This window comes from Actinomycetospora sp. NBRC 106378 (assembly GCF_030269685.1).
Classification (GTDB): domain Bacteria; phylum Actinomycetota; class Actinomycetes; order Mycobacteriales; family Pseudonocardiaceae; genus Actinomycetospora.
Window position 1 is genome coordinate 1 of sequence record NZ_BSTT01000015.1, and the last position, 57,671, is coordinate 57,671.

The following is a 57,671-nucleotide window of genomic DNA, read 5'->3' on the forward strand; positions in this document are numbered from 1 at the left end:
CATCGATAACGCGATCGCCGCCAGCCTTACCCTTGACCGCAGCGTCCGCTACCAGCGGAACACCAACCTGTCCGCGATGTGCTGAGACTTATCTGTCCAGGATGTGCTGAGACATCACACCGTGCCCCAGCACGGAGAAGTACTCACAGGGCGAAGCCACCCCTAGTCCAGGTCGTCGTGCTGCATGAGACGACGGCCCGCCTCGGTCACCGACCCCGACAGGGACGGGTAGATCGAGAAGGTGTGGGCGAGGTCGTCCACCGTGAGGTTGTTCTGCACGGCCATGGCCAGCGGCAGGACCAGCTCGCTGGCCACCGGCGCGACGATGACGCCGCCGATGACCACGCCCGTCGCCGGACGGCAGAAGATCTTGACGAAGCCGCGATCGAGGCCCTGCATCTTGGCGCGCGGGTTGGTGCCCAGCGGCAGCAGCACCTCGCGGGCGGCGAACTCCCCGGACTCGACCTGCTTGTGACCGATGCCGACGGTGGCCACCTCGGGGCGGGTGAAGACCGCCGACGCGACCGTCTTGAGCCGCAGCGGGGACACGCCCTCCCCCAGCGCGTGCCACATCGCGATCCGGCCCTGCATGGCCGCGACCGAGGCCAGCGGCAGGAGACCGGTGCAGTCGCCGGCCGCGTAGACGCCGGGCACCGAGGTCCGTGAGACGCGGTCGACCGTGATGTGGCCGCTCTCGCGCAGCTCCAGCCCGACCTCGTCGCAGCCGAGGTCGGCGGTGTTCGGGATCGAGCCGACGGTCATGAGCGCGTGCGACCCGGTGACCTCGCGGCCGTCGGAGAGCGTGACGCGCACCCCGTCGGCCGTGGCCACGACCTTGTCGGCGCGGGAGCGGGGCTCGATGGTGACACCGCGCTCGGTGAAGACCTCCTCGAGCGTGGCGGCGGCGTCGGGGTCCTCGTGCGGCAGGACGCGGTCGCGGCTGGAGATCAGCGTCACGGGGACGCCGAGCTCGGCGTAGGCCGACACGAACTCCGCGCCGGTGACGCCGGAGCCGACGACGACGAGGTGCTCGGGCAGCTCCTCGAGGTCGTAGAGCTGGCGCCAGGTGAGGATGCGCCTGCCGTCGGGGACCGCGTCGGGCAGCACGCGGGGCGAGGCGCCGGTGGCGATCAGCACGACGTCGGCGGTGACCGTCTCCGGCTCCCCGCCGTGCGACGGCGCGATCTCGATGTCGTGGGTGGCGCTGTTCTCCGAGGCGGCGCGGAAGCGGCCCCGGCCGTCGACGACCCGCACCCCGGCGCGTTGGATCGTCGCCTTGATGTCCGAGGACTGGGCGAGCGCGAGGCCCTTGACCCGCCCGTTCACCCGCGGCAGGTCGACGACCGCCTCGTCCTCGTCGACCTCGATGCCCATGTCGGCGTTGCGACGGAAGCCGGCGCGGACGCCGGCCGACGCGATGAACGTCTTGGAGGGCACGCAGTCGTAGGCGACGCAGTAGCCGCCGACGCTGTCCTCCTCGACGAGCACGACGGAGGCCTCGTGCTGCGCGGCGACCAGGGCCGCCTCGTACCCGGCGGGCCCGCCGCCGAGGATCACGATGCGCGTCATGGGTGGAGGTCCCTCCGTGGGGTGCGGTGGTGGTGTGTCGGTGCCGGGGTGACCGGACAGGGTCCATCCTGCCCGTTCGTCCGGTGGCCCGTCCGCGGGACGTCGACTGCGACGCAGCTCGACCATTGACAACGAACGGCCCACTCCTGGCTACCCTGTGCGCCGTGCCGCTCTACGCCGCGTACGGGTCGAACATGGATCCCGCGCAGATGATGCAACGCGCGCCCCACTCGCCTGTCTCGGGCACCGGCTGGCTCGAGGGCTGGCGCCTGACGTTCGGGGGCGAGGACCTCGGGTGGGAGGGCGCGCTCTCCACCGTCGTCGAGGACCCGTCCTCGCGGGTGTTCGTCGTGCTCTACGACGTCAGCCCGCTCGACGTCGACCAGCTCGACCGCTGGGAGGGGGGCGAACTGGGGATGCACAAGAAGCTGCGGCTCCGCGTGCAGACCATGGAGGGCCCGCAACTCGCGTGGGTGTACGTGCTCGACGCGTACGAGGGCGGCCTGCCCTCCGCCCGCTACATCGGCGTGCTCTCCGACGCCGCCGAGGCCGCCGGGGCGCCGGACGACTACGTCCGGGCCCTGCGCGAACGCCCCTGCCGGTCGGTCGGACCGGGCTCCGCGTCGATGTAGGGGCTCGCGAAGGTCACATCAGCCAGCTCTGCACGCTCTGGACCTGCCCCACGTGACCCTCGCGGCGGGCGCTACGTGTCGAGGCCCGCCCGGCGCAGGGCGTCGGCCATCGCGCCGCCCGGGGCGGGACGCCGGTCGCGGCCCTTCGCCTGGCCCCCGCGCTGCTGGCCACCCCGACCCTGCTGACCGCCCCGGCCCTGCTGACCGCCCCGGCCCTGCTGACCACCCCGCGGCTGCCCGCCGCGCGGCTGGCCGTCCCCGTCGCGCCCGCCGCCCTTGCCACCACCCTTGCCACCGCCCGCGCCGGGCTCGTCCTCGAGCCGCAGGGTCAGCGAGATGCGCTTGCGGGGCACGTCGACCTCGAGCACCTTCACCCGCACCACGTCGCCGGGGCCGACGACCGCCCGCGGGTCGGACACGAACTCCTTCGACATCGCCGAGATGTGGACCAGCCCGTCCTGGTGCACGCCCACGTCGACGAACGCGCCGAACGCGGCCACGTTCGTGACCACGCCCTCCAGCACCATCCCGGGGTTCAGGTCGGTGATCTTCTCGACGCCCTCGGCGAACGTCGCCGTCTCGAACGCGGGCCGCGGGTCGCGTCCGGGCTTGTCGAGCTCGGCGATGATGTCGGTGACGGTGGGGACGCCGAACGTGTCGTCGGTGAAGTCGCGGGGGTCGAGCCGACCGAGCAGCGACGAGTTGCCGACCAGGGACGCGACGTCGGTGCCCGTCCTCTCCACGATCCGACGCACCACGGGGTACGCCTCGGGGTGGACGCCGGAACGGTCGAGGGGGTCGGTGGCGTCGGGGATGCGCAGGAAGCCCGCGCACTGCTCGAACGCCTTGGCACCGAGCCGCGGCACCTTGGTCAGGGCCTTGCGCGAGGGGAACGGGCCGTGCTCGTCGCGGAAGCCCACGATCGTGGTGGCCAGGCCGGTCGAGATGCCCGAGACCCGCCGCAGGAGCGGGGCGGAGGCGGTGTTGACGTCGACCCCGACCGCGTTCACGCAGTCCTCCACCACGCCGTCGAGCGAGCGGGAGAGCAGGGTGCCGGACACGTCGTGCTGGTACTGCCCCACGCCGATCGACTTCGGGTCGATCTTCACGAGCTCGGCGAGCGGGTCCTGCAGACGGCGGGCGATCGACACGGCCCCGCGGATCGACACGTCGAGATCGGGCAGTTCCTTCGACGCCTCCTCGGACGCCGAGTACACCGACGCGCCGGCCTCGGAGACCATGGCCGGGATCAGCCCGGTCTGCAGCTTCGCGAGCTCGACGGCGAGCTTGTGCGTCTCGCGGCTCGCAGTGCCGTTGCCGATGGCGACCAGCTCCACGCGGTGCTCCGCCGCCAGCTTCGCGAGGGTGGCCAACGAGGCGTCCCACTGGTTGCGTGGCACGTGCGGGTAGATCGTCTCGTGCGCGACGACCTTGCCGGTCCGGTCGACCACGGCGACCTTCACTCCGGTGCGCAGGCCCGGGTCGAGCCCCATCGTGGGGCGGGCACCCGCCGGGGCGGCGAGCAGCAGGTCACGCAGGTTGCCGGCGAACACGCCGACCGCGCCCTCCTCGGCGACCTCGCGCAGGCGCACACGGAGATCGACGGCCAGCCGGGACGAGATGCGGGTGCGCCACGCCCAGCGGGCGACGCCGAGCAGCCACGGGTCGGCCGGGCGGCCCCGGTCGGCGATGCCCGCCACGGACGCGATGCGGCCCTCGTAGGCGGAGGTGTCGCCGTCGTCGTCCGGCGAGCACGGGTCGAAGGTGAGCTGGAGGACCTCCTCGGTCTCGCCCCGGAGCAGCGCGAGGATCCGGTGCGAGGGGAGCCGGGTGAACGGCTCGTCGAAGGCGAAGTAGTCGGAGAACTTGGCGGCGTCGGCGTCGTCCGCCTTGCCCTCGCGCACGACGGCGGTGAGACGGCCCCGCGCCCACATCCGCTCCCGCAGCTCGCCCACGAGGTCGGCGTCCTCGGCCAGGCGCTCGACGAGGATCGCGCGAGCTCCCTCGAGCGCGGCGTCGGCGTCGGCCACGCCCTTCTCCGGGTCGACGAACGCCGCGGCGGCCGCCCGGGGGTCCACCGTCGGGTCGCCCAGCAGGCCGTCGGCCAGCGGCTCCAGCCCGGCCTCGCGGGCGATCATCGCCTTCGTGCGGCGCTTGGGCTTGTAGGGCAGGTACACGTCCTCGAGGCGGCTCTTCGTCTCCGCGCCCAGCAGCTGCGCGTGCAGCTCGTCGGTGAGCTTGCCCTGCTCGCGAACGGAGTCGATCACGGCGGTGCGCCGTTCCTCGAGCTCCCGCAGGTAGCCGAGACGCTCGTGCAGCGTGCGCAGCTGTGCGTCGTCCAGCCCGCCCGTGGCCTCCTTGCGGTACCGCGCGACGAACGGGACCGTCGCCCCGCCGTCGAGCAGCTCGATCGCGGACCGGACCTGGCCCTCGCCGACCGCCAGCTCGGTGGCGATGCGGCTCGGGACGGGTGGCAGCTGCACGGGCACGGAAGCGGTCACGGGAGCCATCGTGCAACACCCCACCGACAGCCTCGGCCGCACCCGCCACCTGTCGTCGGGAAGGCCTGTGGCAGGCGCTCCGAGGACGCGGCGTCACTGCCACTGGATGACAGCAACGACGCTTTCCTGCCACGCAGGACGCTCAGCCCTCCAGCGACAGCAGCGCCGCCTGCACCATCGTCCGCACGCCCACCGGCAGCGCCCGCTCGTCGAGGCGGAACGTGGGCTGGTGGATGTCGGACTGCGGGCCCTCGCCCGACCACACGCCGAGGCGCCCCATGGCCCCGGGCACGTGCTCGAGGTACCAGCCGAAGTCCTCGCCGCCCGACGACTGCTCGGTGTCGGTGGCCGCACCCGGCCCGACCGCCCGCTCGGCGGCCCGCGCCAGCAGGTCGGCGGAGACGGGGTCGTTGACCACCGGCGGAACCCCGCGGCGGTGCTCCAGGACGTAGCCGACCCCGGTCGGCGCGAGCAGCGCCGTGACCAGCTGGCGGACCAGCGGCTCGAGCTCGTTCCACGTCTGGTGCTGGGCGGTGCGCAGCGTGCCGGACAGGGTCCCGACCTCCGGCACCGCGTTCGCCGCGTGCCCGGCGTCGACCTGGCCCCACACCAGCACCGTGCCGGAGCGCGGGTCGATGCGGCGGGAGAGCAGGTCGGGCAGGCCGGTGATGACCGTGCCGAGCGCGTGGACCAGGTCGGCCGTCAGGTGCGGACGCGAGGTGTGTCCGCCGGGCGAGGTCAGGCGCAGCTCGAGCATGTCGCAGGCCGAGGTGATGGGACCGACGCGCGTGCCGACGTGCCCCACCTCGAGGCGCGGGTCGCAGTGCAGCGCGAAGATGCGGTCGACGTCGGCGAGGCCGTCGGCGGCGATGACGTCGAGCGCCCCGCCGGGCTGCACCTCCTCGGCGGGCTGGAACACGAGCCGCACCCGGCCGGGCAGCCGGTCGGCCACCGACGCGAGCGCCACGCCGGCGCCCAGCAGCACGGCGGTGTGGGCATCGTGGCCGCACATGTGCGCGACCCCCGGCGTCCGCGACGCGAAGGGGACGTCGGCCTGCTCGTGCAGCGGGAGGGCGTCCATGTCGGCGCGCAGCGCGACGGTGCGCGGGCCGGCGCCGATGTCGCACACCAGGCCCGTGCCGGGCAGCAGGCGGGGACGCAGGCCGACCGACCGCAGGACGTTCGCGGCGAGGTCGGTGGTCATCCGCTCGGCGCGGGCGAGTTCGGGGTGGGCGTGGATCGTGCGGCGCCAGCCGACCACGTCGGCGGAGTGTTCGGCGAGCCAGGCGTCCAGCCACTGCGGGCCGGAGCCCGCCCCGAGGTCGACGACGCCGGGCTCGTCGGGCCGGGTCTGCAGCAGCGTCACCGTCTCCACCTCCTCGGGTCGCGGAACGGCTCGGTCCGCGACGGATGCCCACCACTATCCATCCCCCGAACGGCCGCTTCAGTTCCGTGCGGGGCGGTCGCGCCGAGGGGTCGCGACGCTGCTGCCAGTGGCGCACGTCTCCGTCCACTTCCGAGACGAGCGGCCGATTCCCGCAGGTCACCGGGTCAGCGGTCCCCTCGCGGCCGCATAGCGGGACGAACGGTCGGTTGTGCGGCGCCCGACGGGGCGGGGTCCGATCGCGCCCCACCGTTCGTCCTGCGCACGGTGTGCGGGCGGCCGCCGGACGGGTGGGGCGGGGGCCACGGTCGGCGGGGACGCCATCATGGAGGGGTGAGTCCCCGCCCCGCCGACACCCGCCGCCTGGTCGGGCGCTACCGCCTGGACTCCGAACTGGGACGCGGCGCGATGGGCACCGTCTGGTCGGCCTACGACGAGGTGCTGCACCGCCCCGTGGCCGTCAAGGAGGTCCGGCTCTCCCTCGTCCCCGTCTCCGAGCGGGCGATCGTGCGGGAGCGGACGCTGCGCGAGGCGCGGGCCACCGCGATGCTCAGCCACCCCAACGTCGTCACGCTCTACGACGTCGTCGAGGTCAACGCCGAGCCCTACGTCGTCATGGAGCTGCTCCCCTCGCGCAGCCTGGCCTCCTACATCGGCGAGCGGGGCACGCTCACGCCGGCCGAGACCGCCGAGATCGGCTCGGCCGTCGCGTCCGCGCTGATGACCGCCCACCGCGCGGGCATCACCCACCGCGACGTCAAGCCCGGCAACGTCCTCATCGGTACCGACGGGCAGATCAAGCTCACCGACTTCGGCATCGCCCGGAACGCGGCCGAGTCCTCGATGACCCAGACCGGCACGGTGCTCGGGTCGCCGCCCTACATCGCGCCCGAGGTCGCGATGGGGCGCGCGGTCGGCCCGCCCGCCGACCTCTGGGGACTCGGCGCCACCCTCTACGCCTGCCTCGAGGGGCGCCCGCCCTACGACGCGGGCGACCCGGTCTCGACCGTCTCCGCCGTCGTGCACGGCGACGTCCCCCGCCCGGGCGGTCACGGTCCCGTGCAGGACGTGATCCGCGGGCTCATGGTCAAGGACCCGACGTTGCGGATGCCGCTCCCGGCCGTCCGCCGTCGCCTCCGTCCCCTCATGGCCGACCCCGAGGGCCCGATCCTCTCCGCGCCGCCCTCCCCCGCCACCACCGAGTTCCGCCTCCCGGCGCCCGCGACTCCGGACCCGCAGTCCGGGCTCATCCCGGTCGCGCGCGGGCGCAGCGGCACGCTCGTCGACGGGCAGGTCCCGGCCGAGACGCCCGGCCCCGCGCCCCGTACGGCCCCGCTGCAGGCCCCCGGTCGCTCGGGTCCCGACGACGGGTCGGGCTCGGCTGCCGCGGCGGCTGCCGGCGCGGCGGCGGCGCCGCCGGAGTCACCACCCGCCGAGGACGAGGCGCCCGAGGGGCGTGGGGGCTCCCTCGCCGCCCCGGCGGTCGACCCGGAGGACCCGGCCCGGCTCGACGAGGCGGACGCCGACGAGGCGACCCCGGACGACCCGGCTGCTGCCGAGGTCGTCGAGGACGACGGGGCCGAGGCGACGCCCGCCGAGGAGACGCCCGCGGACGAGGCTCCCGGCGGGGAGACCCCCGCGGCGACGTCCGACGCCACCGACGCCGAGGCCGGGGCGGACGACGAGCCCGAGCCGGCCGTGCCCGAGCCGGCCGTGCCGAACGCGACGGCGACCGACGCTGCGGCCGACGCCGACGCCGACGCCGACGCCGAGGCCGCCGACGGGCCGGACGGTGCCTCGGACACCGACGACGCCCCGGAGCCCGCCGGGACGACGGCCACCGACCCCGAGGTGGACGCCGAGGACGCGGAGAGCACCGACGGCGAGGCTCCTGCGGCCACGCCCGACGCTGCTCCGGAGGCCGACGCCGATCCCGACGCCGACTCGAAGGCCGGCGAGGTCGACTCCGCGACCGACCCGGAGCCCGACGCCGACGCGGATCCCGAGTCCGACGCGGACGCCGACCCGCAGGACGATGCACCCACCCCCGACTCCCCCGGCGGCCTCGACGGCGGCCGCACGACGCTGGTCGCCGGCACGGCCGCCGCGGCCGCCGCCGCATCCGGCACGAGCAGGGACGCCGGCCGGCGGGAGGACCCGTCGTCGGGAAGGACCGGCACCCCGCCCGGGGGCACGCGGACCTCGACCCCGTCGGGCGGGACGCCCCGGTCGACCCCGTCGGGCGGCATGCCCGTGCCGGCCCCGTCGGCCGCGGAGACGACCATGGTCACGCCGCGGGTGCCGCCGCGTCGCGGCCCGACGACCCCCGGCCCGTGGCCCGTCCCACCGCACCGCCGGCCGCCGTACCCCAACGCCCCGGGCGGCCCGCGTCGGCCGGGCGGCCCGCAGGCGCTCGCGTCCGACCCGGGTCCGCTGCCGTTCGCGCCGTCGCGGCCGACCGGCCCGTCCCCGCAGCAGCAGCGGCGTCGGCGGGTGGCCGTCGTGGCGCTGGTCGTGGTGCTGGCGCTGGCCGGGCTGGTGGGCGGTTACGTCGTGACCCGCCTGATCGGCGGGCAGCCCCCGTTCTCCATCTCGCTGTCGCCGGACGGGCCGGTGGTCGACGGCGAGCAGCTCGTCGTGCACTCCGACGACAACGCCCGCTACAGCGGCACCGGGATGGGCTTCACCGCCCTGGTGCCGGCCACGTGGCAGCAGTTCCGGCTCCAGCAGCCGGGCGGGGACATCGTGGTGCGCTACGTCTCCGACGACGCGAACCGCGAGCTGCGCATCGACAAGCTGGTCGGCTACTACCCCGCACGGACGGTGGCCGACTACGCCCGGCTGCTCGCCGACCCGTCGGCGGTGGGGGCGGACGGGGTCCGCGTCGAGGCGGTGACGGTGGTCGCGCCGGCCCGGACGGGCGCCCGCGAGCCCGTGCAGCAGACCGTCTACCGCACGCAGAGCGGGCAGGGCGCCGACGTGGACGACCGCGTCACCTGGACCCGGCTCATCCCGTCGGGCGTCGACCTCTGGGTGGTCCGGCTGACCGCCCCCAGCCTCGCCTACGGCGGCGCCCCGCTGCAGTTCGCCGCCGTCGCGGACAGCTTCGATCCACCCGTGTGAGCCGCCCCCGCTAGGGTCCTGACCCCGATGAGCATCCCCCAGCACGGCACCCCTGAGCAGGCCGCCGCCGAACTCGCCCGCCGGACCGGGATCGACCGGCACGACGTCGCCGTCGTCCTCGGTTCCGGATGGAGCCCCGCCGCCGACGGGATCGGGGAGCCGTCCGCCGAGGTGCCGGTGGCCGAGCTGCCCGGCTTCACCCCGCTCGGCGCGCCGGACCACCGGGGCATCGCGCGGTCGGTGCCGGTGGCGGGCGGGCACGCGCTGGTCCTGCTCGGCCGTACCCATCTCTACGAGGGCCACGGCGAGGCCCAGGCGGTGCACGCCGTCCGGACCGCCTGCGCGGCCGGCGCGTCCACGGTGGTCCTCACGAACGCGGCGGGCGGGATCGATCCGTCGTACGCGGTCGGCCAGCCCGTGCTGATCTCCGACCACATCAACCTCACCGCCCGGTCCCCGCTCGTCGGGCCGCAGTTCGTCGACCTCACCGACGCCTACGACCCGGAGCTGCGCGCCGCGGCCCGCTGCCTCGACCCCACGCTCGTCGAGGGCGTCTACGCGGGCCTGCCCGGTCCGCACTTCGAGACGCCCGCCGAGATCCGGATGCTGCGCACCCTCGGGGCGGACCTGGTGGGCATGTCGACCGTGCTGGAGACGATCGCCGCCCGGGCCGCCGGGGCGCGCGTGGCCGGGATCGCGCTCGTCTCCAACCCCGCCGCGGGCACGACCGCCGAGAAGATCGACCACCTCGCCGTCCTCGACGCGGTGCACGCCGCCGCGGCCCGCACGGGCGAGCTCCTCCGCGGGCTCGTCACGGCGGCGCTGGGATGACCCGGCTGCTCGTCGTCCACCACACCCCCTCGCCCGTCTGCCAGGAGCTGCTGGAGGCGGTCCTGGCCGGGGCGCGGACCGACGAGCTGCCGGGTGAGGTCGAGGTGGTGACCCGGCCGGCCCTCACGGCGGGCGCGGCCGACCTGCTCGCGGCCGACGCCGTCGTCCTCGGGACGCCGGCCAACATCGGGACGATGTCGGGCGCGCTCAAGCACTTCTTCGACCAGGTCTACTACCCGGCGCTGCAGGACACCTCGGGGCTGCCGTTCGGGCTCTACGTCCACGGCGGCGACGACACCGCCGGGGCCGTCCGCGACGTCCTGCGCATCACGGGCGGCCTGGGCTGGGTGCCCGCTGCGGCGCCGGTCACGACGGCGGGTGCGCTCACGTCCGCCGATCGCGAGGCCGCGTGGGAGCTGGGCGCGACGGTCGCCCTGGGCACCCTGGAATGAACCGCCTCCGCCGCGGTTTGCACGGGTCATGACATCGCGCGCCGTGCAGTACGCCCGCTACGGCGGGCCGGAGGTCCTCGAGCTCGTCGAGCGGGACGACCCGCAGCCGGGCCCGGGGCAGGTCCGCCTCGCCGTGCGCGCCGCCTCGGTGAACCCCGCGGACTGGAAGCTGCGCACGGGTGCGTTCACCCCGGGCGCCGAGGCCCCGGACCACCCGGTGGTCCCCGGGTTCGACGTCGCCGGCACGGTCGACGCCGTCGGCGACGGCGTCACGGCGTTCGGCGTGGGCGACGAGGTGCTGGGCGCGGCGAGCGGCGGGGCGCAGGCCGAGCGGGCCCTGGCGGACGTGACGGCGCTCGTCGCGAAGCCCGCCGCGCTCTCCTGGGAGGTCGCGGGTTCCCTGGCCACGATCGTCGGCACGGCCTACCGGGTGCTGGAGCGCCTCGCGCTGTCCCCCGGGCAGGTGCTCCTCGTCCACGGCGCGTCGGGCGGCGTCGGGGTGGTCGCGGCGCAGGTGGCCCTCGCCCGCGGGATCACGGTGATCGGCACCGCGAGCGAGCGGCACCAGGACGACGTCCGCGCCCTCGGCGCCACCCCCGTGGTCTACGGCGACGGCCTCGTCGACCGGGTCCGCGAGGTGACCGACCGCGTGGACGCCGTCTTCGACGCCGCGGGCAAGGGGTCGCTCGCCGACCTCGTCGCGCTGGCCGGGTCGCCCGACCGGGTCGTCACGATCGCCCACCCCGACGCCGCCGAGCACGGCGTCGCGTTCTCCTCCGGCGGGCGCGTCGAGGGCTCGCTCGCCGAGTTCGTCGACCAGCTCGCGGCGGGCGGCTTCCGGGCGCCGGAGGTCGTGGTCTACCCGCTCGAGCAGGTCGCGCAGGCCCAGGAGGACAACCGGACGGGCGCCGTGAGCGGGAAGCTCGTCGTCACCCCCTGAGCTTCAGGGCACTCTCGTAGAGGGCGTTGGTCGGCACCCCGTGGGCGGTGCCGACCTCCTTCGCCGCCTCCTTGAGGCGCACCCCGGCCGCGGCGCGGGCGAGGACCTCCGCCGCCAGGTCGTCCGGCTCCGGGGCCGTCCGGACGGCGGGTCCGAGGACCACGGTGATCTCGCCGAGCACGTCGCCCGCGGCCCACACGGCCAGCTCGCCGAGCGTGCCGCGCAGGACCTCCTCGTGGGTCTTGGTCAGCTCCCGGCACACCGCGGCGCGGCGGTCGGCGCCGAGCACCCGCGCGGCGACGTCCAACGTCCGGCCGAGCCGCCGCGGCGACTCGAAGAACACCACCGTGCGGGGTTCGTCGGCGAGCTCGCTGAACCACCGGTCCCGCTTGTGCTCCGTGCGCGGCGCGAACCCCTCGAAGCAGAACCGGTCGGTGGGCAGCCCCGAGACCGCGAGCGCCGCGAGCACCGCCGACGGCCCCGGCAGGCAGCGCACGAGGACGTCCGCCTCCACCGCGGCGGCGACCAGGCGGTAGCCGGGGTCGGACACGGCGGGCATCCCGGCGTCGGTGACGACGAGGACGGTCGCGCCGCCCTGCAGGTCCTCGACCAGCCGCGGGATGCGGTCGCGCTCGACGTCCTCGTAGAACGACACCTTGCGCCCGCCGACGGTCACACCCAGCGCGGCGGCGAGCCGACCCAACCGGCGCGTGTCCTCGACGGCGACCACGTCCGCCGTCGCCAACGCGTCCCGCAGCCGCTGCGAGGCGTCGTCGGGGTTGCCGAGCGGGGTCGCGGCGAGGAGGAGGACACCGCCCTCCGGGCGACGGGCGGAGTCGGCGGACACGGGACCTGAGGGTAGGCGTCCCGCACGTCCGCGGCGGCGCACGGCCGACGCCCGACCGTCAGCAGGCCACCCCGGTCGTCAGGACCGGTCGAGCGCGTCCAGGTTGCCTCAGCGCTCATCGGCTCTCACCTCCTCGGATGGAGCTCAGCGTCCCACGGTTCCCACGATCTCGGACCGGGTCCGGTCAGGCCGTACGATCAGCTCCCGTGACGGCCGGCAGCACGCTCGAGAAGCCGACCACCCCCGCCGTCGGGAACGCCGATCCGCGCGGGGTGCTGGCGCCCGGGCCCCGTGGGGTGGAGAGCCTGCTCGGGCGGCCGATGCCGGCCGACCGGCTGCGCGGCTGGGTGGTCACGCTGCTGGTCACCGTGATCGGCGGGCTGGTCCGCTTCTGGAACCTGGGCTGGCCGAGCGACAACGGCACGCCGGTGTTCGACGAGAAGCACTACGTGCCGCAGACGTGGCAGGTCCTGCGCAACGGTGGGTACGAGGACAACCCGGGCTACGAGCTCGTGGTGCACCCGCCCCTGTCGAAGCAGCTCATGGCCGTCGGACAGTGGATCTTCGGGTACGACCCGCTGGGCTGGCGGGTGGTCAGCGCGCTCGCCGGGACCGTCTGCGTGCTGCTGATCGTCCGCATCGCGCGGCGGCTCACGCGCTCCACGCTGCTCGGCGCGGTCGCGGGTGTCCTGCTGATCTGCGACGGCCTGAGCCAGGTGTCGAGCCGCGTCGGGATGATCGACATCTACCCGGCGGTGTTCGTGCTCGGCGCGTTCGCCGCGATCCTCGCCGACCGCGACGACGTCCGGTCCCGGTTCGCGACGGTGGTCGCCGAGGGCCGGATCCTCGACACCCCGTTCGGGCCGCGGCTCGGCGTCCGCTGGTGGCGGTTCGCCGCGGGCGTGTGCATCGGGCTCGCCCTGGCGAGCAAGTGGTCCGGCCTGTACTACGTGCTCTTCCTCGGCGCGCTCGTCGTCGGCTTCGACGTCGCCGCCCGCCGTGCGGCCGGGGTGGCGCGGCCGTGGGTGGGCACGCTCGTGCGGGACGTGCTGCCCCTGGTGTGGGCGTTCCTCGCCATTCCGATCCTGGTCTACCTCGCGAGCTGGCTGCCCTGGATCGCCTCGGAGACCGGGACCGACCGGCACGTCGCCGCGGCGAAGGGCGACTCCGTCGGGCTCTACGCGCTGCTGCCCGACTGGCTGCCCGACTGGTTCCGCGGCATGGCCTACTTCTCGTCCAAGGTGCTCGAGTTCCACGCGACGCTCGCCACGCCGCGCGGCAACCCGCACCCGTGGGAGTCGAAGCCCTGGACGTGGCCGATGGGGCTGCGCCCGATGCTCTACTACTACGAGTCCGGTGCGGGTGCGCCCGGCTGCGGGTCCGACGACTGCGTCGGCTCGGTGATGGCGATCGGCACGCCCGCGATCTGGTGGCTCGCCTTCCCCGTCCTGGGCTGGGGCCTCTGGCGGTGGATCACCGCCCGCGACTGGCGCTACGCCGCGGTGCTCGTCGGCTACGGCGCCGGCATCCTGCCGTGGTTCACCGACATCGACCGGCAGATGTACTTCTTCTACATGACGCCGGTGATCCCGTTCCTGATCCTGGCGCTCACCCTGGTCCTCGGCGAGATCCTCGGCCGCCGCACCGCCGGGCCGGAACGACGGTCCACCGGACGGATGGTCGTCGCGCTGTACGTCGGCGTCGTCGTCGCCAACTTCGCGTGGCTGTGGCCGATCCTCGTCGGCGCGTCGATCACGGCCGCCCGCTGGAACGCGGAGCTGTGGCTCCCGTCGTGGCGCTGAGCTGGTGCTGACCCGGGCGCTGCTGTTCTCGTTGATTCCCGTCGCCGCCGCGCTCGTGTCGGGGCTGGTGGCGGCGGTCCGTCCGCCCGGACGCCGGGTGACCAGCGGCATCCAGCACTTCGCCGCCGGAGTGGTCTTCGCGGCCGCGGCGATCGAGCTGCTGCCCGGGGTCCTGCACCAGGAGCCCTGGGTGGCGATCGCCGGCTTCGGAGCGGGCATCGCGGTGATGTTCAGCTTCCGGGCCGCGGGCAAGGTCCTGGAGGCGCGGCCCTCCGCCGCGGCCCTGCCGGTCGGGCTCGCCGTGGCGACCGGGGTGGACTTCGCCGTCGACGGCATCGTCCTCGGCGCCGGGTTCGCCGCCGGTGCGACGACGGGCGTGCTGCTCTCGATCGCCCTCGCCATCGAGTACCTCTTCGTGGGGCTCTCCCTGTCCGCGGCCATGACGGGCGGCGCGTCCCGGACCCTCGTCGCCACCGCCCCGACGGCGCTGGCCCTGCTCACGGTGGTCGGGACGGCGGTCGGCGTGCTGTGGCTGGGGGCGGCCTCCCCGACGCTGCTCGCCGGCGTGCTCGCATTCGGCGCCGTCGCCTTCATGTACCTCGCCACGGAGGAGCTGCTGGTCGAGGCCCACGAGCAGGGCGAGACCGCGCTCGGCTCGGTCGGGTTCTTCGTCGGCTTCCTGATCTACCTGCTGCTCGACGAGCTCATCGGCTGAGCACCGCGAACCGGGCCCCCGTCGGGTCCTCCAGCACGGCGCGCTCCGCGTCCTTCCCGACGACGAGGCCTCCCGCCGCCCCGGCCGCGGCGGCGGCCGCGTCGACGTCGGCGACCGCGAAGTGCACCAGCCAGTGCGGCAGCACGTCGCCCGCGAAGGTCACCGCCCCGAACGCGGGCCCGCCGTCGAGGTGCAGCGTGGTGGTGCCGGGCTCGTCGGTCGGGGCGTGGGTCCAGCCGAACACGCCGGTGCAGAAGGTCTTCGTCTGCCCCGGTTCGGCCGACGCGGCCTCGGCCCAGGCCACCGGGTCGGCGTGGACGTCGGCCTCCCACACGCCGAGCGGGGCCCCACCCGCGTCGATCGCGACGACGACGAGGCCCCCGGCCCCGTCGTCGTCCGGTCCGTGCAGGACCTGCCCGCCGGACTCCTCGATCGCCGCGGCGGTCTCGGCGGCGTCGGGGACGGCGACGTAGAGCGTCCAGCCCGGCGGGCTGCCCGCCGGGCCGCCGAGGCCCGCCACCCGCCGCCCTCCGTCGAGCGCCACCGCCGCGTGGTGGGCCGCCGCGCCCTCGTCGGTGAACGTCCAGCCCAGGACCGGGCCGTAGAACTCCGCCCCCGCCCCCGCCGTCAGGTCCGCCCAGCACGGGAGCCCGTCGCTCATGGCGTCGAGTGTGACGCACGCAACCCCGCGACGCTTCCTGTCACGAGCGTTAGGCTCACGCATGTTCTAGTAATCGGAGGAGGAGTCGCCGTGGTCCAGGGACCGGGTCGCCCCGTCGTATCCGTCGCACCCGTGACGCTCCCGGCGCCGGGTCGAGGGGTCGATCTCGAGGTGCGGGTGTCCGCGCCGGTGACGGGCACGGATCTGCCGGTGGTGGCGTTCTCGCACGGGTTCGGTTCGTCGGCCCGGGCGTACGGGCCGCTGGTCGACGTCTGGGCGGCGCACGGGTTCGTGGTGGTCCAGCCGACGCACCTCGACTCGCGGACCTTGGGGCTCCCGCCCGGCGACCCGCGCGCCGACCGGCCGTGGCGGACCCGGGCCGAGGACCTCCGCCGGGTCCTCGACGACCTCGGGACCCTGACGGCCGCCGTCCCCGGACTCGAGGGACGCGTCGACCCCGCCCGTGTCGGGGTGGCCGGACACTCCTTCGGCGGCCAGACCGCGGGGCTCCTGCTCGGCCTGCGCGTGCTCGACCCGGACGGCGAGCCGGGCCCCGACCTGACCGACGCGCGCGCCCGGGTGGGGGTCCTCCTCGCGACCGCCGGACGCGGCGGGGACGCCCTCGCGCCCGGCATGATCGAGCGCATGCCGTGGCTGAACCCCGACTTCGAGGAGCTGCGCACCCCGACCCTCGTCGTCGTCGGGGACGCCGACCACAGCCCGCTGACCGTCCGCGGTCCGGACTGGATGACCGACCCCTACCGGCTCGCCCCGGGCGCGACCGACCTGCTCACCGTCCTCGGCGGGGAGCACTCGCTCGGCGGCATCGCCGGGTACGAGGCGGCCGAGACCACCGACGAGGACCCGGCGCGCGTCGCGGTCGTGGCGCGGGCGACGGGGGCGTACCTGCGCAGCGCGCTCGTCCCCGAGGACGACGCCTGGCCGCGGGTCCGGGCCGCCCTCGACCCGTCCGTCGTCCGGCTCGAGAGCCGCGACGGCGCGGTCGGCCGGGCGTAGCCCGGTGGTCGGACGCCCCGTCGACCACCGACGCCGGGCCGCGCTGCTCGACGCGGCCGTCGACCACGCGACCGGGGAGGTGTTCGGGGACCTGTCGTTCCGCTCGGTCGCCACGGCGCTCGGCGTCTCGACCACCACCCTGGTGCACCACTTCGGGACCAAGGAGCAGCTGCTCGAGAGCATCCTCGGCCGGCTCCGCGAGCGGCTGGTCGAGTCGTCCCGCGCGACGGCCGGGCCCCACCCCGACCTCGCGACGGCGGCTCGGGGGTTCTGGAGCTGGAGCGCCGACCCGGTGCGGTGGCCGACGTTCCGGCTCTTCTTCGCCGTCTACGGCCACGCCGTCCAGTCCCCCGGCAGCTTCGACGGCTTCCTGCGCACGGTGGGCGCCGACTGGATCGCGGCCCTCACCGCGGCGCAGGGTCCCGGGGTCGACCCCGCCACCGCCGCCGCGCGGTCGACCCTCGTGGTGGCGACCCTGCGCGGGCTGCTGCTCGACCTGCTCGCCACCGGCGAACGGGACCGGGTCGAGGCGGCCGCGTCGATGTTCCTCGCCTCGCTCGGGCCCTGACCGTCGCCCCTCCGCACCCGGCCCGACGACCGGCCGCCGCCGGGCTGGGCACCGCTGCGATCAGGATTCCACCGGCCTCCCCGAGCGTGGGTGCACCGACGATCCAGGAGGTCCGCATGCGCATCGACGAGGTCTATCTGACGGCGACCGGGGTCGGTCTCCCACCGCGGCGGCCCGTCGCCGACGCGGTGGCCGCGGGCGAGGTCGGAGCCGGGCCCGCCCGGGCCAGTGGCCTGCAGTCGGTGACCTGTGCCGTGGACGAGTCGGCGCCCGAGATGGCGGTCCGCGCCGCCCGGCAGGCGCTCCGACGGTCCCCGGCCGTCGAGCCCGACCTGGTCGTGCACGCCTGCAACCACCACCAGGGTCAGGACATGTGGCCGGTCGCCTCGTACGTCCTGCGGGAGGCGGTCGGACCCGGGCCCCGGTCCTGCTCCGCGCTCGAGGTGCGGCAGATGTCCAACGGTGGTCTCGCCGCGCTCGACCTCGCGGCCCGCTCGGTGACCGCGACCGGGGGCGACGCGCTGGTCACCACGGGCGACCGCTTCGTCCTGCCCGCGATCGACCGCTGGCGGACCGACCCCGGCACGCCCTACGGCGACGGCGGCACGGCGGCCGTGCTCTCGCGCACGCCGGGCTTCGCCGCGCTGCGGGCCGTCGCCGTGCACAGCGACCCGGACCTGGAGCCGATGCACCGCGCGTCCGCCACGTTCACCGACGCGCCGTTCCCGGACGGTCCGCTGGACTTCGACGCGGCGCACGCCTCGTTCGTCGAACGGCACGGGATGACCTTCGGGGTGGCGCGTACCGACCGCGGACAGCAGGCCGTCCTCGACCGGGTGCTGGCCGACGCGGACATGAAGCTCGGCGACGCCGACTGGGTCCTGCTGCCGCACTTCGGCCGGCGGCGTCTGTCGGCGATCTTCCACGGCCCGCTCGGGATCGACCCGGAGCGCACGGCGGCCGACCTGGGCACGACCACCGGTCACCTCGGGGCGGGCGACCAGATCGCCGGGCTCGACCACCTCGCCGTGTCCGGCCGGCTCCGACCGGGTCAGCGCTGCCTGCTCCTCGGGGTGGGCGCCGGCTTCAGCTGGGGCGCGGCGGTCGTGGACGTGCTCGCCGAGCCGCCGGTCCGACCCTGAACGTCCGGCCCCGGCCGGGAGTCGCGCTCCCGGCCGGGGCCGGCCCCCGCCCGACGACGGGGGCCCGGGCCGGACCGCACCGCGCCGATCAGGCCGCGAGCAGCTGCGACATCGCGGCGACCAGCGCGGCCGGGGTGCGGTGCTCGATGACCGCCTCGGCCGGGAGCCGCAGCCCCGTCGCCGCGTTGAGGCGGTTGCGCAGGTCGATGCTCAGCAACGAGTCGAACCCGAGCTCGCGGAACGAGTCGGCGGGGCCGACCGCGCCGGGCTCGTCGAACCCGAGGACCGCCCCCGCCTGGTCGCAGACCAGCGTCAGCAGGTCGTCGCCCGCCGGGGGCTGCGACACGGGCGCCTCGGGCACCCCGGTGGGCCCCGGGTCGACCGCCGGCCCCGGGTCGACGACCGGCGGCGCCGTCAGCTCCGCCAGCAGCGCGACCCGTTCGGCGGCGGTCCCCGACGTGTCCAGCGCCATCGGGACCACGTGCGCCCACGGCTGGTCGACGGCGGCGTCGAACAGCGCGAGCCCGTCCGCGGTCGCGAGCGGCGCCACCCCCGTCCGGCGCATCCGGGCGACCTCGCGGGCCCCCAGGTGTCCGGTCATCCCGCTCGCCGTCGCCCACAGCCCCCAGGACAGGGAGACCGCGGGCAGACCGAGGGCACGCCGGTGGGCGGCGAGGGCGTCGAGCCCGGTGTTCGCCGCGGCGTAGTTCGCCTGCCCGGCCTCGCCGAGGACCCCCACCACGGACGAGAACATCACGAAGCCCCGCAGGTCCAGGTCCAGGGTGGCCTCGTGCAGGTGCCACGCCGCGTCGAGCTTCGGGCCCGACACCCCCGCCAGCCGCGTGGCGTCGAGTCCGGCGAGCAGGGCGTCGTCGAGCACGCCCGCCGCGTGGACCACGCAGGTCGGCGGATGGGCGGCGACGAGGGCCTCGACGGCGGCGCGGTCCGCGAGGTCACAGGCCACGACGACCGCCTCGGCTCCCGCCGCGGCGAGCTCGTCCATCAGGGCCGCGGCGCCGTCCGCCTCCGGACCGCGCCGGGACACCAGCACCAGGTGCCGCGCCCCGTGGGCCGCGACGAGGTGCCGGGCCAGGACCCCGCCGAGGCCCCCGGTCCCCCCGGTGACGAGCACGGAGCCGGTCGCGTCGAACGGCACCGGGAGCGTCGCCACGAGCTTGCCGCGGTGGCGGGCGCGGCTCAGGTCCGCCAGCGCGACGGCGGCGCGCCGCACGTCGTGGGCGGTCGTCGGCAGCGGGCTCAGGACGCCGCGGTCGAACAGGTCGAGCACGGTGGCCAGACCGGCCCCGACGTGGTCCGGGTCGGTCGTGATGATGTCGTAGGCCGTGTACCCGACGCCGGGGTGCTCCGCCGCGACGACCGCCGGATCCCGCAGGTCGGTCTTGCCCATCTCGACGAACCGCCCGCCGGGGGCGAGGAGGGCCAGCGAGGTGTCGAGGGCGGGGCCGGTGAGGGAGTTGAGCACGACGTCCACGCCGCGCCCGCCGGTCGCCGCACGGAACGCAGCGCCGAACGCCACGTCCCGCGACGACGCGATGTGGGCATCGTCGAGCCCCATCGCCCGCACCGTGTCGTGCTTGGCGGGGCTCGCCGTCGCGAACACCTCGGCACCCAGGTACCGGGCGAGCTGGACCGCCGCCATCCCGACCCCGCCGGTGGCGGTGTGGACCAGGACCCGGTCACCGGGGGCCACCCGGCCCTGGTCGACGAGGCAGTGCAGGGCCGTGACGAAGACGATCGGGACCGCGGCAGCCGCGGTGAACGACCAGCCGGCGGGCAGGCGCGCGAGGCGGCGGCGGTCGGCCACCGCGAGCGGCCCGAGGGACCGGGCGACCATCCCGAGGACCCGGTCGCCGGGGACGAGGTCGGTGACGTCGGGGGCCACCTCGACCACCACGCCGGCGCACTCCGCGCCCATCGTCGTCTCGCTCGCCAGCAGGTCGAGCGCGACGGTCACGTCCCGGAAGTTCAGGCCGGCGGCGCGGACCGCGATCCGGACCTCGCGCGGCCCGAGGGGAGCCGCCGCGTCCGGGTGCGGGACGAGGGCGAGGTCGCCGAGCGAGCCGCGGGTGGTGACGTCGAGCCGCCAGGGACCGGCGGCCGGGGTGGCGAGCCCGTCGTCGGCCCCGACCTCGACGAGCCGCGGGCGCAGCACCCGGCCCCGCCGCAGCGCCAGCTGCGGTTCCCCGGTGGCGAGCGCGGCCGGGAGGACCGTGGCCGACTCGGGGCTGTCGTCGCCGTCGAGCAGGACGATCCGGCCGGGGTGCTCGGACTGGGCGGAACGCACGAGCCCCACCACCGGGGTGAGCGCGCGCCCGCCGTCGCCGACCGCGTCGCCCTCGCAGGCCACCCCGCCGTGGATCTGCACGACCAGCGTCGAGGTGTCCGTCGCGGGGTCGGCGGTCCAGCGCTGCAGCAGCCCGAGGACGTCGGAGAGCGCGGTCGCCGAGGGCGGCACGGTGACGACGACCACCGGGGGGAGCGGCCCGGCGGCGCGCGGGTCACCGTCGACCGGCATCGCGCCGACCTCCACCGTGGCGTCCGGATCGAGGTCGACCGGGGTCCACTCGGTGCGGAGCACGACGGCGCGGTCGGCGGGCACCTCGGCCGCCGCCCCGTGCAGGGACCGCAGGCGCAGGTCGGCCGCGAGCACGGCACCGGCGTCGTCGAGGATCTCCAGGGTGACGTCGTCGGGCGCCGTGCTGCGCAGCCGGGCCCGTGCCGCGGCGCCGAGGGGCCCGGTGGCGCGGACCCGGGAGAAGGCGAAGGGCACCATGCCGCGGCCGTCGAGCAGGTGGGGCAGGGCGTGGAGCACCGCGTCGAGCAGGGCGGGGTGGACGACGTGGCCGGCGCCGGTGCGGGCGGCCGGGGGCAGCGCCACCTCGACCGTGCCGCCGTGCTCGTCGCACCACAGGCGTCGCAGGCCCCGGAAGGCCGGCCCGTAGTGGTATCCGGCCGCGGTCAGCGCCGCGTAGCGCTCGGCCGGGTCGGCGGTGGTCGGCCGGTCGTCGACGGGCCACGGACCCGCCGGGGCGGCGACGGGGACGGCGGGCGCGAGGAGCCCGGTCGCGTGCCGGGTCCGCTCGCCCCCGGCGCCGCGGGTCTCGACGACCACCGCCCGCGTCGCGTCCGCCGCGGGCGCGGCGACGTGCACCCGCAGCTCGACGGGCGCGCCGCCCGGGTCGAGGACCAGCGGCTCGGCGAGCAGCAGCTCCTCGACCGCGGGCAGGCCGACGTGGCGGCCGGCCAGCAGGGCGAGGTCGAGGAACGCGGTCCCCGGCAGCAGGGTGCGGTCGGCGACGGCGTGATCGGCGAGCCAGCCGCTGCGGAGCGGGTCGACCGCTCCGAGCAGCAGCGACCCGCCGTCGGGAAGGTCCACCGCCCCGGAGAGCATCGGGTGCACCACGGGCGCCACCCCCGGCGTCGCGGCGGCCGCCGCTGCGGTGGGCCGGTGGCGGTCGGTCCAGTAGCGCCGCCGCTCGAAGACCGTCGGCGGGACGTCGGTGAGGCGCCCGGACGGGACCAGGTGCCGCCAGGCGACGGCGAGCCCGTCGACGTCCAGGCCCGCGGCGGCCGCGAGGAACTGCCCGAGTCCGCCGTGCTCACGACGCAGGGTGCCCGTGACCAGCGCGCCGTCGCCGACCGTGCCCGCCACCGCCGCGGTCAGCACGGGGTGCGGGCTGACCTCGACGAACCGCCGGTGGCCGGCCGCCGCCAGCCCGCCGACCGCCTCCGCGAAGCGGACGGTGCCCCGCAGCCCCTCGAACCAGTGCTCGGCCGTGAGCGACATCGGGTCGAGGAGGCCGCCCGTGCGGGTGGACCAGAGCTCGACGGTCGCGGGGCGCGGGGTGATCCCGCCGATCTCCGTGAGGACCCGCTCACGCAGCGGCTCCATCCCGGCGGTGTGGGAGGCGTAGTCCACGTCGACCCGGCGGACGTCGACGCCCGCGGCCTCGCCGTGCGCGATCACCGCGTCGAGGGCGGCGACGGGGCCCGCGACGACGGTCGACGCCGGGCCGTTCACCGCGGCGATCTCGACGCCGGCCCCGGCCTCGCCCGTCGCCTCGACGAGCGCGGCAGTCGTGGTCGCGTCGGCCCACACCGACGCCATCCCACCGGTCCCGGCCACCGCGGTGATCGCGCGGCTGCGGCGCGCGACGACGCGGGCGCCGTCGGCGAGGTCGAGCGCACCGGCGACGACCGCCGCCGCGATCTCCCCCTGCGAGTGCCCCACGACCGCGCTCGGGACGACACCCAGCCCGGCCCAGACCGCGGCGAGGGAGACCATCACCGCGAAGAGCGTCGGCTGGACGACGTCGACCTCGTCGAGACGGACGCCGTCCAGCGCGGCCCGCAGGGAGAAGTCGACGTGCGGCGCGAGCGCGTCGGCGCACTCCTCGAAGCGGTCCCGGAAGGTCGGGCTGGTCGCCAGCAGGTCCCGGGCCATCCCGATCCACTGCGCCCCCTGCCCCGGGAACACCATGACGACGTCCCGGTCGTCGGGGTCGGCGTGCCCGCGCACGGTGGTGCGGCCGGCGTGGCGTACGGCGACCGACGGGAGCGCGGCGCCGGCCGCGAGCTCGTCGAGCCCCGCCAGGAGTTCCTCCCGGGACGCGGCGACCACGACGCCGCGCTCGACGGCGGGGTCGCGACCGGCCAGCGTCCAGGCGACGTCGGCGTCGTGGTGGCCGGTCCCGGCGTCGCGGACCGCGGCCGCGAGGGCCGCGGCCTGGGCACGCAGCGCCTCGGGCGACCGGCCGGAGACCGGCCACACCCGGACCGGCGCGTCCCCGGCGCGGGCGGGCTCCGGCTCGGCGGGGGCCTCCTCGACGATCACGTGCGCGTTCGTCCCGCTGATGCCGAACGAGGAGACCCCGGCACGCCGCGGCCGGTCGTCGCGCGGCCAGGGACGCGCCGCCCCGAGCAGGGCGAGACCCGACGTCGGCCAGTCCAGGTGGCCCGTGGGGACCGGCGCGTGCAGCGTCGCGGGCAGCGTCCGGTGCTGCAGGGCCAGCACCATCTTGATCAGGCCGCCGACCCCGGCCGCCGCCTGGGCGTGCCCGACGTTGGACTTCAGGGAGCCGAGCCACAGGGGACGGGCGGCCAGCCGGCCGGTCCCGTAGACGGCGGCCAGCGCCCGCGCCTCGATGGGGTCGCCCAGCGGGGTCCCGGTGCCGTGGGCCTCGACGGCGTCGACGTCGTGCGGGCCGAGCCCGGCGCTGCGCAGGGCGAGGCGGAGCACGTCCTGCTGGGCGGGCTCGCTGGGGGCCGTGAGCCCGTTGCTGCGCCCGTCGGAGTTGACCGCGCTGCCCCGGAGCAGCCCGAGGACCCGGCGCCCGTTGCGCCGGGCGTCCCCGAGCCGCTCGAGCAGGACCAGCCCGACCCCCTCCGCCCACGCCGTGCCGTCGGCGTCGACCGAGAACGGCTTGCACCGTCCGTCGGGCGCGAGCCCCCGCTGCCGGCTGAAGTCCACGAAGATGCCCGGCGAGGAGAGCAGGGTGACCCCGCCGGCCAGGGCGAGCGAGCACTCCCCCGCGCGCAGCGACTGCATCGCCAGGTGCACCCCGACCAGGGAGGACGAGCACGCCGTGTCCACCGTCAGGGCCGGTCCGGCGAGCCCGAAGGTGTAGGCGACCCGCCCCGACACCAGGCTGGGCGAGCCACCGGTGAGTCGGTGGCCGCCGCCGTCGCCCGGATCGTCGAGGCGGGCCCCGTAGTCCTGCGCCATCGCGCCCAGGAACACCCCGGTGTCGCCGGCGCGCAGGTCGGCGGTCCGCAGCCCGGCCCGCTCGAAGGCCTCGCGGGCCGCCTCCAGCACGAGCCGCTGCTGCGGGTCCATGGCCTCGGCCTCGCGGGGCGCGATCCCGAACGCGCGGGCGTCGAACCGGTCGATGCCCGCGACGAACCCCCCGTGGCGCGCGTAGCTCGTGCCCGGCGAGGACGGGTCCGGGTCGTGGAGCGCCGCCAGGTCCCAGCCGCGGTCGTCCGGGAACGGGGTGATCGCGTCCCCGCCCCGGGCCAGGAGCGCCCAGAGACCCTCGGGGCTCTCGATCCCGCCCGGGAGCCGGCAGCTCATGGCCACCACCGCGATCGCCTCGTCGGGATCCGTGACACGCACGGGCGGGGCGGGGACGGAGGTCGCGGAGGTCGCGGAGGTCGCGGAGGGCGCGGCCGGCACGAGCGCCGCGGCGAGGGCGGCCGGGGTGGGGTGGGTGAACACCAGCGTCGTCGGGAGGTCGTCCCCGGTGGTGTCCGCCAGCCGGCCCACGAGCTCGACGGCGAGGCGGGAGTCGATCCCGAGGTCGTTGAAGGTGGCCGTCGGGTCGAGGTCCCGGGCCGGGCGGCCGAGGGCCGCGCCGGTCGCGGCCAGCACCTCGGCGAGCATCTCGGTCAGCATCGCGGGTCCTCCGTCGGGGGCGGTGGGCGGCGGGGGCACGAGGGCGGGCCGGGCCGGGTCGGGCAGCGCGGCGGGCGCCACCGGGGCGGGCGGCGGCCCTGCCGGATCGCGCCGGAAGGGGTAGGTGGGCAGGCCGACGCCGGACCGTCCCTCGCCCGCGAGGGCACCGGGGCGCAGCTCCACCCCGTGGACGGTGAGCGCCCCGGCGAGACGGGCCGGTGCGTCCCGGTCGTCGCCGTCGTCGGGCAGCGCGGCGAGGACCGTGGTGCCCCGGCGCGGGAGCGTCTCGGCCATCGCCGGGCCGAGCGCGGCGCCGACCCCCGTCTCGAGCAGCACCCGGGCGCCCGCGCCGTGCAGGGCCCGGACGGCGTCGGCGAACCGGACCGGCGCGCAGGCGTGGCGGGCCCACTCCTCCGGCGAGCGCAGCTCCGCCGCGGTGGCGAGCCGACCGGTCAACGAGGAGGCCACCACCACGCCGTCCCGGGGTTCCCGCCAGTCCAGCGAGCCGGTGAGGGCGAGCAGCTCGCCGTGCACGGCGGCCACGAGCGGGGAGTGGGTGGGGCAGGAGATCGCAAGCCGCCGACTGCGTCGGCCGCGGGCGCGGAACCGCGCCACCACGTCCTCGACGGCCGCGGTCCGGCCCGAGACGGCGACCGAGGACGGCCCGTTGACGGCGGCGAGTCCGATTTCGTCGTCCCGCCCGGCGATCTCGGCCAGCACCTCGGCCTCGGTCGCCTGCACGGCGACGATCACCCCGGGCTCCACCTGGTCGAGCAGTTCGCCCCGCCGCGCGACGAACCGCGCGGCCTCCTCGAGCCGGAGCACGCCCGCCGCGAGGGCCACCGTGATCTCGCCGCGGGAGTGCCCCGCGAGCAACGTCGGCCGGACGCCCCAGTCGGCCAGCATCCCCAGCAACCCCACCTCGACGGCGAACAGGGCCGCGCCGGCGCCCCACATGCCGTCCAGGCCGGGGGCGTCCGAGCGGATCAGGTCGCGGACCGGCGCCGGCACGTGGTCGGCCAGTGCCTCGCACGCCTCGTCGAAGGCCCGCGCGAACGCCGGCGACCCCGCGCACAGCGCGGCGCCCATGCCCGGCCGTTGGCCCCCGTACCCGGGGACGACGAGGGCCAGGGGCCCGTCCGTGGCGTGACCCCGGACGACCCGGGGGTGCCCGGTGTCCCGGGCGAGCGCGTCCAGCGCCGCCAGGGCCTCGGGGGCCCGCTCCGGGTCGGGGTCGACGAGGACCGCCGCGCGGTGGTCGAAGACCGTCCGCTCGCCCGCGAGGGCGCGGGCGACCCGGTCGGCCGGCACCGGGGCCGCGCGCAGCCTCGCCGCGAGCCGGTCCGCCTGGTTCCGCACGCCCTCCGGGGTGCGCGCCGTGAGCAGCCACGGGACGGGACGGTCGGCCGGCGCGGCGCCCGCCGGGGCCACGACGGGGGCGGGCGCCACGATGACGTGGGCGTTGGTCCCGCCGAGCCCGAAGGCCGAGACCCCGACGAGCTCCGCACCTCCCGGCGCCGGCCGCCACGGGAGCGGGGCGTCGACGACGACGAGCCCGAGGGCCGCCAGGTCGATCGCCGGGGAGGTCCGCCGGTGGTGCAGGGAGGCGGGCAGCACGCCGTGCTCGAGGGCAAGGATCGCCTTGGCCAGGCCGGCGGCGCCGCTCGCGCCCTCCAGGTGACCGAGGTTGGTCTTCACCGACCCCACGGGCAGCGGGTCGCCGGGCGGGCGCGCGGCGCCGAACACGTCGCCGAGGGCCCCGGCCTCGATCGGGTCGCCCACCCGGGTCCCGGTGCCGTGCAGCTCGACGTAGCCGACCTGTCCGGGCTCGACCCGGGCCGCCGCGCAGGCGCGGCGCAGCAGGGCGGCCTGCGAGGCCCGGTCGGGCGCGGTGAGCCCGCCCGCCCCGCCGTCGTGGTTCACCGCCGAGCCGAGGATCACCGCCCGGACGCGGTCACCGGCGGCGAGCGCGTCGGCGAGCGGGCGGAGCACGAACACGACGGCGCCCTCGCCGCGGACGATCCCGTCGGCCTCGGCGTCGAAGGTCGCGCAGCGGCCGCGCGGCGACAGCGCGCCGAGGCGCTCGAGCAGGGACCCGGCGTGCGGGTCGAGGTTGAGCTGGACGGCCCCGACGAGGGCCACCGAGCAGTCGCCCGAGCGCAGCGCGGCGCACGCCTGGTGGACCGCCACCAGCGAGGACGACTGCCCGGTGTCCACGGTGACGCTGGGGCCCCGGAGGTCGAGGACCCGGGAGAGCCGGTTGGCGAGCATCGTGCGCCGGACCCCGGTCCAGGTGAGGGCACTGACGGCGCCGCGTTCCCGCGTCAACGCCTGCCAGTCGTCCGCCATCGCGCCGACGACCACGGCCGCGTCGCCGCCCCGGAGGTCGGCCGGCCGCACCCCGGCGTCCTCGCAGGCCTCCCACGCGAGCTCCAGCAGGAGCCGCTGCTGCGGATCGGTCTCGGCGGCCTCCCGCGGCGCGAGCCCGAAGAAGTCGGCGTCGAGGGCCTCGACGTCGGGGCGCCGTCCCGCGGCGTCGGTCCCGTCGAGCAGGAGACGCCAGAACGACGCCGGGTCGTCGGCGCCGGGCAGCCGCAACGCCAGCCCGACGACGGCGATCGCGTGGTCCGCCGGAGCGGGGACGGTGGAGCGGGACATCACGCCCTCCTGGGCGGCTCGCCGGACGGACGGAGGAGGCACCCGGTGCCGTGCGGGGGGCGCACGGCACCGGTGCGGGACCTAGAGGTGCTGGCGGACGACGACCGCGGAGTTGAACCCCCCGCGTCCGCGTGCCAGCACGAGGGCGACCCGGACGTCGCCGTAGCGGGGCTCGGTGACGAGGTCGATCTCGTACTCGGGCGCGGCCTCGCGGACGTTGACGGTGGGAGGGATCGCACCCCAGTAGACCGAGAGCAGGGCCGCGGCGACGTCGAGCGACCCGCCGCCCGCGAAGAGCCGGCCGGTCATCGTCTTCGGCGCCGTCACGGGGACCCCGTGCGGACCGAAGAGCTCGACCAGGGCCCGCGCCTCGGCCGCGTCCGCCTCGGGGCTCCCCGCGGCGTCGGCGAACACGACGTCGACGTCGGCCGGGTCGACCTCCGCCTCCGCCAACGCCATCTCCGCGGCCCGCCCGAGACCCGGCCGGCGGGACCGGTCGGCGGGGTCGAACGTCGCGGCGTACCCGGCGATCTCGCCGTAGATCCGGGTGCCCGGACGCTCGGCGGCCGAGGCCTCGGTCTCCAGGACGAAGACCGCGCCGCCCTCCCCGGGGACGTAGCCGTTCGCGTCGGCGTCGAAGGGCAGGTAGGCCCGTCGGACGTCGGTGCGCCGGCTCATGGACCCGGAGACCTGGTGGGCGACCCACGCCCACGGGCACAGCGAGCTGTCGATCCCGCCGGTGAGGGTCAGCTTCACCCCCTTGCGGATCTGGCGGCGGGCGTGCCCGATGGCGTCGAGCCCACCGGCCTGCTCGCTCACGACGACGGCACCCGGGCCCCGCGTGCCGTGCCGGATCGAGATCTGCCCGGTGTTGACCGCGTAGAACCAGGCGAAGGACTGGTAGGTGCTGACGTGGTCGGGCCCGGAGTGCCAGAGCTTCTGCATCTCCCGCTGGCCGAACTCGTAGCCCCCCGCGGTCGCCGCGGTGATGACCGCCATGTCCCGGTCGGCGATGTCGTTCGGCCGCACGCCGGCGCTGCGCAGCGCCCAGTCGGTGCCGACGAGCGTCATCTGGGTCATGTGGTCGGTCTGGGGCAGGAGCTTGCCCTGCAGGTGCCGGTCGGCCTGGAAGCCGGGGACCTGGCCCCCGATCTTGCCCCAGTACCCCGAGGTGTCGAAGCGGGTGATCGGGGTGATCCCGCCCTGGCCGCGGAGGGCGGCCCGCCAGAAGGCCGTCGGTCCCAGCCCGATCGGTGACGCCACGCCGATCCCCGTGACCACCGTCTTCGTGCGGGTCCCGGCCCGGGGCCGTGACCTCGTCGCCGTCGTCGCCGTCGTCGTCACCGTGCGTCTCCCTCGACGTTGCGGAGGACCATCGCGCTCTGGAAGCCGCCGAAGCCGCTGCCCACGGTCAGGACGGTGTCGACCTGCTTCTCGCGGGCCACCAGCGGGACGTAGTCCAGGTCGCACTGCGGGTCCGGCTCGTGCAGGTTCGCCGTCGGGGCGATGACCCCCTCCCGCATCGCCATGAGGCAGCCCGCGATCTCGAGCGAACCGATCGCCCCGAGCGAGTGCCCGATCATGGACTTGAAGCCGCTGACCGGGATGTCGTAGGCGGCCGCGCCGAGGCTGCGCTTGAACGCGCCCGTCTCGTGCAGGTCGTTCTGCTTGGTCCCCGAGCCGTGCGCGTTGATGTAGTCCACGTCGCGGGCCGAGACCCGGGCCCCGGCCATCGCGACGTCGATGGCGTCGGACATCTCGCGGCCCTCCGGGTGCAGCCCCGTCATGTGGTACGCGTTGCACCGGGACGCGAAGCCCGCGACCTCGCCGTAGATCCGCGCGCCGCGCCGGCGGGCGTGCTCGAGCTCCTCGAGGACGAGGATCGCCGCGCCCTCGCCCAGCACCAGCCCGTCCCGCGTCCGGTCGAACGGACGGCAGGCCGACGCCGGCTCGTCGTTGCGCGTGCTGCTGGCGCGGATGACGTCGAAGCACACCGTGGTGATCGGGGACAGCGGCGCCTCGGTCCCGCCGGTGATGGCGACGTCCACGCCCCCCTCCGCGATGAGCTCGGCGGCGTAGCCCACCGAGTCCAGGCCCGAGGTGCAGCCGGTCGAGACGACCGACACCGGCCCCTCGGCGCCCGCGAGCCAGGCCAGCTCGGCCGCCATCGAGCTCGGCGTGAAGTAGTCGTAGAGCCACGGCACGGTGTAGGCCTGGTCGACCTCCCAGTTCCGCCCGCGGTCGCTGCCGATGACGAACTCCTCCTCCAGCGAGGTGGTGCAGCCGACCGCCGTCCCGAGCGCGACCCCGGTCCGGGTCGGGTCGATCTGGTCGAGTTCCAGGCCCGCGTCCGCGACCGCCTCCCGGGCGGAGACGACGGCGAACTGCGCGGCCCGGTCGAGGCGGCGGATCTCCTGCGGGGACAGGCCCTCGCGCCGGGGGTCGAAGTCGACCTCCCCGGCGATCCGCGAGCGGTAGGGGCTCGCGTCGAAGTTGGTGATGACCCGGGTCGCGGACCGGCCCTCGGACAGCAGCTTCCAGTAGCTCTTGAGCCCGATGGCCCCGGGGGCCACGACGCCCACCCCGGTGATCACCGCCCGCCGGCTCATCGCCGGCTCCGGTCGTCGGGTCGATCCATGGCTGATCTCCTTCTCTGGGGTGGTGCACGGACGGGGCGGTCCCCGTCCGCGTGCCGGGACGTCGGGGTCAGGACGCCAGGTCGAGCGCGGTCGGCCGGTCGCGGTGGATGGTCCGGGAGGCCGTGCGCAGTGCCCCCTCCCCGTCGCGGACGAGCACGTCGGAGACGAAGAAGCTGGACTCGAAGGTCACGGTGCCGTCGGTGTCGGTGCGGGTGACCAGCGAGCAGTAGGACGCCAGCAGACGGTCGGGCCCGTCGTGGGAGACGAGCAGGTGGTCGTTCCAGTGCCGCACCACGACGTCGCGGTAGCGGGGCAGGGCCCGGCGGGCGGCCGCGAGCATCGCGTCGCGGCCCTCGAGCCGCTCGCCCCGGTGGGCGTGGTCGGTGACGCCGTCCGGGGTGAAGGTCGCGGCGTAGCCCTCGAGGTCGAGGGCGTCGAGCAGCCGCATCTGCTGGGCGTAGAAGGTCAGCACCTCGTGGTGCAGCTGGACGTCGACGGGACTCATCGTTCCTCCGGGGGCTCAGATCTGGCGGTCGGGCAGGTGGACGACGAGGCCGTCGAGGCGGTCGTCCACGGGGAGCTGGCAGCTCAGCCGGCTCGTGTCGCGGCGCGGCGCCGCCGTGCCGTACAGCAGCTCGTCCTCGACCGCGTGCATGGGCGGGAGCGCCGGGGCGGGGTCGGCGACGTAGACGTGGCAGGTGCCGCAGGAGGCGCCGCCGCCGCACTGGGCGAGGATGCCGTCGACCCCGTTGAGGACGGCGCCGCGCATCACCGACTCCCCGTCGTCGACGGTGAGCGTGACGGGTCGGCCGTCGGGCTGGACGTAGGTGATCGTGGCCATGGCTCGTGGACCTCTCTCTGACCGGGTCGGATCGTCACCAGGTGACGGGCAGCTCCCACAGCCCGTAGATGACGGCCCCCTCCTTGCGCGGGATGTCCAGGAAGGGGGTCGCGAGGCGCAGCGTCGGGACCCGCTGGAACAGGCGGGTCCACACGATCTGCATCTCGAGGCGCGCGAGGTCGGCGCCGATGCAGTGGTGCAGGCCGTGGCCGAACCCGAGGTGCTTGCGGGTGCCCCGGGCGAGGATCAGCTTCTCCGGCTCCGGGAAGACCTCCGGGTCGCGGTTCGCCGCGAGCCCGAGGCAGAGGATCCCGTCGCCGGCGCGGATGGTCTTCCCGCCGATCTCGATGTCCTCGGTGGCGACGCGGGGCACCGCGGTGTCCCCGATGGTCGCGTAGCGCACGAGCTCCTCGACCGCCGGGCCGATCAGCCCCTCGGGGTCGGCGAGCAGGGCCGCCAGCTGGTCGGGGTGCTCGAGGAGAGCGGCCGTGCCGAGCGAGAGCATGCTCGCCGTGGTCTCGTGCCCGCCGTTCATGAGCAGCCGGACCATGTTGAACAGGTCGCGGTCGGTGTACTCCTCACCGGAGGCCCGGTAGTCCGCCATGGCGCGGCTGAGCAGGTCGTCCCCGGGCTCCCGCTCCTTGATGCGGATGAGCTCCTCGACGTAGGCGTTGACCTCGACGATGGCGGCCTGGCGCTGCTCCGGGGTGCTGTGCCCGCCGAGCAGGCACGTGCCGTGGCGGATGAAGAACTCGTGCTCGTCGTGCGGGATGCCGAGCAGCTCGCAGATCACGGTCATCGGCACCGGCAGCGAGAACACGTGGTGGAAGTCCGCGGGCCGCTCGGCGGCCAGCAGCTTGTCGATGTGGTCGTCGACGATCTCGACGATGCGCGGGCGCAGCCGCTGCACCTGCCGGTTCGTGAAGGTGACGGCCGCCTTGCGCCGCGTGCGGGTGTGGTCCGGCGGGTCGTACCCGATGAACGACGTCTCGGTCCGGAACTCGGGCGGGGCGACGAAGTAGAAGGGGAAGTTGGCGTGCCGGCGCGAGGCGCTGACGCGCGGATCGGTCAGCAGGGCCCGCACGGTGTGGTAGCCCGTGACGGTCCAGATCCGCAGCCCGGAGCCGGTCAGGGTGACCTCCGAGACGTCCTCGGCGATCATGTCGTCGTACTGCTCGGGCGGGCTGAACGGACAGCGCCGCGGATAGGGGAACGTCGCGGTCGCGGTCCCCGGGTCGACGGCGGTCATGCGGCCACCGCCGTCCGGTCCAGGACGACCTCGTGCAGGACGGGCCCGCTCGTGGCGAGGGCGGCGAGGGCGTCCTCGTGCACCTCGAACTCCGGGGAGCGCACCGCGCGGCGCAGGAGCTCGAGGCTCTCCCACTCCGCGATGTTGACGTAGGCCGCGCCGTCGCCCGCCTCGCGGACGAGGCGGTGGGCGAGGAAGCCGGGCCGGTCGGACATGTAGTCCGACACCGCGGCGAAGACCTCCTCGAAGGTCTCGGGATCACCGTGCACGGTGAAGCGGTTGAGCAGCACGATCATGGGGCTCTCCGTCCGGGGCCGGCCGGTCTGCGGTCTCCGGGAACGCTGCGGCGCGCACCTCGGGACGAGGCGGACTCCGGCTCGAACCCCGCCTCCGGCGACCGTCCAGGTCGGCGGACGCACCCTCCCTCCGAGCCCACGCGCGAGGAGGGGTCCCATGGACGAGTGGTTCGTCGCCGCCGACGGCGCCGCGCTGTACCTGGACGACCACGCCGACCCGCCGGAGGCGCCGCCGGGGCCGACCGTCGTCCTGCTGCACTGCTACGCCCTCGACCTCCGGGCGTGGGATCCGCTGATCGCACCGCTGCGCGCCGCCGGTCTGCGTCTGCTCCGCTACGACCACCGCGGGCACGGCTGGTCCACGCGGGCCGACGAGCACACCTCGGTCGCGCTCCTCGCCGACGACCTCGCCGAGCTGCTGACCACCGGCGTCACGGGACCCGTCGTCCTGGTCGGGCACTCCCTGGGCGGCATGGTGGCGATGGCCCTCGCCGACCGGCACCCCGACCTGGTCGCGGACCGCGTCGCCGGAGTGGTGTTCCTCGCGACGTCGAGCGGTGACCTGGGCCGGCTCGACCTCGGGCTGCCGGTGGTGCTGGGCGCGGCCCTGCTGGGCCTCGAACGCCGCGGCGTGGCCGTGCTGACCGGGTGCGGGTTCGACCACCTCCCGCTGCCGCCCGCCGTGCTCCGTCCCGCCACGCGCTGGCTGGCCTTCGGCGCCCGCGCCGACGACGTCGCCGTCGCGGACGTCGCCGAGCTCGCCGCGTCGTGCCACCTGGGGGTCATGACGACGCTGCGCCGGAGCCTCGCCGAGATCGACTTCCGGCTCGCCCTCGTCGCCTTCGACGGCATCCCCGTCGTGGTGGCGGTGGGCGACCGGGACCGCGTCACGCCGACCGACCACGCCCGCGAGATCGTCCGCCGGCTCCCGGGGGCGGAGCTGGTGGTGCTGCCCGGGGCGGGGCACATGCTGCCCCACGAACGGACCGACGCCGTCGCCTCGATCGTGGTGGGCGTGGTGCACGCCGCCCGGTGCCGCTGGGACCGGGAGGTGGAGGCCGGATGGCGCGCCGCGGCGTGACGGCGCCTCCAGTCCGGCGCGAGCGGGACCCGCGAGGGTCGCCGCTCCCGCCGGTCCCGTGACGAAGGAGCCCAGCCATGCCCGGACTGCCGCCGCCCGTGCCCGACGAACGGGCCGGTCTGCTGGCCTTCCTCGACCAGCAACGGGACGGGCTGACCGTCACCGCGCACGGTCTCACCACCGAGCAGGCGACGATCGCCGCCAGCGTCTCGCCCCTCACCGTCCTCGGGCTGATCAAGCACGCCGCACACACCGAACGCGGCTGGACCGACATCCTGCTGGGGCGCGACCGCCCCGACGCCGTGGGGTACGACGACACCTTCCGCCGCCTCGACGGCGAGAGCCTCGAGGACGTCCTCGCCCTCTACCGGGAGGTGGCCGAGGAGACCCACCGGGTGGTCGCCGCGGAGGTCGACCTGGGGCGTGCGGTCCCGGTGCCGCCGGACACCCCGTGGTTCCCCTCCGACGTCCGGGCCTGGTCGGTGCGGTGGGTGCTGCTGCACCTCATCGAGGAGACGGCCCGCCACGCGGGGCACGCGGACATCGTCCGCGAGTCGATCGACGGCGCGACCGCGTTCCCGCTGCTGGCCGCCCGGGAGGGCTGGCCGGAGTCCGGGGTCGTCCGGCCGTGGCGGCCGCCGTCGCTCCAGATCACCTCGAGCCCGGCGGCCGACCCTGACCGTCGACACGAGCACGGACAAGCGGAGGTCCTCTCATGACACCGACACCGGCCGGCGCCTCGCCGACCGAGGCGCTCACCGCCTTCGTCGACCAGCGGCTCGCGTGGTCCGACCCCGACGCCGACGGTCTCGAACACACCACCGTCGAGGTGCCGCGGGACTACGCCGACCCCGGCGGGGAGCGCCTCACCCTCGCGGTGAGCCGGCGCCGCGCCACCGACCCGGGCCGTCGGCGGGGGATCCTGCTGTCGGTCAACGGTGGCCCGGGGGGCGACGGCGGCCTCGGCACCCGGCTGCCCCTCGTCCTCTCCCCCGGCGTCGCCGCGGTCCACGACCTGATCGGTCTGGACCCGCGCGGCACGGGCGGCTCGACCCGCCTCCACAGCGAGGTGAGCGTCCCGCGGGCGCCGTTCGACTCGCGCCCGCCGGACTCGCTGTTCGACCAGCTGGCCGAGGACATGCGGGAGCGGGAACGCGGCTGCGCGCGGGGCGGAGGGGACCTGCGGGAGCACATCACCACGCGCAACACCGCCCGCGACATGGACCTGATCCGCGCGGTGCTCGGCGAGGCCACGCTCTCGTTCGTGGGGTACGCCTACGGCACCTACGTGGGCGCCGTGTACGGCTCGATGTTCCCGGACCACCTCGACCGCAGTGTCCTCGACTCCTGCGTCAACCCGGACTGGACGTGGCGCGAGCAGTTCGTCACGCAGGCCGAGGCGGTGTACCGCAACGTCGAGCTCTGGGCGGCGTGGACCGCGGCGCGGCACGGGACCTTCGGGCTCGGTGACACGCCGGAGGCCGTGCTCGGGGCCGTCGAGGACAGCGCGGACGCGATCGCCCGGGACCACCCCGAGGGCGTCCGCATGCGGACGCTGTTCGACGGTGCGGTCGGTACCCGGGCCACCGACCGCTCGCAGTGGGACTCCCTCGCGGGCCTCGTCGGGGAGCTCCTCGCCACCACCGCGGACGCCGACCACGACCGGACCCGTCGGCTCATCGCCGGGGAGGGGACCTGGCGCCCCCAGGACGCCGAGGGCGACCTGCGGATCGGCGTCCTCGAGGCGATCACGCTCGAGACGCCCTGGCCCACCGACCTGGAGGTGTACGCCGAGGACGTCCGCCACCACCGGGCCCGGCACCCCTACGGCTTCGGCGTGCTGCGCGCGCAGCCGTGGGTGGGCGCCTTCCGCAGCTTCGTCTCGCGGGAGGCACCGACGGTCATCGAGCGTCGCGGCTACCCCGTCGGCCTGGTCGTCCAGGCCGACGGCGACCCCTTCGACCGCGTGGAGGGCGGCGAGACGATGGCGGCCCGGCTCGGCCACCGGCTCGTCCTCGTGACCGACTCGGGCGAGCACGAGCTCTACGGGTTCGTCGGCAACGGCCCGCTCGACGCCCTCGTCGAGCGGTACCTGGTCGAGGGCGTCCTGCCCGCCGCCGACGTCGAGCTGCCGTCCACCGTCGCGCGGCCCGACGTGCCGGCCGACGACCGGGCCGTGGCGGCCTGACCGCACGACGACGGGGGCCGGGACACCGTGCGGTGTCCCGGCCCCCGTCGTGGCGTCACGGGAGCGGCGGGAGCTACGCCCGCCGGCCGAGGTGGACCGGGAGCTCGCGCAGCCGGTGGTTGACGTTGCCGGGGAGCCACTCCAGCCGGTCCTCGCCGACCGCGAGGGCCGCCTCGGGGTGGTGCCGGGTGAGCGCGGTGAGCGCCTCGCCCATCTCCAGGCGCACCAGTGCCGCGCCGAGGCAGCGGTGCACCCCGTGGCCGAAGGCCAGGTGCGGCGCACCGAGCCGGTCGAAGCGCCGTTCGTCCGGCGCCGCGAACACCGCGCGGTCCCGGTTCCCCGACCCCAGCGCGACGAACACCGCGGCGCCTCGCGGGACCGTCGTCCCCCCGAGCTCGACGTCGGTCAGCGCGATCCGGGGCAGGCCGGTGGTGTCGTCGGCGTTGAGGTTGACGGTGCGCAGGAGCTCCTCCACCACGGCCGGGACCTCCTTCGGGCGCCGACCCAGCCGGCGCCACGTGGCCCGGTGGTCGGCGAGCAGGACCACGACCGAGTTGGCCAACTGCGCGCCGGACGAGTCGGCGCCCGCCCCGAGCAGGGTGTAGCCGAGCCCCACGAGCTCGTCGAACGTGAGGCGGTCCGTCCCGTCCCGGGCGGCCACCAGCGCGTCCAGCACGGTGCCGGCGGCGCGCCCCGCGTCGTGGTCGGCCAGGGCCCGCACCACCAGATCGGCCATGTACGCGCCGAGCTGCTCGCGGGCGGCCACGGCTCCGGCCGCGGGCCCACCGACCTGCGAGAGGGCCCGGATCCACGCCGCGAACCGGGGCCGGTCGGCCGCCGGGACCCCGAGCAGTTCGCCGATGACCCCGTACGCCAGGGGATCGGCGAAGCCGCCGAGCAGGTCGACCGGGCCCTCCCCGCCGGCCACGGCGCCGAGCAGGTCGCCCACCAGGGCACGCACCCGGGGCCGGAGACCCGCGATGCGCTCCGCGGAGAACGCCTGCTCGGCCAGCGAACGCAGCCGCGTGTGGTCGGGCGGATCGAGCGAGACGATCATGTCCGGCGGCGCCTGGAACAGCCCCTCGAAGGTCGGGGCGCCCGGGGCGTACGACGCGGCCCGGCTGAAGCGCGGGTCCTCGAGGACCCGGCGGATCTCCCGGTACCCGCACACCAGCCACGCGTGCCCCCCGCCGGGGACGCCGAGCCGGACGACGGGGCCGTCCTCCTCGCGCAGTCGCACCAGGGCCGGCGCCGGCCCCCGGTGGCTCGATCCCGGGAGCGGGAAGGTCGGCGTCGTCACGGCCACGTCCACGGCGGGTCCCCTCGGTCGGCGGTCGACCCGGACGACGGTAGGAGGCGGCGGCGGAGACCGGCTGGAGCCGCGGGGCCGCATTCGACGCGGCCTCCAGCGACCCGCGCTGCGATGACCGGCGTCGGAGATCCACCGCCGGCGGCGACGAGAGCCGCCGGTCGGACGAACGGAGAGATTCATGACGACGCTCGTGACCGGTGCCCGCGGCAACGTCGGGGCCAGGGTGCTCCGACGCCTGCAGGCGGCCGGTCGGCCGGTGCGCGCCGCGAGCCGCACCCCCGGCGGCCTGGCGGTGGCGCCCGGGACGCCGACCGTCGCGCTCGACCTGACCGACCCCGCCACCCACGCGGACGCGCTCGCGGACGTCGAGCGGGTCTTCCTCTACGCGGAGCCGGCGGGCAGCACGGAGTTCCTGACGGCGGCCGTGGCCGCGGGCGTCGGTCACGTCGTCCTCCTGTCCTCGGAGACCGTCGAGCTGCCGGACGCGGCCACCGACCCGCTGGCCCGCCACCACGCGGTGGTGGAGGACGCGCTGACGGGCTCCGGGCTGGCGTGGACGATCCTGCGGCCGGGGGCGTTCGCGGGGAACGCGGCGGGATGGGCCGGGCCGATCGGGCAGGGCGCCGTGGTCGACCAGCCCTTCGCCGAGTCGCAGGTCGCCCCGGTGCACGAGGACGACATCGCCGACGTCGCGGTCGCCGCGCTCACCGGGGACGAGCTCCACGGCCGGACCGTCACTCTCACCGGACCCGAGTCCCTCACCTTCCGGGAGGAGATCGGGACCATCGCGTCGCTGCTGGGCCGGGACGTGGCGGTGCGCGATCTCGACCGCGCGGAGGCCGAGCGGACGCTGGCGGGACGGATCCCGCCGCCCGTGCTGACCTCGCTGCTCGACCAGTGGGGGGCGGGGGTCGGGCGGCCGGCGCCGACCCGCACCTGCGAGTCGATCACGGGGCGCCCGGCCCGGACCTTCCGGCAGTGGGCGAGCGAGAACCTCGCCCTCTTCGACCGTTCCGCCGCCTGACCCACGACACGACGGAGGGCCCCGCCGGTTCCACCGGCGGGGCCCTCGTCGTACGTCGGGTCCCGGGGCCGCACCCCGGTCCGCGACGACGCCCCCGTACCCGGACGGGTACGGGGGCGTCGGGGGACGACCGGCTCAGGCCGTCGGGCCCGTCGGGTCGAGGTGGCGCGGGAGGAGTCCGCCGGCGACGAACACGACCACCATGAGCGCGAGCGCGGTGTAGAGCGTGATCTCGAACGCGCCCGCGAAGTTGTCCGCGCGGGCCTGGGCCGAGATCGCGGCCAGCTCGGGCCCGGTGACGGCCGGGTCGGAGCAGGTGGCGGGCACCGCGGTGGGGCTCGCCTCGGCGAGCTCGTCGACGGTGCACGCCCGCCAGCCGGCGACCACCGACTCGACGCGGTCCGCCGGCACGCCCGCCGCGACCACGGCGGCCCGGGCCGCCGGCACCGAGGCCTCGACGCTGTCCGACGCGAGGGCGGTCAGCGGCGCGAAGAAGGCCAGCGAGGCCGCCGCGATGCCGAGCGTGAAGCCGAGCTGCTGCTTGGTGTTGAGCAGACCCGAGGCCGAACCCGCGTCCCGCATCGGGACCTCGGAGAGGCCGAACAGCGTGAGCGGCGTGGCGGTCGCACCGAAGCCGAGCCCGATCACGAACAGCGGGACGAGCATGGCCCAGGTGGAGATCGACCCGCCGAGCAGGCCGTTCACCAGCAGGAAGGTGCCGACGCCGGCCGCGATCGTGACGGCACCGACCTGCAGCACGGCACGTCCGAACTTCGGCACGAGCACGATGACCGACGCCGTCGCCGTCACGAAGGCGCCGATCGCGAACGCCAGCGTGGTCAGGCCCGAGCGCAGCGGGGTCCACCCGAGCCCGTTCTGCATGTACAGGTACAGCGACAGCATGAACATCCCCGTGAACAGGAACATCGTCACCACGAGCACCAGCGACGCGGAGAAGCTGCGCAGCCCGAACAGGTTGAGCGCCAGCAGCGGCGCCCCGCCGCGGCGGGCCGTGGCCTTCTGCTGGACGACGAACAGGGCGAGCACCACGACGGCAAGGCCGATGGAGACGTAGCCCCAGACGGGCCAGCCGAGGTCCCGACCGAAGGTGAGGGGCACCATCAGCAGGAGCAGGGCGAGACCGGAGAGCACGACACCCGGCAGGTCGAGGCGGGCGCCGTCCTCGGACCGGGACTCCGGGATGTAGCGGGCGCCGAGGACGAGGCCGGCGATGCCCACCGGGACGTTGATCAGGAAGATCGGCCGCCAGTCGAGCCCGAAGATGTCCGCGGCCACGAGGAGCGCGCCGATGAGCGGGGCGATGGTCGCGGCGATGCCGCCGACGCCGCCGTGGACGGCGAAGACCTTGCCCTTCTCCTCGTTCGGGAAGGTGACGTGCACGATCGCCAGGACCTGCGGGACCATCATGCCCGCCATGGCGCCCTGCAGGATGCGCGCACCGATCAGCACCGAGGGGTCACCGGCCAGCCCGCAGACCAGCGAGGCGAGGGTGAACCCGGCCACCCCGAGCAGGAACGTCCGGCGCCGCCCGATGATGTCGCCCAGCCGGCCGCCGGTGATGAGCAGGAGCGCGAAGGCGAGCAGGTAACCGCCGGTCACCCACTGCACGGCGGCGTAGCTCAGCCCGACGTCGCGCTGGATCGTCGAGATCGCGACGTTGACGACGCTGCCGTCGAGCATGTCCATGAAGACGGCGACCGTCATGATGATGAAGGCCGGCCACCGTCGGGGGTCGGGCGTGGTCGCGGGGCCGGTCGCGTCGGACGTTCCGACGCCCCCGCCGACGGACGGCTCCGGGGCGCCGGTACCCGGCGCCTCGAGGTCTGCGGTGGTCATGGCAGGTCTCCTGTCGGGAGTCGGTACTGCACGGACGTGCCTGGTGGCAGGGAAGCGGTACGCACTCGAGAGGCGCTGGATCCGGCGCCCCGATCGGGTGAGGTCAGCGGACCCGGTCGGCGACGGCCTCGACCGCGACGGGACCCATCCAGGGCGACCCGTCGTGCATGTCGACGAACGTGAGGCCGTGGGTGGTGAACCGGCCGCCCTCGAGCCGGCCGAGGTGCTCGGCGTAGATCGAGCCGGTCGGTCGGCCCTGCGCGTCGAGCTGGGCGTGGTGGGTGATCCAGAAGCCGAAGCGCCCCCCGTCCGCGCTGTTCCACACGCCGTTGCCCTCCAGCGGGGCCGTCCCGGGGACGTTGAGGCAGCGCAGGTGGTGGTCGGCGCCGAAGTCGCAGGTGAGGGCGACCACCTGCGGCGGGTCCTGGCTGTGGATGGTCACCGTCATGGCCCATCGACCGGTGAGGTCGGCCGTCGACGGTGACGCCAGCCCGAGCACGACGCCCGCGGCCACCAGGGCGGCGACGACGGCGAGCACGACGGTGAGGACCAGGCCGGTCCGGCCCAGCCGGCCCGGGGGGCCGGGGCGGTGGAAGGAGACGCCGGCGGCGCGCGGCCCGGTGTCGGTGTCGGTGTCGGTGTGCAGGATGTCGGTCACGGTCGGGTTCCTCTCGATGGTGCGGCCGGTCACCGGCCCCAGGCCACGGGCAGGGCGGACAAGGTGTGGTTGATCTCGCCGCGGTGCCACGGCAGCTCGGCCGCCGGCCGGGCGAGACGCAGGTCCGGGAAGCGGCGCACGAGGCCCTCGAGGGCCACCTGCATCTCGATGCGGCCGAGGTGCTTGCCCAGGCAGTAGTGCATGCCGTGCCCGAAGGCGAGGTGCGGGTTCCGGGCGCGGGCGACGTCGAGCCGCTCGGGGTCGTCGAAGACGTCGCCGTCCCGGTTCGCGGAGGCCAGCGCGAGCACGACCACGTCGCCGGCGGCGATGTCCACCCCGCCGAGCGTCAGGTCCTCGGTGGCGATGCGGTGGAAGCCGGTGGTGTCGGTGGCGAAGAGGTTGACGCGGCGCAGCAGCTCCTCGACGGCGTCGGGGATGCGACCGGGATCGGCCACGATCGCCCGCCACGCCTCGGGGAACTCGTCGAGCAGCGCCAGCACGGAGTTGGCGAGCTGGTTGGCCGTGGTGTCGAAGCCGGCGCCGATCAGCGTGAAGCCGAACGTGACCAGCTCCTGCTCGCTGAGCCGGTCGCCGTCGTCCCGGGCCGCGATCAGCTCGGAGAGCATGTCGTCGCCGGGCGCGGCCCGCTTCGCCGCGACGAGTCCCACGATGTACTCGTTCAGCTTCGCGAGGCCCGCCATCGACTCCTCGCCGCCCGCGCGCTCGTCGACCGTGGCGAACGCCCGGGCCCACTTCTCGAACCGGGCGAGGTCGTCGCGCGGGACCCCGAGGAGTTCGCCGATGACAGTGAGCGGCATCGGGAGGGTGAGGGCCTGGACGAGGTCGACCGGCGGGCCGGCGACCGCCATGTCCTCGAGGAGCTCGGCGACGATCTCCTGCACCCGGGGCCGCATGGCCTCCACGCGCCGCATCGTGAACGCCCCGGCGACGAGCTTGCGCAGCCGCGCGTGCTCCGCGCCGTCCATCGAGATGATCATCTCGGGGGTCGTGGTCATCGACCCCCCGATGCGGGGCGCGTCCGGGGTGCAGGTGGCGGCGCGCGAGAGACGCGGGTCGGCGAGGGCCTCGCGGACCTCGGCGTAGCTGCTGACCAGCCAGGCGTCCACCCCGCCCGCCGTGTGCACGCGGACCACCGGCGACTCGGCCCGGAGGCGGTCGTACTCCGGCGCGGGACCCAGGTGGCTCGATCCCGCGAACGGGAAGGTCGCCACCGGGCAGCGGGACGGCGCGAGGATGTCGGTCACGTCGGTGCCTCCCAGGCGAAGGAGCCGGCGCGACGTCCGGCCGGCGAGGACCCACCGTCGGCCGGTGGGATCGACGACCGCTGGAGCCCGGACGGTCGCGGCGCCCGAGCGCCCCTCGAGGACACCCCCGTAGTCCTCGGTCCGAGACGACCGCAGCCCCCGAGCGCCAGGAGCCCCCATGAGCGAGTCCGTCCCGGAGCGCACCCGCGAGGTCCGGCTGCGCCGGTACCTCGAGCACGACCTCACCGACGACCTCTTCGAGACCGTCGAGATCGACCTGCCCGTGGGCGAGGTCGTGGTGCGCCAGGAGTACCTGCACGTCGCGGCCGCGTTCGGCGACCTGATGCGCGAGGGCTGCGACCTGCCGATGCCGCCCTACCGGCCGGGCTCGCGGATCGGCGGCGGGGCGGTCGGCACCGTCGTCCGCTCGTCGTCAGCGGAGCTCCCCGTCGGCGAGCTCGTCGTCTCGTTCGACGGCTGGGCCGAGTACGCCGCCGGCCCGGCCGCGCGGTTCACGCCGGTCGGGCGGGGGATGTTCCCGTCCCCGGCCTACTACCTCGGGCAGGGGCCGACCGCCTTCCACGGCATGGTCGACGTGGCCCGGGTCGGCCCCGGGGACGTCGTGTTCGTGTCCGGGGCGGCGGGCGGCGTGGGGTCCCTGGCCGGGCAGATCGCCCGCTGCCGGGGCGCCTCCCGGGTGATCGGCAGCGCCGGGTCACCGGCCAAGGTGCGCTACCTCGTCGAGGAGCTGGGGTTCGACGCCGCCTTCGACTACCACGACGGGCCGGTCGTCGACCGGCTGCGGGAGCTCGCCCCGGACGGTGTCTCGGTGTTCTTCGACAACGTCGGCGGCGAGCAGTTCGAGGCGGCCCTCGCGGTGGCGGCCCACGGGGCCCGCTTCGCCCTGTGCGGGGCGCTGGCCAGCCAGATCGACGGCAAGGACGGCCTGCCCCGCCTCGACGTCCTGACCGCGATCACCCGGGGCGTCGAGCTCCGGCCGTTCGCGTGCTACCACCTGCCCGAGCAGATCGCCGCTTGGTTCACCCACTTCGGCACGTGGCTCGGCGAGGGACGGTTCACCTACCCGCACACCGTGGTGGAGGGTGGCCTCGACGCCGCCCCGACGACGCTGGTGGGCCTGCTGCGTGGGGACTTCACCGGCAACGTCACCGTCCGGCTGTGACCGACGCGGCGGCGCTCGCCGCGATGCGGGTCGCCCACCAGCACCTGAGCGGCCCGCGACCGGACCGCCCCGAGGACGTCGTCCGCGCGCTCGGGGCGGTCCAGGCGCAGGACCCCGGCCAGTCGCTGTGGGCCCTCGGGCTCCGGACGGCGGGTGCGCGGCTCGCCGACGTCGAGCGGGCGCTCGCCGAGGGGCGCATCGTCCGGACCTGGGCCATGCGGGGCACCCTGCACCACGTCCCGGCCGAGGACGCGGGCTGGATGGTCGACCTGCTCGCGGCGCGGGTCGCCGCCCGTCTCGGCCCGTCCGCGTGGCGCTACCACCGGGTGGACCACGAGGTGATGGACCAGGCCCGGCGGACGCTCGTCGCCGGGCTCGCCGGGGGGCGGGCGATGACCCGCCCGGACGTCGCGGCGGCCCTGGCCGCGGTCGGGATCCCCGACGACCGCCAGCAGGTCTACTTCATCCTCGGGTACCTCGCGCAGACCGGTGTCGTCTGTCCCGGCCCTCCGCTCGCCGGTGTCCAGACCTTCGTGCTGCTCGAGGAGTGGGCGCCGCGCCGCCGCGCGCTCGCCCCGGACGAGGCGGTGGCCCTGCTGGCGGGACGGTTCTTCGCCTCGCACGGACCCGCGACGGTCGGGGACCTCGCGACCTGGTCGGGCCTGTCGATGCGCGAGGCCCGCGACGGGCTCGCCGCGGTGGCGCACGGTCTGGTGCGCGACGTGGTGTCCGGTCAGGAGTACTGGCGCGCCGCCTCGTCGGACCCCACCCCGGATCCAGGCGGCGGCGCCGCCCTGCTCCCCGCCTACGACGAGCTGCTGATCGGGTACCGGGACCGCAGCGCCGCCTTCGCCCGGCACGGGGAGGTGGCCATCTCGACCTACAACGGGATGTTCCACGCGACGATGGTCGCGGACGGTCAGGTCGTCGGCCTGTGGCGCCGCACCCTCGCCGCGCGCCGCGTCCGCGTCGAGCTGCGGCCCCTCCCGGGGATCGATCCCGCGCCGTTCGAGGCGGCGGCCACCGCGCTCGGCACCTTCCTCGGGCGCACCGCCTCGGTGCGGGTCACCGGGGAGGCCCCCCGGGCCGCGCCGGCGGCTCCCGCCTCCTGGCGCCGCCGGGCGGCCGCCTCCTGACGGAGGGGCCGCCCGGCCGGCGCGCTCAGCGCAGGCCGCGGAAGAAGCCGCGCAGGTCCTCGACGAGGAGGTCGGGGGCATCCTGTGCCGACCAGTGCCCGCCCCGGTCGTACTCGTGCCACGACACGATGTTCGCGTGGTCGCGCTCGGCGAACCGCCGGAGCGGGGTGAAGTCGTAGGCGAAGCTGGCCAGCCCCGTCGGGACCGTCGTCGGGCCGGTCACCGGCGCGGCGGCGTGCCGGTCCTCCCAGTAGAGCCGGGCCGACGACGCCCCGGTGTTGGTCAACCAGGCCATCGCGGCGTTCGTCACGACGTGCTCGTCCGAGGTCGACGCGAGCAGCTGGGCGACCCAGGCGAGCTGGCCCGCGGGCGAGTCCGCGAGCGCGTGCGCGAGGTTCTGGGGCTTGGTCGCCTGCAGCTTCGCGAACGCCGACATCTCCTCGTCGAACACCTGCAGGAAGGCGAGCTGCGCCTGCTCGTCGTCCGTGAGCCCCTCGAGCTCGGCCGGGTCGCCGGACGGGAACGAGAACAGCTGGCTCACGTGGACGCCGACGACGGCCCCGGGCGCCAGGCGGCCGAGCTCGGGGGCCACGTAGGCGCCGGCGTCGTTGCCGTGGGTGCCGTAGCGGGAGTAGCCGAGGCGGCGCATGAGCTCGGCCCAGGCGGCGGCGATCCGGTACCGGTTCCAGCCCGGGGCCCCCGTCGGGCCGGAGAAGCCGAAGCCGGGCAGCGACGGGAGCACCACGTCGAACGCGTCCCGGGGGTCACCGCCGTGCGCCCGGGGGTCCGTCAGCGGTCCGAGGACGTCCAGGAACTCGACGACGCCGTTCGGCCAGCCGTGGTTCAGGATCAGCGGCAATGCGTCCGGTTCGGGGGAACGGACGTGCAGGAAGTGGACGCGCTGCCCGTCGATCTCGGTGAGGAACTGCGGGTGGGCGTTGAGCCGGGCCTCGACGGCGCGCCAGTCGAAGCCGGAGCGCCAGTACTCCACGAGCCGGCGGACGTAGGACAGCGGGACGCCGTACTCCCAGCCCGGCGGGACCGGACCGGCCTGCACGGGGGCGGCGGGATCGGGCTCGACCTCGGTGGCCCAGCGGGTGGCGGCGAGCCGGCCCGCGAGGTCGTCGAGGTCGGACTGCGGTACCTCGGCGCGGAAGGGGCGGATCTCCTCGAGCGAGGAGGGCGCGGGCGGCCCCGCGACGTGGACGGTCATGGTCGGGCGACTCCCGGGAGTGGACGACGGTCGGGTCGCAGGGGTCCCTGCGACCCGACCACCGTCCCGGGGCCGGGTCGAGCGGGGCTCGAACCGCCGACCGTCCCGGCGGGGCCGCTCGCCGACGTCAGGCAGCGAGCGCCGGCGCCTGCGGGCGCGCCGAGATCGAGACGGTCGCGGTGTAGAGCTCCGCACCGTCGGCGTCGTAGACCCGGGACGTCCCGCTGCTCGCGAACCGCCCGTCCCGCACGATCCCGCTCTGCTCGATCCGAACCCAGCCGCGGAAGGCGCCGTCGTCCCCGAGGACGGGCTCGGCGATGGTGAAGGTGAAGCGGTCGTCGTCGGCCCGGCACCACCACCCCGATCCTCCCCGCGGCAGGAGGAAGACCCGCCCGGCGGGCGTGAAGTGCAGCGTCTCGGTGACCCGTCCCCGCGGACGGCGGACCTCGGCGGTCCACCCCCCGATCGGTCCGGCCGCGCTCACCGCAGCCCCCCGAAGAACGCGCGGAGCTCGGCCGCGAGCACCCGCGGGGCCTCCAGCGCCGGGAAGTGGCCGCCGCTCGCGAGCTCGTGCCACGAGCGCAGGTCGGTGAACCGGCGCTCGCACCAGGCCCGGGGCATCCAGGCGTTCCCGGGGAAGATCGAGCAGCCGGTGGGGACCGCGACCGGCTCGGTCGACACCCGCTGGTAGCTCTCCCAGTAGAGCCGCGCCGACGAGGCCGCGGTGCGGGCGAACCAGTGCGTCGAGACGGTGTCGAGGAGGCGGTCGCGCGGGACGACCGCGTCGAGGTCGTCGTCGTGGTCGGCCCACTCCCAGAACTTCTCGGCGATCCAGGCGAGCTGGCCGACCGGGGAGTCGGTGAGCCCGTAGCCGAGCGTCTGCGGGCGCGTGGACTGGATCGAGGCGTAGCCCGACCCGGAGCGCCAGTCGGCGTAGGCGGCCGCCAGCTTCGCCTGGTCGGCGGCGTCGAGCTCGACCGGGGTCTCCGGCTTCGCGGCCACCGGCATCGTCAGGTGCAGCCCGGTGACGCGGTCCGGGTACCGCAGGGCGATCGTCGAGCTCACGTAGGAGCCCCAGTCGCCGCCGTGGAGCCCGAAGCGTTCGTAGCCGAGCAGGCCCATCAGCTCCACCCACGCCGCCGCGATGCGCTCGACGCCCCAGCCCGGTCCGGCGGGCCGCTCCGAGAACCCGAAGCCGGGCAGGGAGGGGCAGACGACGTGGAACGCGTCGGCCGGGTCCGGCGGGTCGACGAGGTCGGCGAGCACGTCGAGCTGCTCGACGAACGTCCCCGGCCAGCCGTGGGTGATCAGCAGGGGCCGCGCCCCGGGGTGCGGTGACCGCAGGTGGACGAGGTGGACACCGAGGCCGTCGAGGGTGACGCGGTACTGCGGCAGCTCGGCCAGCCGGGCCTCGGTCGCGCGCCAGTCGTACTCCCGGGCCCAGTACTCGGCGAGGTCCCGGACGTAGGGCAGCGGGGCGCCCTGGGACCAGTCGGGCACGGTCTGCGGGTCGGGCCAGCGCGTCGCGTGCAGCCGTCGCCGCAGGTCGGCGAGTTCGGCCTCGGGCACGGCCACGGTGAACGGCGTGAGGGTCGGGGCGTCGGCCGTGGCGGTCATGCGGCCACGTCCAGTCCGCCGTCGATCGTCACGACCTGCCCCGTGACGAGCCGGCTCGTGGGGGCGGCGAGCGCGGTGATCCACGGGACGACGTCGTCGACCTCACCGACCTCGCCGAGCGGCACCGTGGACGCGACCTGGGCGAAGAGCCCCTCGACCGCCGCGGGCGGCATCCCGTTCGCCGCGTAGGCGTCGGTCCGCACGAAGCCGGGAGCGACGGCGTTGACCCGGACGCCGCGCGGGGCGAGCTCGGCCGCCCAGGAGCGCGTCAGGTTGTCGAGGGCCGCCTTGCTCGCCCCGTAGACCGACGCCCCCGGCGTCGGGTTGTGGCCGGCCCGGCTCGACACCATCACCACGGCCGCCCCGGCCCGCAGCGTCGGCAGCAGCCGCCCGGTGAGCAGGAGCGGCCCGAGGAGGTTGGTCGCGAGGACCTCCTGCGCGACGTCCGCGTCGAGCCCGTCGACCGGGGTGAACCGGAAGATGCCCGCGTTGTGGACGAGGACGTCGACCACCCCGCCGGCGGCCTCGACGGCCTCCGCGACCCGGTCGGCGCCCGCCGCGGTGGCGACGTCCGCGACGACGGGGACGACGGCGGGGTGCGCCGCGGCGACCTCGGCCAGCCGGTCCGCACGGCGACCGGTGACGACGACCGAGGCGGCACCGGCGTCGGCGAACGCGAGGGCGGCCGCGCGGCCGATCCCGGAACCTCCCCCGGTGACGACCACCCGGGCGGCGGCGAAGGGTTGATCCGACATCGTGTGTGTCTCCCTCGGGATCGGGGACCGCGTCAGGCGGCAGCCAGCGCGGCGGGGTAGGTGGTGGTCGCGGCCGTGTCGTAGCGCAGGGCGATGTGGCTGGTCGCGCTGGCGATGTCCCGCCAGAACCGCTCCAGCGGCCGCCCCTGGGACAGCCCACCCGTGCCGGCCGCGCCGAGCAGCTCCCCGGCGGCCGCGGCGAGCGACTCGGCCGCGAACGCCGCGTTGCGCTCGTTGCGCGCCATGGCCAGCGGGGTGAACTCGCGGGTGTCGAGCACCGCGGCGTTCTGCTCGACGAGCAGCCGCGCGGCGTCGATGCGGCCCGAGGCACGGACCAGGGCCGTCGCCGCGAGCGGACCGAGCCGCTTCCCGGCGATCGATCCGGTGCAGGCGGCGAGGGCCCCGGCGCCCGCCCCCGCGGCCGGCGCGACGAAGGTCAGGCCTCCGACCGCCTGGAACGGCACGTTGTGGACGGGCACCGTGGAGGCGCGGCTGTGCCCCGCGACCAGGTCCGCCCGGGCGAACGACCGGTGGGCCGGGACCGTGACGTCCTCCACGATCACGGTGTGGGTACCGGTCGCCCGCATCCCGGTGCTGTCCCAGGTCTGCGCGACCGTCACGTCGGCGCGCGGCAGGAGGAAGAACCGCAGTTCGGGGTCCGCGCCGTCGACGGGGACCCGGGCGCAGAGCAGGACCCAGGCGGCCTCGTCGAGGCCGCTCACGTAGCTCCAGCGGCCCGTCAACCGCACGTCGCCGCCCGGCCGGACCGCGGCCTGCCCCATGGGTGGGAGTCCGGCGACGACCAGGGCGTCGGGGCCCTCCGCCCAGAGCTCGGCGTGGCCCTCGGCGGGCAGGTGCGCCGCGAAGCGCGCGGACAACGCGGTCAGCGAGGCCCACCAGGCGGCGGAGGGGCACGCGGCCCCGACCGCCATCACGGCGCGCGCGAACTCCGTGAACGAGCCCTCGGAGCCGCCGGCCGCGGCCGCCACGAAGTGCCGCGCGAACCCGGCGTCGCGGAGGGCCTCGACGACCTCGGGGGCCAGTCGACGGGTCGCGTCGGCCTCGGCCGCGTGGTCGCCGGCGAGGTCCGCGGCCTTCTCGGCGAGGGTGAGCAGTCCGACGTCGTGGAACATCGTCATCCCCGGCCGCGGGTCACGCCGCACGCGGCGGGACGCGGCGGGCGACGACCTCGGCGTACTGCTCGAGCGTCGGCCCCGGGCTGGGTCCCTGCAGCGCCGCGTGGATCCCGGGGGCGATCTCGCCGTGCCGGTCGAGCCGCGCGTGGGTCAGGGCGACCTCACAGGTGCCGGGGCCCGTCGGGGTCACGTCGACCTCGATGAGGCTCGCCAGCGCGTCGTCGTACACGGGGCGCCAGCCGGGCCCCATCCGCCAGGTCAGGACGAGCCGGCGCGGGCGGTCCCACTCGACGACCGTGCCCCAGTCGATCGTGGTGCCGTCGGCCCCGGTCTCGTAGTACCGACCACCGAAGACCGGCTCGATGGTGATCGAGCGCCGGTCGGTCACGAACACGTGGTGGGCGGGCCACCACTCCAGGGGGCGCTGGGCGAAGACGTCGAACGCCTCCTCGGGGGTGGCCTCGACCTCGACCGCCTTGCGGACGTCGGGGACCTCACCGGCGGGAACAGCGGTCACGATTCCTCCTGCGGGTCGAACGGGTGCCTCTGCGTCCACGACCCTGGGGGCGCGACCTCGGGCCCCGATCGGACCTCGCTCGAACGGCGTGGCGCCGTGAGTTCTTCACAGGTGGGCGGTGACCCGGTCACTGGTTTGGATCGCGCCGCGATGGGGTACTGGTGTCACCTTTTCGAGTGAGGAGCCCGAGATGCCGAACCACGAGTCCCGCGCCACGGCCACCCCCCTGGTCATCGAGTTCCTGCCGTTCGACGCCCCGCCCGCGGCGTCCGGGGCACTGCTGGTGACCTACTGCGTCGAGGTCCCCGCCGCGCCGCAGCCGCACGAGCACGGCTGAGTCGTGGCGGGCGAGCAGCGCATCGGGTGGCGCCGCCACCTGCGCCCGACGGTCCTCGCCGGCGGTGGGGTCGCGCTCGAGGACGAGCGCGGGGTCGTCGTCCTGCGGGGGACCCACGTCGCGCCGGTCTCCCGGTGGCTCGACGGCTCCCGGAGCCGCGCCGAGCTGATCTCCGGACCGCACGGCCTCGAGCCGGGGGTGGTGGCCGAGCTCCTCGACCGCATCGACACCGCAGGTCTGCTCGCCCACCACGAGGCGCCCGCGCCGCCGGATCCGCCCCGGGCGGCGCGGCTCGCCCTCTTCGACGCCGCCCGCTGGGACGCCCTCACCGCCGAGGCGCGCCTCGAGGCGGCGACCGTCCTGGTCCTCGCGCCCGACGGGCTCGACGCCGAGCCGCTGGCCGAGGCGATCCGCCAGGCCGGCGTGGGGCACGTCGAGCCCGTCGTGGGGCCGCTCCCCCACGATCCGGCGCACCTCGCGGTCGTGCTGTGCCGGGACTACCGCTCCGACGCCGTCGCACGCCTCGCCACGGCACTACGTGCCGCGGGCGTCCCCTGGCTGCCGGTCCGCCCCGGCAGCCGGGAGGTCTGGCAGGGACCCGTCATCGAGCACGGGACCGGTCCCTGCTGGGACTGCCTGCGGACCCGGGTGCTCGCGAACCGCCCGCTCGTCGCGGAGCACGCCGGGCCGGGCCCCGATCCGGCGCGCCCCGTGCTCGGACTCGCCGTCCACGGGGCCGCTCTGCTCGCCGCGGTCCGGATCGCCGGGGGCCGCACGGACGAGCCCGCCCGCATCACCACCTCGGACGTGCTCGGGGGCGAGGTCGTCGGTCACCCCGTCGTCCGCCGCCCGGAGTGCCCCACCTGCGGCGACCCCGACCTGGTCGCCGACCGCGCCCACCGGCCCGTGTCGTTGCGTTCCCGCCCCGCCGACGGGCCCGGGCTGCGTCCCGAGCCCGCCTGGCGGACCCGGGAACGTCTCGCCCCCCTCGTCGACCCGCTCACCGGGGTCGTCCGGTCGGTCCGGCGGGACGAGCGCGGCCCGACGACCCTGCGGTCCTTCCGTTCCGGCGCCAACCCCGCGGCCGCCCCGGCCGACGGCACCGCGGGACTCGCGGGCCTGCGCAGTGCGCTCCGCGGACTCACCGGGGGCAAGGGCACGACCGATCTCGACGCCGAGCTGGGCGCCATCTGCGAGTCCGTCGAGCGGTCGTCCGGGGCCTTCCACGGCGACGAGGCCACCGTGCGCGGCAGCCTGCGGTCGCTCGGCCCCGACGCGATCCACCCCGACCGGTGCCGGCTGCAGGACCCGCGCCAGCTCGCCGGCCGCGACGTCTGGAACCGCGAGCACTCCCCGTTCCAGCGGGTGCTCGACCCGTTCGACCCCGACGAGGAGATGGACTGGACGCCCGTCTGGTCGCTCAGCGCCCGGCGCCACCGGCTGCTGCCGACCGGGATGCTCTACTACGGCGCCCCCGGTCCGACGAGTGTCGCCGCGGACTCGAACGGCTGCGCCGCGGGCGCGACCGTCGAGGACGCGGTCCTGCAGGGCATGCTCGAGCTCGTCGAGCGGGACGCCGTGGCGATCTGGTGGTACGACCGCTCCCGGGTCCCCGGGATCGAGCTCGACGCGACGGACGACCCGTGGATCGCCGAGGTCCTCGCCGCGCACGCGTCGATGGGCCGGGAGGTGTGGGCCCTCGACGTGTCCGCCGACCTCGGCGTCCCGGTCGTCGTCGCCCTCTCCCGGCGGACCGACGGGGACCGGGAGGACATCGCCCTGGGTTTCGGCGCCCATCCCGACCCCGGGGCCGCGCTGCGCCGCGCGCTGTGCGAGCTGAACCAGATGATGCCCGCCTTCGTCGAGCCGGGCCCGCTCCTCGAGCAGGCCGCCACCGACCCGGACCTGGCGACGTGGCTGCGGACGGCCACCGTCGAGAACCAGCCGTACCTGCGCCCGCTGCCCGGCGGGGCCGGGGCGCCGCGGCCGCGCGGCGACGGGTGGGACCTGCTCACCGAGATCGACGCCCTCCGTGGCCGCATCGAGTCGGCCGGGTCCGAGCTGCTCGTGCTCGACCAGACCCGGCCCGACGTCGGGCTGCCGGTCGTGCGGGTGATCGCCCCCGGTCTCCGGCACTGGTGGTCGAGGCTCGCTCCAGGGAGGCTCTACCAGGTTCCGGTCACGTTGGGCCGCCGGCGGAGGCCTCTGGCGTTCGAGGACCTGAACCCGGTGCCCATGTTCCTGTGAGCGGCCGCGGGCCGGGGACGGAGGAGACGATGCCGGTGGCCACCAGCCTGCTGAGCGGGGTCCCGCTCTGGTCGCTGCGCGAGGGTCTCGCGGTCCGGGACGCGGGTCCGGCCGCCCCGGACCCCGCCGTCGACGTGCCCGCCGACCTGCGGGTCTGCGGCCCGTGGATCGACACGGCGGGCTCCTCCGCCCCGGTCGTGGTCGACGTGCTCGTCCCCCGCCCCTCCCCCGTGCTGCGGGAGGCGCTCCGGCGGATGACCCTCGGGCCGGTCGCCCTGCACAACGTCCGGGGTCTCGACGAGGCCTACCGCCACTGGCAGTCCGGGCGGGGCGACTGCGGCCCGTGGCGGCGGGTGAAGGAGGCCCTCGACCGCCTCGGCGGCTCCGTCGTCCCGACGCTGGCGTCCGCCCAGGGCCACGGGCTGCTGCTGTCCCTGCTCGCCACGGCACGCGGCAGCGCCTTCGACCTGGTGCCCACCCCACCCGGGCAGGCGGTCACCACCGTCGCACGGGCCCACCTGCGCCCGGACGCGCGCGTGCCCGAACTCGTCGCCCCGGGCGCGACCCACCGGGCCGTCCTGCACGATCCCGCGTCGCTGGCCGTCGTCGAGACCGCGCTGGACCGGGGTGCCGGAACGGTCGGCGAGCTGGCCGCCGCGGCGCGCGTCCCCGGGGAGGTGGCGCGCGACGTCGTCGGTTACCTCCGCGCCGGCGGGCTCGTCACGGTTGTGAACTCCGGTCCGTGACCGCTGCCGTGGTGGATCACGATCCACTAGTGTCGGTGGTCCGACCGTGACTCACGGGGGGCCGGGGACCGTGGACGAGCAGCAGGCCCAGTCGCACGACACCGCCCTCGAGCCCGGCCCGGACGCCGAGCCGGACCCCGTCGCCGCCGCCCCGCTCGCGACCGTCGCGACGGTCGTCGTGGTCCTCGGGTTCGCCTCGAACGCCCTCGTCTACGCCCTCCTGGGACGGACGAACGGTCCGCTCGTCCTGCCGGACGCGGTCCGTATCACCGTCGCCGTGATCGCCGCCGGCGCGATCGTCGGCCTGCAGCTCGGGTTCCTGGGTCTCCGTTCGACACGGGTGCCGCGCCCCTACCGGCTGGCGGCCCTCGCGGTGCAGGCCGTCCTGATCCTCGTGCCGTGGGCCTGGTCGGGGATCTACTGGGGTGGCCTCCTCGGGTTCCTCGCCGGCAACCTGCTCGGCGTCGTCCGGGGCCCGGCCGCACGGTGGTGCTACGCCGCCGTCGTCCTCCTCGGCGGGGTGCTCGCGTATCTCGTCCCCGTCGAGGCCTTCGACTGGGCCTACGTGACCTTCCAGACCGCCCTGACCGGGCTGATCATCTACGGTCTGGGCGCGCTGCAGCGGCTGCTGCGCGAGCTGGGGCGCACCGGTTCCGAGCTCGCGGAGTTCGCGGCGGTCGCCGCGCGCCTCCGGTTCACCGAGGAGCTCGACCGCCTGCTGGGCAGGCGGCTGTCCGCCCTCGCCCTGCGCTGCGAGCTGGTCGGTCGCCAGATCACCACCCGGCCGGTCGATGCCGCCGGCCACCTCGGCTCCGTGGCCGGTGCCGCGCGGGACGCCCTCGCCGACGTCCGCCGCGTCGTCCGCAGCTATCGCGGGGCCGCCCTGGAGGAGGAGGTCGCGCGGGCCAGGAGCGCCCTCGAGGCGGCCGGGGTCCGGACCACGGTCGACCTCGGCGGGGCCGGGCTCGACGGCGCCGACGACCTCATCACGCTCCTGCGCGCGGCCACCGACGACGTCCTCGGCCGCCCCGGCGTGCACCGGTGCGGGATCACCGTCGTCCGCCGCGACACCACGGTCGGCATCGAGGTGGAGGCGGACGGCGCGCCAGGCCCGCCGGCCACCGCGGAGGAGCTGAGGGAGGCGGTCGTCGCCTCGGGGGGCTCGCTCTCCGTCGTCACCGCGCCGAGGTACGCGCTGCAGGTCGTCCTCCCGCGGACCGGCCCCGTGGTCGCACCCGCCCCGCCGCCCCTGGGCGGGATCGCCGTCCCGCGCCGGGCCACGACCTTCCTGCTCGTCATCCACCTCGGGTACTACCTCAACGCGGTGGTCATCGCCGCCCAGCAGCTCACGGGCACCGGACCGCTCCTGCTCGGTCTCGCGTGCAACACCGTCGTCCTGGCCCTCCACGCGTGGATCGTCCTCGGCCGCCCGCCCGGCACGGTCGCGCTCCTCGCCGTCCAGGCCGCCGTGGCGTTCACGCCCGCGGTCCTGCTCGGCGCCGCCCCGGTCGGGCTGACCGGCCTCGTCGCCGGCGCCGTGCTCGTCGTCCTCCCCCGCCCCGCGGCCGAGATCGGGTTCGTCGCGGTGGTGGCCGCGGTCGCCGCCGCCTCGGCCCTCACCGGCGCGGGGGCGGCGGGCGTGGCCTACGGCATCGTCGTGACGCTGGACCAGGGCGCCGTGGTGTACGTCGTGATGCGGCTGCGGTCGGTGGCGGTGCGGCTCGACGCGGCCTACGTGTCGCTCGCGGAGCTCGCGACGGCCCGCGAGCGGGTCCGGTTCGCCCGCGACCTCCACGATCTCCTCGGCTACACCCTGTCCGCGATCGCGCTGAAGAGCTCGCTCGCGGCCCGGCTCGTCGGCGCCGGTGACGCGCGGGCCGGCACGGAGGTCGCGGACCTGACCGCGGTCGTGCGCAGCGCCCTCGTCGAGATCGGGGGGCGGGGCGGGGCGGTGCGCGACCTCCCGGCGGACGACGAGATCGCCTCGGTGACGTCGGTCCTGCGGGCCGCCGACGTCGAGACCGTGGTGGACTGGCGCCGTCCGCCCCTCACGCCGGAGGTCGAGGGCGTGATCGCCGTCGTGCTGCGGGAGAGCGCCACCAACCTGCTCCGGCACGGGTCACCGACCCGGTGCTCGATCCGGCTCGAGGAACGCGACGGCCGGGCCGTCCTGCTCATCGAGAACGACGGCGCCGGAGCCCCGTCCGCCGGGTCCGACGGCACCGGGAGCGGTCTGCGCAACCTCCGCGCCCGGGTGGCCGACGTCGGCGGGACGTTCGCCGCAGGTCCCTGCGGGGCCACGGGCTACCGGGTGAGCGTCGAGGTCCCCGCCCTCGAGCCGGACCGCGCCCCGGTCGAGGCCCCGTAGCCGACCCCTCCCCCGTCACCCGTCGGGGCGTGAGTTCCTCACGGATCGGGCGGGGACGAAGCCACCCCGACCCGGTGGGCTGTGCACTGCCGGACGGCACCCGATCCGGGTGGACTTGGTCTCGTCGGAGTTGAAGCGGGTCCCGATGCGCCAGAGCGGTGCGGGCCCTCCCCGGAAATGAGGCACCGTCATGGAGATCCAGGTCCTGGGCCCCCTCGAGGCTCGCGTCAACGGACGCTCGATCCTCCCCACCGCCGCGAAGCCGCGTCAGGTGCTCGCCCTGCTCGCGCTGCACGCCGGCGCCGTCGTCCCCGTCTCGACGATCGTCGACGAACTCTGGGGCGAGAACCCCCCGCGCAGCGCGCAGACCACCCTGCAGACCTACGTGATGCAGCTGCGTCGCCTGCTCGACGCGGCTCTCGCGCCGAACGGCCGGTCCGCGAAGGACGTGCTCACGACCCGCTTCGGCGGCTACATGCTCGACGTCGACCCGGAGTGCGTCGACGCCACCGAGTTCGCCCGCCTGGCCGAGGCCGGCCGGCGCGCCTTCGACTACGGCGACCACGACGCCGCCGCCCGGCTGCTCGACGAGGCCCAGCGCCTGTGCCGGGGGGCCACCCTCGTCGACGTCGCGGTCGGGCTGCCGCTGGGCATGGAGATCACCCGGCTCGAGGAGACCCGGCTCGCGGCCCTCGAGAACCGCATCGAGGCCGAGCTGTCGCTGGGCCGCCACCAGAGCCTGCTCGGCGAGCTCTCGATGCTGTGCGCTCGGTACCCGATGAACGAGAACCTCCGCGCCCAGCAGATGCTCGCGCTCTACCGGTCCGGGCGCCAGTGGCAGGCCCTCGAGGTGTTCGGCTCGCTGCGCGCCACCCTCGTCGACGAGCTCGGCGTCGAGCCGTCCGCCCGTCTGCAGGCGCTGCAGCACCGGATCCTCGACTCCGACCCGGCCCTCGAGCTCCGTCCCGCCCACCTCGAGCCGGGCCTCCAGATCGCCTCCAGCGCCTCCTGAGGCCGAGCGCGCATCGTCGTCCCCGGCACCACTCCCGGCGGCACGGCCACCGGACCACGGAAGGGAACCGTCATGAGCGAGCTCAGCCTCGAGGACCTGAAGAGCATCATGCGCGCCGCGGTCGGCGACGACGAGGACGTCGACCTCTCGCGCGACATCCTCGACGTCCCGTTCACCGACCTCGGCTTCGACTCCCTCGCGATGCTGGAGATGGCGACGCTGGTCAAGCGCCGCACCGGCATCGCGATCTCCGACGACGACCTGGAGCACCTGCACACCCCGCGGGGACTGCTCGAGGTCGTCGCCGCCGGCGCCGTCGCGGACGCGGCATGAGCGGGGCCGCGTTCGTCACCGGCTTCACCGAGGGCATCGGGCTCGCCGTCACCGCGACGCTCGCCCGGGCAGGACTGTCCGTGTTCGGCTGCGCCCGCAGCGCGGACGACGTCGCCGCGACCGTGAAGCGCTTCACCGACGACAGGCTCGACGTCGACGGCACCACCTGCGACGTCACGGACACGGCCGCCGTCCGCGCCGCGGTCGAGGCGGCCGTGGCCCGCTACGGACGGATCGAGGTCCTCGTCAACAACGCCGGCCGCAACGGCGGCGGGGAGACCGCGACGATGGACGAGGCGCTCTGGCTCGACGTCGTGGACACCAACCTCAACTCGGTCTTCCGGGTCACCCGCGAGGTCCTGACGACGGGGCGGATGCGGGACGGCGCGAGCGGCCGGATCGTCAACATCGCCTCGACCGGCGGCAAGCAGGGCGTCCCGCTGGCGGCGCCGTACTCGGCCTCGAAGGCGGGCGTCGTCGGCTTCAGCAAGGCCGTCGGGCTGGAGCTCGCGCGCACCGGCATCACGGTCAACGCCGTCTGCCCGGGCTACACCGAGACGGCGATGGCGGCCCGGGTCCGCCAGGGCCACGCCGACCACTACGGCACCACGCCGGAGGCGGTGAAGGAGAAGTTCGAGGCCCGCATCCCCCTCGGTCGCTACGTCGCGGTCGAGGAGGTGGCCGCGATGGTCGGCTACCTCGTCTCCGACGCCGCCGCGTCCGTCACCGCCCAGGCCCTCAACGTCTGCGGCGGGCTCGGGAACTACTGACCCACGCCACACCAGGAGACGACCGTGACCGAACTCGCCGACGTCACCACGACCGCTGCCGGTCGTGTCGAGATGGTGCACACCGAGCTCGTCGCCGCCCCCGCGCGGGACGTCTACGAGCTCGTCGCGGACGTGACGGCCTGGCCCCACACCTTCGGGCCGACCGTGCACGTCGAGGTACTCGAGTCCACGCCCGCGTGGGAGCACCTGCGGATCTGGGCCTTCGCACACGGCACCGTGCGGACCTGGACCTCGCACCGCACGCTCGACCCGGAAGCACTCACCGTGGACTTCCGCCAGGGCCGCCCCGCGGCGCCGGTCCGCACCATGGGCGGCCAGTGGCGGCTGCTGCCGCAGGACGACGGGCGGACCCTGGTGGAGCTGCGCCACGACTTCACCGCCGCCGACGTGGAGGCGATCGACCTGATCCGTCGCGCCGTCGACGTGAACAGCACGGCCGAGCTCGCCGCGCTGCGCGAGGCGGCCGAGCAGGGCGCGTCCCGCGCCGACCTCGTCCTCGAGTTCGCCGACTCCGTGGAGATCGACGGGGCGGCCGACGACGTCGCCGGCTTCCTGCGCGACGCGGCGCTCTGGCCCGCCCGGCTCCCGCACGTGGCGCGGCTGGACGTGACGG

Annotated in this window: 46 protein-coding genes (1 of these 46 running past the window's edge); 24 read left to right on the forward strand and 22 right to left on the reverse strand. The window is 75.8% G+C overall.

Annotated elements, in window-relative coordinates:
- Positions 1 to 162 precede the first annotated feature (162 nt).
- A complete protein-coding gene (locus QSK00_RS24905) occupies positions 163 to 1,569 on the reverse strand; it encodes an NAD(P)H-quinone dehydrogenase (RefSeq protein ID WP_285595209.1) in 1,407 nt (468 codons plus the stop codon).
- A 164-nt stretch (positions 1,570 to 1,733) separates the two neighbouring features.
- On the opposite strand from QSK00_RS24905, the gene QSK00_RS24910 reads away from it, so the two are divergent.
- Entirely contained in the window at positions 1,734 to 2,201 is a 468-nt protein-coding gene (locus tag QSK00_RS24910; protein ID WP_230755137.1) for a gamma-glutamylcyclotransferase family protein, read from the forward strand.
- A 71-nt stretch (positions 2,202 to 2,272) separates the two neighbouring features.
- Here the strand turns inward: QSK00_RS24910 and QSK00_RS24915 are convergent, their stop codons facing one another.
- Together QSK00_RS24915 and QSK00_RS24920 are read right to left on the reverse strand one after the other, a co-directional pair.
- On the reverse strand, positions 2,273 to 4,702 hold the full coding sequence (locus QSK00_RS24915) for a Tex family protein (protein ID WP_285595212.1): 2,430 nt from the start codon (positions 4,700 to 4,702) through the stop codon (positions 2,273 to 2,275).
- 142 nt (positions 4,703 to 4,844) lie between these two features.
- Positions 4,845 to 6,068, reverse strand: a complete 1,224-nt coding sequence (locus QSK00_RS24920) for an amidohydrolase (RefSeq protein ID WP_285595213.1) — start codon at positions 6,066 to 6,068, stop codon at positions 4,845 to 4,847.
- Between the two features lie 351 nt (positions 6,069 to 6,419).
- On the opposite strand from QSK00_RS24920, the gene QSK00_RS30520 reads away from it, so the two are divergent.
- From QSK00_RS30520 to QSK00_RS24940, 4 genes are read left to right on the forward strand one after another with little or no spacing between them, the layout of a single operon-like run.
- The gene (locus tag QSK00_RS30520; protein WP_502872078.1) at positions 6,420 to 9,209 is read left to right on the forward strand and encodes a serine/threonine-protein kinase; all 2,790 of its coding nucleotides are present in this window, start codon (positions 6,420 to 6,422) and stop codon (positions 9,207 to 9,209) included.
- Between the two features lie 27 nt (positions 9,210 to 9,236).
- Positions 9,237 to 10,040, forward strand: a complete 804-nt coding sequence (locus tag QSK00_RS24930; protein WP_285595215.1) for a purine-nucleoside phosphorylase — start codon at positions 9,237 to 9,239, stop codon at positions 10,038 to 10,040.
- Positions 10,037 to 10,492, forward strand: a complete 456-nt coding sequence (locus QSK00_RS24935; RefSeq protein ID WP_285595217.1) for an NAD(P)H-dependent oxidoreductase — start codon at positions 10,037 to 10,039, stop codon at positions 10,490 to 10,492. The genes QSK00_RS24930 and QSK00_RS24935 overlap by 4 nt, the downstream gene beginning before the upstream one ends.
- A 28-nt stretch (positions 10,493 to 10,520) precedes the next feature.
- On the forward strand, positions 10,521 to 11,432 hold the full coding sequence (locus tag QSK00_RS24940) for an NADP-dependent oxidoreductase (protein WP_285595219.1): 912 nt from the start codon (positions 10,521 to 10,523) through the stop codon (positions 11,430 to 11,432).
- On the opposite strand, the gene rsmI is transcribed toward QSK00_RS24940, so the two are convergent.
- Positions 11,422 to 12,279, reverse strand: a complete 858-nt coding sequence (gene rsmI, locus QSK00_RS24945) for a 16S rRNA (cytidine(1402)-2'-O)-methyltransferase (RefSeq protein WP_285595221.1) — start codon at positions 12,277 to 12,279, stop codon at positions 11,422 to 11,424. The two genes, QSK00_RS24940 and rsmI, sit on opposite strands and share 11 nt — an antisense overlap.
- 206 nt (positions 12,280 to 12,485) lie before the next feature.
- On the opposite strand from rsmI, the gene QSK00_RS24950 reads away from it, so the two are divergent.
- Complete coding sequence (locus QSK00_RS24950; RefSeq protein WP_502872079.1) at positions 12,486 to 14,081, forward strand: dolichyl-phosphate-mannose--protein mannosyltransferase; 1,596 nt, start codon at positions 12,486 to 12,488, stop codon at positions 14,079 to 14,081.
- Between the two features lie 4 nt (positions 14,082 to 14,085).
- Entirely contained in the window at positions 14,086 to 14,796 is a 711-nt protein-coding gene (locus QSK00_RS24955; protein ID WP_285595223.1) for a ZIP family metal transporter, read from the forward strand.
- Here the strand turns inward: QSK00_RS24955 and QSK00_RS24960 are convergent.
- Positions 14,786 to 15,457: a VOC family protein gene (locus QSK00_RS24960; RefSeq protein WP_285595226.1), complete on the reverse strand. Its 672-nt coding sequence runs from the start codon at positions 15,455 to 15,457 to the stop codon at positions 14,786 to 14,788. The genes QSK00_RS24955 and QSK00_RS24960 overlap by 11 nt on opposite strands.
- 90 nt (positions 15,458 to 15,547) lie before the next feature.
- On the opposite strand from QSK00_RS24960, the gene QSK00_RS24965 reads away from it, so the two are divergent.
- From QSK00_RS24965 to QSK00_RS24975, 3 genes are all read left to right on the forward strand, one after another.
- Positions 15,548 to 16,474, forward strand: a complete 927-nt coding sequence (locus tag QSK00_RS24965) for an alpha/beta hydrolase family protein (protein WP_285595228.1) — start codon at positions 15,548 to 15,550, stop codon at positions 16,472 to 16,474.
- Positions 16,475 to 16,478: 4 nt separating this feature from the next.
- Positions 16,479 to 17,042 carry a TetR/AcrR family transcriptional regulator gene (locus QSK00_RS24970; RefSeq protein WP_285595230.1) on the forward strand — a complete coding sequence of 188 codons (564 nt, stop codon included), beginning with the start codon at positions 16,479 to 16,481 and terminating at the stop codon, positions 17,040 to 17,042.
- A 116-nt stretch (positions 17,043 to 17,158) separates the two neighbouring features.
- Entirely contained in the window at positions 17,159 to 18,184 is a 1,026-nt protein-coding gene (locus QSK00_RS24975) for a ketoacyl-ACP synthase III family protein (protein WP_285595232.1), read from the forward strand.
- Between the two features lie 88 nt (positions 18,185 to 18,272).
- On the opposite strand, the gene QSK00_RS24980 is transcribed toward QSK00_RS24975, so the two are convergent.
- The 7 genes from QSK00_RS24980 to QSK00_RS25010 form a co-directional block, all read right to left on the reverse strand.
- Positions 18,273 to 27,257 (reverse strand): type I polyketide synthase, encoded by an 8,985-nt coding sequence (locus QSK00_RS24980; RefSeq protein WP_285595233.1) that lies wholly within the window; start codon positions 27,255 to 27,257, stop codon positions 18,273 to 18,275.
- Between the two features lie 81 nt (positions 27,258 to 27,338).
- On the reverse strand, positions 27,339 to 28,601 hold the full coding sequence (locus QSK00_RS24985; protein ID WP_285595235.1) for a ketosynthase chain-length factor: 1,263 nt from the start codon (positions 28,599 to 28,601) through the stop codon (positions 27,339 to 27,341).
- Complete coding sequence (locus QSK00_RS24990) at positions 28,598 to 29,866, reverse strand: beta-ketoacyl-[acyl-carrier-protein] synthase family protein (RefSeq protein ID WP_285595237.1); 1,269 nt, start codon at positions 29,864 to 29,866, stop codon at positions 28,598 to 28,600. The genes QSK00_RS24985 and QSK00_RS24990 overlap by 4 nt, the downstream gene beginning before the upstream one ends.
- 97 nt (positions 29,867 to 29,963) lie before the next feature.
- The gene (locus tag QSK00_RS24995; RefSeq protein WP_285595238.1) at positions 29,964 to 30,401 is read right to left on the reverse strand and encodes a nuclear transport factor 2 family protein; all 438 of its coding nucleotides are present in this window, start codon (positions 30,399 to 30,401) and stop codon (positions 29,964 to 29,966) included.
- Between the two features lie 15 nt (positions 30,402 to 30,416).
- A complete protein-coding gene (locus QSK00_RS25000) occupies positions 30,417 to 30,737 on the reverse strand; it encodes a 2Fe-2S iron-sulfur cluster-binding protein (RefSeq protein ID WP_285595240.1) in 321 nt (106 codons plus the stop codon).
- 34 nt (positions 30,738 to 30,771) lie between these two features.
- Positions 30,772 to 31,986, reverse strand: a complete 1,215-nt coding sequence (locus QSK00_RS25005; protein WP_285595242.1) for a cytochrome P450 — start codon at positions 31,984 to 31,986, stop codon at positions 30,772 to 30,774.
- The gene (locus QSK00_RS25010; protein ID WP_285595244.1) at positions 31,983 to 32,282 is read right to left on the reverse strand and encodes an antibiotic biosynthesis monooxygenase family protein; all 300 of its coding nucleotides are present in this window, start codon (positions 32,280 to 32,282) and stop codon (positions 31,983 to 31,985) included. Before QSK00_RS25010 ends, QSK00_RS25005 begins: the two co-directional genes overlap by 4 nt.
- A gap of 157 nt (positions 32,283 to 32,439) precedes the next feature.
- Here QSK00_RS25010 and QSK00_RS25015 point away from each other — a divergent pair, with 157 nt between their 5' ends.
- The 3 genes from QSK00_RS25015 to QSK00_RS25025 all read left to right on the forward strand — a co-directional run bounded on the left by QSK00_RS25015 (position 32,440) and on the right by QSK00_RS25025 (position 35,551).
- Positions 32,440 to 33,363, forward strand: coding sequence for an alpha/beta fold hydrolase (locus QSK00_RS25015; RefSeq protein WP_285595246.1), 924 nt, complete (start codon positions 32,440 to 32,442; stop codon positions 33,361 to 33,363).
- A 77-nt stretch (positions 33,364 to 33,440) separates the two neighbouring features.
- Positions 33,441 to 34,082, forward strand: a complete 642-nt coding sequence (locus QSK00_RS25020) for a DinB family protein (RefSeq protein WP_285595248.1) — start codon at positions 33,441 to 33,443, stop codon at positions 34,080 to 34,082.
- The gene (locus tag QSK00_RS25025) at positions 34,079 to 35,551 is read left to right on the forward strand and encodes an alpha/beta fold hydrolase (protein ID WP_285595250.1); all 1,473 of its coding nucleotides are present in this window, start codon (positions 34,079 to 34,081) and stop codon (positions 35,549 to 35,551) included. The genes QSK00_RS25020 and QSK00_RS25025 overlap by 4 nt, the downstream gene beginning before the upstream one ends.
- Before the next feature lie 73 nt (positions 35,552 to 35,624).
- On the opposite strand, the gene QSK00_RS25030 is transcribed toward QSK00_RS25025, so the two are convergent.
- Positions 35,625 to 36,863 (reverse strand): cytochrome P450, encoded by a 1,239-nt coding sequence (locus QSK00_RS25030; protein ID WP_285595252.1) that lies wholly within the window; start codon positions 36,861 to 36,863, stop codon positions 35,625 to 35,627.
- Between the two features lie 178 nt (positions 36,864 to 37,041).
- Between QSK00_RS25030 and QSK00_RS25035 the strand changes: the two genes are divergently transcribed.
- Positions 37,042 to 37,887 carry an SDR family oxidoreductase gene (locus QSK00_RS25035; RefSeq protein ID WP_285595253.1) on the forward strand — a complete coding sequence of 282 codons (846 nt, stop codon included), beginning with the start codon at positions 37,042 to 37,044 and terminating at the stop codon, positions 37,885 to 37,887.
- A gap of 135 nt (positions 37,888 to 38,022) precedes the next feature.
- Here QSK00_RS25035 and QSK00_RS25040 read toward each other — a convergent pair whose 3' ends face one another.
- The 3 genes from QSK00_RS25040 to QSK00_RS25050 form a co-directional block, all read right to left on the reverse strand.
- Complete coding sequence (locus QSK00_RS25040; RefSeq protein ID WP_285595255.1) at positions 38,023 to 39,744, reverse strand: MFS transporter; 1,722 nt, start codon at positions 39,742 to 39,744, stop codon at positions 38,023 to 38,025.
- Positions 39,745 to 39,847: 103 nt separating this feature from the next.
- Positions 39,848 to 40,402, reverse strand: a complete 555-nt coding sequence (locus QSK00_RS25045; RefSeq protein WP_285595257.1) for a hypothetical protein — start codon at positions 40,400 to 40,402, stop codon at positions 39,848 to 39,850.
- Between the two features lie 29 nt (positions 40,403 to 40,431).
- Positions 40,432 to 41,667 carry a cytochrome P450 gene (locus QSK00_RS25050; RefSeq protein ID WP_285595259.1) on the reverse strand — a complete coding sequence of 412 codons (1,236 nt, stop codon included), beginning with the start codon at positions 41,665 to 41,667 and terminating at the stop codon, positions 40,432 to 40,434.
- A 178-nt stretch (positions 41,668 to 41,845) separates the two neighbouring features.
- Between QSK00_RS25050 and QSK00_RS25055 the strand changes: the two genes are divergently transcribed.
- Positions 41,846 to 42,850 (forward strand): MDR family NADP-dependent oxidoreductase, encoded by a 1,005-nt coding sequence (locus QSK00_RS25055; protein ID WP_285595261.1) that lies wholly within the window; start codon positions 41,846 to 41,848, stop codon positions 42,848 to 42,850.
- Positions 42,847 to 43,986: a winged helix DNA-binding domain-containing protein gene (locus QSK00_RS25060; protein WP_285595262.1), complete on the forward strand. Its 1,140-nt coding sequence runs from the start codon at positions 42,847 to 42,849 to the stop codon at positions 43,984 to 43,986. The genes QSK00_RS25055 and QSK00_RS25060 overlap by 4 nt, the downstream gene beginning before the upstream one ends.
- 25 nt (positions 43,987 to 44,011) lie before the next feature.
- Here the strand turns inward: QSK00_RS25060 and QSK00_RS25065 are convergent, their stop codons facing one another.
- From QSK00_RS25065 to QSK00_RS25090, 6 genes are all read right to left on the reverse strand, one after another.
- On the reverse strand, positions 44,012 to 45,199 hold the full coding sequence (locus tag QSK00_RS25065) for an epoxide hydrolase family protein (RefSeq protein WP_285595265.1): 1,188 nt from the start codon (positions 45,197 to 45,199) through the stop codon (positions 44,012 to 44,014).
- Positions 45,200 to 45,326: 127 nt separating this feature from the next.
- Positions 45,327 to 45,683, reverse strand: a complete 357-nt coding sequence (locus tag QSK00_RS25070) for a hypothetical protein (RefSeq protein ID WP_285595267.1) — start codon at positions 45,681 to 45,683, stop codon at positions 45,327 to 45,329.
- The gene (locus QSK00_RS25075) at positions 45,680 to 46,816 is read right to left on the reverse strand and encodes an epoxide hydrolase family protein (protein WP_285595269.1); all 1,137 of its coding nucleotides are present in this window, start codon (positions 46,814 to 46,816) and stop codon (positions 45,680 to 45,682) included. The genes QSK00_RS25070 and QSK00_RS25075 overlap by 4 nt, the downstream gene beginning before the upstream one ends.
- Positions 46,813 to 47,571 carry an SDR family NAD(P)-dependent oxidoreductase gene (locus QSK00_RS25080; RefSeq protein ID WP_285595271.1) on the reverse strand — a complete coding sequence of 253 codons (759 nt, stop codon included), beginning with the start codon at positions 47,569 to 47,571 and terminating at the stop codon, positions 46,813 to 46,815. Before QSK00_RS25080 ends, QSK00_RS25075 begins: the two co-directional genes overlap by 4 nt.
- A 32-nt stretch (positions 47,572 to 47,603) precedes the next feature.
- Positions 47,604 to 48,704, reverse strand: a complete 1,101-nt coding sequence (locus tag QSK00_RS25085; RefSeq protein ID WP_285595273.1) for an acyl-CoA dehydrogenase family protein — start codon at positions 48,702 to 48,704, stop codon at positions 47,604 to 47,606.
- A 19-nt stretch (positions 48,705 to 48,723) separates the two neighbouring features.
- A complete protein-coding gene (locus QSK00_RS25090; protein ID WP_285595275.1) occupies positions 48,724 to 49,224 on the reverse strand; it encodes an SRPBCC domain-containing protein in 501 nt (166 codons plus the stop codon).
- A 190-nt stretch (positions 49,225 to 49,414) separates the two neighbouring features.
- Here QSK00_RS25090 and QSK00_RS25095 point away from each other — a divergent pair, with 190 nt between their 5' ends.
- The 8 genes from QSK00_RS25095 to QSK00_RS25130 form a co-directional block, all read left to right on the forward strand.
- Complete coding sequence (locus QSK00_RS25095) at positions 49,415 to 49,561, forward strand: hypothetical protein (protein ID WP_285595277.1); 147 nt, start codon at positions 49,415 to 49,417, stop codon at positions 49,559 to 49,561.
- Positions 49,562 to 49,564: 3 nt separating this feature from the next.
- The gene (locus QSK00_RS25100) at positions 49,565 to 51,808 is read left to right on the forward strand and encodes a TOMM precursor leader peptide-binding protein (RefSeq protein ID WP_285595279.1); all 2,244 of its coding nucleotides are present in this window, start codon (positions 49,565 to 49,567) and stop codon (positions 51,806 to 51,808) included.
- A 35-nt stretch (positions 51,809 to 51,843) separates the two neighbouring features.
- Entirely contained in the window at positions 51,844 to 52,554 is a 711-nt protein-coding gene (locus tag QSK00_RS25105; RefSeq protein ID WP_285595281.1) for a hypothetical protein, read from the forward strand.
- A 70-nt stretch (positions 52,555 to 52,624) separates the two neighbouring features.
- Positions 52,625 to 54,922 carry a sensor histidine kinase gene (locus tag QSK00_RS25110; RefSeq protein ID WP_285595283.1) on the forward strand — a complete coding sequence of 766 codons (2,298 nt, stop codon included), beginning with the start codon at positions 52,625 to 52,627 and terminating at the stop codon, positions 54,920 to 54,922.
- 190 nt (positions 54,923 to 55,112) lie between these two features.
- Entirely contained in the window at positions 55,113 to 55,934 is an 822-nt protein-coding gene (locus QSK00_RS25115; protein WP_285595285.1) for an AfsR/SARP family transcriptional regulator, read from the forward strand.
- Between the two features lie 72 nt (positions 55,935 to 56,006).
- Complete coding sequence (locus QSK00_RS25120; RefSeq protein ID WP_285595287.1) at positions 56,007 to 56,267, forward strand: acyl carrier protein; 261 nt, start codon at positions 56,007 to 56,009, stop codon at positions 56,265 to 56,267.
- Positions 56,264 to 57,037 carry an SDR family NAD(P)-dependent oxidoreductase gene (locus QSK00_RS25125; RefSeq protein ID WP_285595289.1) on the forward strand — a complete coding sequence of 258 codons (774 nt, stop codon included), beginning with the start codon at positions 56,264 to 56,266 and terminating at the stop codon, positions 57,035 to 57,037. Before QSK00_RS25120 ends, QSK00_RS25125 begins: the two co-directional genes overlap by 4 nt.
- A 24-nt stretch (positions 57,038 to 57,061) precedes the next feature.
- Positions 57,062 to 57,671, forward strand: partial view of an aromatase/cyclase gene (locus QSK00_RS25130; RefSeq protein WP_285595291.1) — the 5' portion only. 380 nt of this gene lie beyond the right edge of the window; the window shows 610 of its 990 coding nt (coding positions 1-610); its start codon is at positions 57,062 to 57,064; its stop codon lies beyond the right edge, outside the window.

What these genes read in the sequence shown, in the direction of transcription:
- QSK00_RS24905 (WP_285595209.1), bottom strand. Translation starts at nt 1,569, where the DNA reads ATGACGCGCATCGTGATCCTCGGCGGCGGGCCCGCCGGGTACGAGGCG.
- QSK00_RS24930 (WP_285595215.1), top strand. Translation starts at nt 9,237, where the DNA reads ATGAGCATCCCCCAGCACGGCACCCCTGAGCAGGCCGCCGCCGAACTC.
- QSK00_RS24935 (WP_285595217.1), top strand. Translation starts at nt 10,037, where the DNA reads ATGACCCGGCTGCTCGTCGTCCACCACACCCCCTCGCCCGTCTGCCAG.
- QSK00_RS24940 (WP_285595219.1), top strand. Translation starts at nt 10,521, where the DNA reads ATGACATCGCGCGCCGTGCAGTACGCCCGCTACGGCGGGCCGGAGGTC.
- QSK00_RS24960 (WP_285595226.1), bottom strand. Translation starts at nt 15,457, where the DNA reads ATGAGCGACGGGCTCCCGTGCTGGGCGGACCTGACGGCGGGGGCGGGG.
- QSK00_RS24975 (WP_285595232.1), top strand. Translation starts at nt 17,159, where the DNA reads ATGCGCATCGACGAGGTCTATCTGACGGCGACCGGGGTCGGTCTCCCA.
- QSK00_RS24980 (WP_285595233.1), bottom strand. Translation starts at nt 27,257, where the DNA reads ATGTCCCGCTCCACCGTCCCCGCTCCGGCGGACCACGCGATCGCCGTC.
- QSK00_RS24990 (WP_285595237.1), bottom strand. Translation starts at nt 29,866, where the DNA reads ATGAGCCGGCGGGCGGTGATCACCGGGGTGGGCGTCGTGGCCCCCGGG.
- QSK00_RS24995 (WP_285595238.1), bottom strand. Translation starts at nt 30,401, where the DNA reads ATGAGTCCCGTCGACGTCCAGCTGCACCACGAGGTGCTGACCTTCTAC.
- QSK00_RS25000 (WP_285595240.1), bottom strand. Translation starts at nt 30,737, where the DNA reads ATGGCCACGATCACCTACGTCCAGCCCGACGGCCGACCCGTCACGCTC.
- QSK00_RS25005 (WP_285595242.1), bottom strand. Translation starts at nt 31,986, where the DNA reads ATGACCGCCGTCGACCCGGGGACCGCGACCGCGACGTTCCCCTATCCG.
- QSK00_RS25010 (WP_285595244.1), bottom strand. Translation starts at nt 32,282, where the DNA reads ATGATCGTGCTGCTCAACCGCTTCACCGTGCACGGTGATCCCGAGACC.
- QSK00_RS25015 (WP_285595246.1), top strand. Translation starts at nt 32,440, where the DNA reads ATGGACGAGTGGTTCGTCGCCGCCGACGGCGCCGCGCTGTACCTGGAC.
- QSK00_RS25020 (WP_285595248.1), top strand. Translation starts at nt 33,441, where the DNA reads ATGCCCGGACTGCCGCCGCCCGTGCCCGACGAACGGGCCGGTCTGCTG.
- QSK00_RS25025 (WP_285595250.1), top strand. Translation starts at nt 34,079, where the DNA reads ATGACACCGACACCGGCCGGCGCCTCGCCGACCGAGGCGCTCACCGCC.
- QSK00_RS25035 (WP_285595253.1), top strand. Translation starts at nt 37,042, where the DNA reads ATGACGACGCTCGTGACCGGTGCCCGCGGCAACGTCGGGGCCAGGGTG.
- QSK00_RS25040 (WP_285595255.1), bottom strand. Translation starts at nt 39,744, where the DNA reads ATGACCACCGCAGACCTCGAGGCGCCGGGTACCGGCGCCCCGGAGCCG.
- QSK00_RS25055 (WP_285595261.1), top strand. Translation starts at nt 41,846, where the DNA reads ATGAGCGAGTCCGTCCCGGAGCGCACCCGCGAGGTCCGGCTGCGCCGG.
- QSK00_RS25065 (WP_285595265.1), bottom strand. Translation starts at nt 45,199, where the DNA reads ATGACCGTCCACGTCGCGGGGCCGCCCGCGCCCTCCTCGCTCGAGGAG.
- QSK00_RS25075 (WP_285595269.1), bottom strand. Translation starts at nt 46,816, where the DNA reads ATGACCGCCACGGCCGACGCCCCGACCCTCACGCCGTTCACCGTGGCC.
- QSK00_RS25080 (WP_285595271.1), bottom strand. Translation starts at nt 47,571, where the DNA reads ATGTCGGATCAACCCTTCGCCGCCGCCCGGGTGGTCGTCACCGGGGGA.
- QSK00_RS25085 (WP_285595273.1), bottom strand. Translation starts at nt 48,704, where the DNA reads ATGTTCCACGACGTCGGACTGCTCACCCTCGCCGAGAAGGCCGCGGAC.
- QSK00_RS25095 (WP_285595277.1), top strand. Translation starts at nt 49,415, where the DNA reads ATGCCGAACCACGAGTCCCGCGCCACGGCCACCCCCCTGGTCATCGAG.
- QSK00_RS25115 (WP_285595285.1), top strand. Translation starts at nt 55,113, where the DNA reads ATGGAGATCCAGGTCCTGGGCCCCCTCGAGGCTCGCGTCAACGGACGC.
- QSK00_RS25120 (WP_285595287.1), top strand. Translation starts at nt 56,007, where the DNA reads ATGAGCGAGCTCAGCCTCGAGGACCTGAAGAGCATCATGCGCGCCGCG.
- QSK00_RS25125 (WP_285595289.1), top strand. Translation starts at nt 56,264, where the DNA reads ATGAGCGGGGCCGCGTTCGTCACCGGCTTCACCGAGGGCATCGGGCTC.